Genomic DNA, 54,754 nt, shown 5'->3' on the forward strand with positions numbered 1-54,754 from the left:
TTAGGCACGCCGCCAGCGTTCATCCTGAGCCAGGATCAAACTCTCCGAAGAAATGTTTGACTTGCTCAATTAAAAAATAAAATTTAACGTTGACGTTTGTCGCTTTGTTCAGTTTTCAAAGTTCAACCGCCGCTCTTAAGCGACTTTACCATCATAACAAGTTGCAACCTAGTTGTCAACAAGTTTTTTATTTGTTTATCGCTTCGATGTTTGCTTTAGCAGTTCATCTTAGCGACATTTAATAATATACCATGCCTTCTTTTATTGTGCAATAGTTTTTCGATATATTTTTAAAAACTATTTTCTTGCAAACGAAACGTTAGCCAATTAATAGATACTAGCATATCTAGAGCCACACTAGCATAATGTCTATTAAATCATTATCCGCCAAGGAGGCGTTCACTTGGGTACCTTAATTGCAGCTGCACTCTATTTGTCCTTTTGCATGTCTATTCTCTTAATTTCACTTGCTTATTGGGAATCAATTCAAATGTCTAATAAAGAAGGCAAAGTCAACGGCCTTTCATTTATTTCACTTTCAACATTCAGCATGATTTTTTGTTTGTTTACTTCATATTTTTATACCATTCTTTATTAACATGCATTGTCTTCTTATAAAAAGGAGACATTTCTTTATTTTATTACAATATTCGCATTCAGTATACTTACTTATTGAAATCAATGTGATAACTTCAGTCACTTCTCTTCTTCATACGTACGATGGACAGTGAAGGAATTTGTCGAATGATTTTTTGGAACACTTTCTTTAAATTTGATAAACTACTTTTAGAAAACGCTTTCATATATACTTTAACATTATTCAAGGAGGAAACCAAATGAAACCATTGCTTGAATTAACGGTTGGAAAACTTTTAAAAGAAAGTACAAAAAAGTTTGGGCATCAAGAAGCGGTTATCTACTCTGAACAAAATATTCGCTATACGTACGCGGAATTTTATCAAGAAACCTCTCGAGTTGCAAAGGCACTTCTAGCCACTGGTCTCAAAAAAGGCGACCATATCGCTATCTGGGCTACCAATGTGCCGGAATGGTTGCTTCTTCAATTTGCAGCAGCTAGAATAGGCGCTGTTTTGGTTACCCTTAATACAAGTTATCAATCCTCTGAATTAGAGTATGTATTGAGTCATTCTGATACAACAGCGCTATTTTTCATTGATGAATTTAAAAGCACTTCTTATACGTCTATTATCACTAGTATTGAACATAATCTTCCCAAACTAAAACATCTTATAAACTTAAGTGGATCAAGCGAACATACATCTTGGAACGAGTTTTTAATGAGTAGCTTAATGGTATCGGATGAGGTTCTCGATAAGCATGAACAATCCCTACATATCCATGATGTTATCAATATGCAATATACTTCCGGAACAACAGGTTTTCCAAAAGGAGTTATGCTAAGTCACCATAATATAGTAAACAACGGCTTTTTAGTTGCTCAGTCTATGAAACTGACTAACGAAGACCGCTTATGCATCCCAGTTCCTTTCTTTCATTGCTTTGGATGTGTGCTGGGTGTTCTAGCATGCGTATCTGTAGGTGCTACTATGCTACCGATTATTGAATTTCAACCTGCCTCTGTTTTACGCACCGTAGAGAACGAAAAATGTACAGCTCTTCACGGTGTACCAACTATGTTTATTGCGGAATTAAATGCACTTGAGTTTAATCAATATGATTTATCTACTCTTCGCACAGGAATCATGGCTGGTTCTAATTGTCCAGCAGAAGTAATGAAACGAGTCATACATGACATGGGCATCAATGAAATTACGATCGCGTATGGTCAAACCGAAACATCTCCTGTAATCACCCAAACAACACCAACTGATTCTATCGAGCGGCGAGTACAAACGGTTGGCAAAGTTCATAATCATGTACAGATTCAAATTATTAATCCAGTTACAGGTAAACCAGTTTCTTTCGGAGAACAAGGAGAACTTTGTGCAAAAGGATATTTAACAATGAAAGGGTATTATAAAATGCCGGAAGAAACAGAAAAAACAATTGTAGAAGGTTGGCTACATACAGGAGATTTAGCTACCATCGATAAGGATGGCTATGTAAAAATTACAGGACGTCTAAAAGATATGATTATTAGAGGCGGAGAAAACATTTACCCAAGAGAGATTGAAGAGTTTTTATATAGAATACCCGAGGTAGAAGATGTGCAAATTGTCGGTATTCCTGATCCAAAGTATGGAGAACGAGTTGCTGCATGCATTAAACTCAAGCAACATTCTTTTCTTACCGCTCAAGAAATCAAAGACTTTTGCAAAGGTAAGCTTGCTCATTTCAAAATTCCGGAACATATTTATTTTATAGACGACTTTCCCATGACGGCCTCCGGCAAGATTCAAAAATATAAATTGAAAGAAAAGATCGCAGCGCTTTATAAATAATCAGATTTTTTCGAATTCCACCTGTTATTATGAAGAAAAGTTTACTATACTGATACATATCTGTTTTTCTTCTTTCATACAGATATAAACAACAATGTTTATTGAAATAGGTGAAAATAATGGAAAATGAAATGTTGCTCAAATTAGGTATTTCCGCTGTACTTGGTCTTATTATTGGAATTGAAAGGGAACTAAAACGAAAGCCTGTTGGTTTAAAAACATCTCTCGTAATTTCCATTATTAGCTGTTTACTCACAATTGTTTCGATTGAGTCTTCTCAAATTTTTAATAAAGGTGATCATATCACAATGGACCCGCTTCGTCTGGCCGCTCAAATTGTTTCTGGAATTGGTTTTTTAGGGGCGGGCGTCATTTTACGAAAAGAAAATGACAGCATCTCAGGGCTTACAACAGCGGCTATTATCTGGGGAGCAGCAGGTATAGGCATTGCTGTAGGTGCAGGGTTTTATCCTGAAGCTATTACCGGAGTTGTACTGCTCATTATCAGCGTTGAACTTCTTCCCTTCCTTATTACTATTTTGGGGCCTAGGCAACTGCGCGAGAAAGAGCTTATTCTTCAACTCAAGCTGGCGGATAAGCACAATATCTTTGATACAACTAATAGCATTAGAGAAAAGAATATTACAATTAAAAATATTCGAATCAAAGATTTAGACACCAATGAATTGTATATACGAATGAAAGTGTCAGTTAATAACCAGCGCCCTACTACAGAAGTGTATTACGAAATTCAAAAAATCAGCGGTATTCGAAGCATTGAAGTTGAAAATGTATAAATAAAAAACGGCCAACTGGCCGTTTTTTATTTGTATTTTTTAATCTGTTGTAAAAATTCCCGCTGTTTTACTAGAGACAGCCGGTATTGATCATCGATAATTTCTGTTAATAACTCATGTTTACGGCTCTTTGACACATTTAATCTGTGGATAAGAACTCTGCATTCATACAAAAACTGTGTATACTGTGTGTAACTCTCATCATAATTTGCGGATAAGTCTTCTTTGATTCGCTTTGTCAACAAAGGGCTAGCGCCATCTGTGGATATTGCTAGCGATAATCTCCCTCTAGAAAACTGTGCAGGAATTTGAATATTTCCATCGGAAAAACTGCTGGCCATATTAACCAACTGATCATTTTTAATATGCTGCTTAACAAACTTATTCACAGCTTGATCATTTGTAGCCACAACAATTAAAAAGACATTAAGTAAGTCTTCTTCTCCTACTTTTTTTCTTTTTACACGCAGCTGATCTTTAGCTTCCCATTCATTTATTTCAGCTGAAACAGTTGGAGCAACCACTGTAATGGCTGCTCCTTCTTGTAAAAAACCTTTAATTCTACGAGTTGCGATTGTTCCGCCCCCAACTACTAAGACCGAACGACCCTTTAAATCAAGCATAACGGTATACATCGTATTGATTTCCTTTGCTGGATAATAACGTTTTTACTTGGTGACTTAAAATGTGTGCAAGTCCATCATGATAACCTAGGTAGTTGGCTAAGATAAACTGCTGGGCATCTGTTGATAGCTGCTCCAATTCTTCCTTAATTTCGTTCATTAAAATACCGGTAAACAAAAGGTATGGAAGAACGAATACTTGCTTATACGAAGTTCGTTTAGCAAGGTGCAGGCCTTCTTTTAAATTAGGAGAAGCTGCAGCTAAATAGCATGTGCTCACTTCTTTAAAAGCACCTTTCCCTTTTAGCAGTTGAGCTATTTCGTTAAAATCTTTTTTTACAGCAGGATCACTGCTTCCTCTACCGACCAACAATACCATCGAATCTTCATGCTTATCCACATTGGTTTCATTGATTCTCTCTACCAAGATATCAACAATTCGTTCGTCTACGCCGAACGGTTCTCCGTACAGCACCTCTACCTGGGGATAACGTTCATATACTTTGTGTATTTCTTCGGGTATATCATGCTTTGCATGCGCAGCTGTTAATAACAGAAGAGGCACAATTGCAATACGAGTAGCACCTTGTTCAATACATGCTTCAAATCCTTGTTCAATAGTGGGGGAAGCTAGTTCTAGGAAACAAACTTCTTGAATCGGTACATCTAGATTTTTTTTACATCTTTCAATAAAAGCAACTGCCTGATCAGCGCCTTCTTTTACGCGGCTGCCATGGCAAACATATAAAACTGCATCCATATAATCAACCTCTTTAGTAAGCTTCTTGTGCAAACGAATAGTAATGCTGTCCAGTCTTCTCAAACCAATTTAATCGGTCATGAAAATTCACAACTTCACCAACGATAATCATACTTGGATTTTCAATTTGTTCTTCTTTAACAATATCAACAATTGTACCAAGAGTTCCAGTTACAGTGCGCTGGTCCGCACATGTTCCCCAGTGAATCAATGCAATTGGCGTAGCTGAGGTTTTTCCGTGTTTCATTAACTGTTGGCAAATGTACGGTAAGTTCCGCACCCCCATATAAATTGCAAGAGTATCTACACCTTTGGCTAGGCTATCCCATTTGATTGCATCATGCTCGCTATCTTTACGATGACCTGCTACAAAAGCAAAGCTTGCGCTGTATTCCCGGTGAGTGACAGGGATTCCTGCATAAGCAGCGGCTGCGATGCCTGATGTAATCCCTGGAACAATTTCAAATGAAATGCCCTGCTGCACGAGAGCTTCTGCTTCTTCCCCTCCGCGTCCAAAAACAAATGGATCTCCGCCTTTTAAGCGCGTTACAATTTTTCCGTTTTTAGCGAATTTCACTAAAAAGTTGTTAATTGTTTCTTGCTTGAGGGTATGGTAGTTCGGAAGCTTTCCGCAGTAAATGATATCTGCATCACTTTTAGCATACTCCAGCAGGTCCTTATTCACTAAACGATCATATAAGATAACATCTGCTTGCTGAATTGCTTTTAACCCTTTTAATGTAATTAAATCTGGATCTCCCGGTCCTGCACCGACTAGATATACTTTCCCCATGAATGCCTTTCACCCTTCCATCATTTCCACGTCTCCGCAGCGCTCCCACATTTTAATTTGAATTAGAACAGCGGACAAAGTCCGCTGTCATTTAGATAAATTTTCGGTTAGCTAAATATTCAATAACAGTTTGTACACATTCTTCTACAGACTGTGTGCTTGTATTAATTGTTAATTCAGGATTAGCCGGTGACTCATACGGAGAATCAATTCCTGTAAAATCACGAATTTCTCCGCTTCTTGCTTTTTTGTAAAGGCCTTTTGGATCTCTTTTTTCACATTCTTCTAACGGGCACTCCACGTATACTTCCAAAAATTCATTCCCCTCTAAGATCTCACGCACTTGAGCTCGGTCCTCTTGGAATGGAGAGATAAATGCTGTTAGTACCACTTGACCGCTGTCTACAAACAGCTTAGAAACCTCACCGATACGGCGAATATTTTCTGTACGATCTTCAGCAGAAAACCCTAGATTCTTATTTAAGCCGAAACGAACATTGTCACCATCTAATACATAGTTGCGAATATTTTTATCAAAAAGCGCTTTTGCCACTGCGTTTGCTACGGTAGATTTACCTGAACCCGAAAGACCTGTAAACCATAGTACAAAACTGTGATGATTATTTTGCTCGCGTCTTTCCTCTTTTGTAATTCCAGCATCATGCCACGTAATGTTTGTTGATTTGCTCACTTCAACCGCTCCTTATTTTGAAGATACTTTTTGTTTTGCTAATCCATTAATTAACACTTCAATTACTTCTTTACGGCTGAATGTGCTTGGTGGCACTTCTCCGTTACGAAGCATTTCACGTACCTTTGTTCCAGATAGAATCATATGATCTTCCTTGCTGTGAGGGCATGTTTTCGTTGATGCCATCGCTTCACATTTCTTGCAATAGAAGCTGTGTTCAAAGAATAAAGGTGTAATTCCTAATTCATCTGCTGTAAAGTTACTGAAGATTTTTTGTGCGTCATATGTTCCATAGTAGTCACCAACACCAGCGTGGTCACGGCCTACAATGAAATGTGTGCATCCAAAGTTTTTGCGAACCATTGCATGGAAAATAGCTTCTCTAGGTCCAGCATAGCGCATCGCAGCAGGGAAAACTGCTAAAGCTACACGATCGCTAGGATAATAGTTCTCTAAAAGTACTTCATAACTTTCCATACGGATATCTGCTGGGATATCATCTGACTTTGTTTCTCCTACAAGTGGATTTAAAAACAGGCCGTCTACAATTTCTAATGCCGTTTTTTGAATATATTCGTGCGCACGGTGAACAGGGTTACGAGTTTGGAATCCAACAACCGTTTTCCAACCGCGTTCTTCAAATGCTGCTCTTGTTTCAGTAGGATCTAGGTAATACTTTTCAAAACGCGTTTTAGGTGTACGTTCTACAAGTACGATTGGACCTGCTACATATACATTTGGGCGTTCCATCATTTTTTTCACGCCAGGATGAGCAAGTTCTGCCGTGCGGTACACGTTCTCCGCTTCTTTTTCTTTATTTGGGGTATATACTTCAGAAACTTCTAAAACACCATACGTTACGCCGTTTTGAACAAGTTTTACTTTGTCGCCAATGTTTAATTCTTTAGCTTGCTCTTCTGTTACAGGAAGAGTGATAGGAATACTCCATACTGTTCCATCTGCTAAACGCATATTTTCAACAACTGATTGATAATCTTTTTCTCCTAAAAATCCTGTAATTGGGCTGTAAGCACCAATTCCAATTAGTTCTAAATCACTTAGGGCCATGTTATCTACTTCGATTTCTTTTGTTAGTGACGTGTAGTCATATGTTGGTTGATATAAATTAATTAATTCTCCACCGTGTGCTTGAATTGTTGTCATTTTGTAAAATCCTCCTTAAATAATTAACACAATATAATAAAAAGCACTTGAATCACGCAGTCATTTTTTCTTTTTCCGACTGCAAGCTTGCTCTTTTTCTTCTAGTCGCTCTAGCTAAGCTTAGAACACCTGCTGTGGCAATACATCCGCTAGCTAGCACCACAAATGAATATAAGTCGCTTTCAAGTACTAATTTCACAAGAACATATGAGATTACGAGTGAAAATACAGGGGAGACCACCCAAACCTTTAACATTTGAATGACAACTTCGCGCTGTTCTTTCGTGAATCCCGTTTTCGCTGCTCCTATTCCAATAATAGAAGACGTAGTGACCTGTGTAAGGGGTACTGGCAAACCAAACAGTGAAGCGACTGTGACAAGAGAAGCACCAGTACCCGAGATAATGCACCCTTCCCCTATAGAATAGCGAGTAATTTTTTTCCCGTTTGTTTCAATAACTCGGCCTCCTAGTAAAAGAGCTCCGAGCGCCACTGCCAATCCTCCTGCTATGACACCCGTTGTGGCATCCATTAATCCAGCTCCTACTAGAGGACCGACAGCATTTGCCACGTTATTCATTCCAGCTGAGAAGGCTTCAAAGAATCCCGTCGCTATAACTAAAATCGTTAAAACTCTTTTCCACGTTCCCTTTGCTTCTTTTTTATGCGCTCCGCGTTTTATCACTTTTCCAATCAAAAAAGCAATGACAAATGAAACCAGCGGAACAATAATCCAAAAAGACATGACAACTAAAAGTTTTTCCACATACAGAGATTGATAAGCTACGCCTACTCCAACAACTGAACCAACCGTTACTTCACTTGTTGATAGAGGAATACCAATTAAATTCGCGAAAAAGAGTGACAGCGTTGCAGCAGCCAGAATGATAATAACTAATTCTACTGACAGCAATTTTTCAGGTATGATACCTGAACTGATGGTTTTTACCACCTCGCCGCCTCCGATAATGGCTCCGAGCACAATACCTACAGCACAGATGAACAGGGCTACTCTTTTCTTTTTAATCGCACCGGAGCCGTATGAAACGCCCATAGCTGCTGCTGCACCGCTTGCCCCAATATTCATTGCAAAAAAAAGCGCAATGATAAAGGCAACATATAAAAGCATCATTTATTCAGCTCTTTCGTATTTAAGATTCGTGTAATCCGCATTCAACTTTTTGTGTACCTGCCCATCTTCCTGAACGTAAATCGTCTACATTGTAGGCAGGTGCGGTACAGGGCTCACAGCCAATACTTGGGTAGCCTTGATCATGAAGTTTGTTATATGGTAAATCATGCTTATACACATAGCGCCAAACTTCTTTCCAGGACCAATGAATTAACGGGCAGACTTTCACTTTCTTGAATTTCTCATCTTTATTAAAATAATTCGTGTTGGCACGAGACTCAGACTGCTCGCGTCTCAAACCAGAAATCCACGCATCATAAGGAGCAAGAGATTCCCTTAGCGGGATGATTTTTCGAATTTGACAGCATAGGTTAGGCTGACTCTTCCAAAGTTCATCTCCATGTTTCTCAGCTTGTTCTGCAAGCGTTAAATCCGGTTTTTTCATATGAATACGCAAATCAGGAAAGCGTTCTTTAATTGCATCAATTACTTCATATGTTTCTTTAAAATGAACGCCCGTATCTAAAAAGACAATTTCAGCATCTTTTTTCACTTTTGAAATTAAATCAATTAACACGATTCCTTCGATACCAAAGCTTGATGCGTAAATAATTGAATCTCCGTAGGTATCATACGCCCACTGCAATGCTGAAAGAGCTCCTTTTGTTTCATCTTCACTGTCGAACTCTGGAAATGTATCACTCCAGTTTTCGTACGTATATAAGTCTGCCATTTTCTTCACTCCAATTCTTAGTTATCCGCGTTATCCAATAAAAAAAGACGGTTTTACCCACTAGAATTGGATAAAACCGCCTCTAGTGTGTCTAGTCAGCGAAACTATTTAATTCTTACTTTGCTTCGACATGCTCAAAAATTTGTTTTAAGTCGGGGGTTACAGTCATTGGTGTCCCTCCTCAAATTATCGCTTGCGCTATATCAAAATAAAAAGTCTTCCATATTGAAAGACTGGGTAGGCAATAAATTTTCACCTTATCTTTCAAAATGATACACACTTTGCTGGAATTAGCACCTTGCTAAGCAGGTTGCCGGGGTTCAGCGGGCCAGATCCCTCCACCACTCTTGATAAGCATTTTTTAAAAATTTTAGCATATTTAGAATATTTGTCAACATTAAAAATCATATATCCGATAAGAAAACTATACTTTAAATTCACAGAAATATCTATACTTTTATTTAAAACAACATATGTAAATTTAACCCAAACGTGAACATATCAATTTATAAAACGCTTTCTTTTTTCTCCAACTTTTTATATTCTCTTGCTAAATAAAACACAAAACCTCACTATAAAATTAATAAGGGATTTATAAGCTTTACGGATAATTCACCCACATTAGCACACATTACAGATAACACTGACTGACAGATAGGAGCTATATAAGATGGAGAGACAACCTTTTCAATTAGACGATACAATTAAAAATAATGTGCGAACATATTTACAGCAGATTTCAACTGAAGCCTCTAATTTAATTAAACATTTAGACACGAGTGATCATTGTATCCTATGTGATTTTGAGGAGATGAGAAGGTTATTTCAAGATGTTCAAGCTACGGCTGCCTCTTATTACTTGCGCCATTATTTATCGCCTTATACATTTGAATATGCTGCTCTGTCTTTAGCTATTCATAACCTTTCGGAGAAACGTCACGGCGCTTTAATTGTCATTGAACGGGAACAAAATGTAGACCCTCTTATTCAAAAAGGAATGCCTATTCAAGCTCCTGTCAGCGCTACGCTAGTTGAGACGCTGTTCTATCCAGGGACACCCTTACATGACGGAGCCGTCCTAATTAGAAATAATCAGCTTATTTCAGCTGCTAATGTTTTACCTCTTTCGTCTATTATTTTAACGAACAAAAAATTGGGAACACGTCACCGTGCAGCCATTGGAATGTCGGAAAAATCGGATGCATTAATTTTAGTTGTATCTGAAGAAACAGGCAAAATTTCGTTTGCTCTTGATGGAAGCCTCTACCCTATTCACTCCAGCAAAAATATGATTTAAGAGCCCTTTCCTGATAAGCAGCCCTATCTTGACTTCTATATCCTTTCTCTTTAATATATTTCATAGTTTTTACATACTATAGATACGGGTGATGCATATGACAATTTTAAAATTTGAACATGTAGGCGTTCAAGTAAAGGATATAGAAGAATCGATTGAGTTCTATACGCAAAAAGTGGGATTAGAGCTCATCGAAAAACTACCACATACCGATCCGTCTTTGAAGCTAGCTTTTCTAGGTTTAGAAGGCAATGTAATCGTAGAGTTAATTCAAGGGTATAACTCAAGCTTACCTAACGAAGGGAAAGTTCATCATTTTGCGCTGGCAGTAGACGGAATTGAAGAGGAGTTTGAGCGTTTAAAATCAGCAGGCGTTTCATTTGTGGAAGAAAACATTGTAACTTTGCCAAATGGAGCAAGATACTTATTTTTCTACGGTCCAGACAAAGAATGGATTGAATATTACGAAGTAAAAAGATAAAGATATCTTATACCTTCAGTGAAAAATGGTCATACTGTGGCTATGACTAATCACTGGAGGTTTTTTTATGATGGAATGGCTATTATTTCGACTTTTTCGTCGTTCTATTTTAGTGCGGCTTCTTTTTATTATCGGCTGCCTTGTTCTGCTTTTCGGCATGCTTATACATTTCCTAGAGCCGCAAACGTTTGGGAATGTGTTTGAAGGAATTTGGTGGGTTATTATTACAATCTCTACTATAGGGTACGGTGATTTTGCTCCGACCACTACGATTGGAAGGTTAGCTGCAATTATTTTAGTTCTGATCGGAACGGGATTTATTACTACTTATTTTGTCACGCTTTCTAAAATTGCTGTTTCCGCTGAGAGCGCTTATTTGGAAGGGAATTTAAAATTTTATGGAAAAGATCACTTCATCGTTGTTGGGTGGAATGAGCGCGCCAAACTCGTGTTAGAGTATTATCGCGACGCATTTCATAAAGAAGACATTGTGCTTATCGACGACTCTCTGACTAAAAATCCCATGATTTGTGATCGCGTTCATTTTATTAAAGGAAGTCCCTCTCATTATGAAGTATTAGAACTTGCCAACGCTCGGTACGCAAAAAAAGTGCTGATTACTGCCGATCAGCATAAGACAGAAGAATATGCAGACATGAATACTATTGTTACGTTAGTCGCTCTGCAAGGATTGAACCCTTCTATTTACAGCATCGTTGAACTTTTAACAAAAAAGCATATTCAAAATGCACAAAACTTGGGGGTGAATGAAATGATTAAAACAAACGAGTTGATTAGTCAAGTCATGTACGAACATATTTTTGTGAAAAAATTAGAGAGTTTAAAAAAAGAATAGTTCCTTCAATTACTGAAGCAGCGCATTTTCTGCCTCTCTAATTAGCTCTTCTCCTAAGCTGATATACTTTTCTGGAAATGAAGCGTCTGCGTCTTGGGGCTCTGCAAACTGATTAAATGAAGCACTAACATTTCCATTGTGAACATCGTCATCTAGACCAATTTGATATTTATGTGAAAGTAAAAATGGCGTGCCAATCTGTACGGTTGTTCCTTTAGAATCCAGCTCTCCATTCGTAGCTGTAAACGGGATACGTAAAAACTGATAGCCGACTTCATCGTTCATCTTATAGTCAAATGAACCATGGTCGTAATCCCAATTTCCTCCAATGTTATACCCAAGCGGCTTAAGCGTTTTTTCTAATTCGTAAAGCTTGAATAATGTTCCCTCTAATCTTGAAGATAATTCAATCATGTTATCCCTCCTCTGTTTTAACATGTCCTTTTTCCAGCGTTTTATCCTTTATCTCAAAAGCAAAAAAGAGGGTGAGACATAACTAAATGAATCCAACCTAAAGACGAACAAACTGGATAAAGCAGCTCATATAAATCGCTTGCGACACCGCAGTTGATGTCTGTGCGAGGCTTCACTTTCCGCGGGCGGGCGCTGAGCCTCCTCGTCACTTGCGCTCCAATCAACTGTTAGAAGGACCTAAACAGATGAAACTATATTCACTATAACAAAAAAAACGAACCACTAATCAAACATGTTGATCAATGGTTCGTTTTTCACTTGGGCTAAAATACTTTTGTACCGCCCTCTTTTTATTTATTTCAAACGCTTTTCTAATTCTGCTTTTTTCTCTTCAAAACCAGGTTTTCCAAGCAGAGCAAACATATTTACTTTGTATGCTTCTACTCCCGGCTGATCGAATGGGTTTACGCCTAATAAATAGCCGCTGATTGCACATGCTTTTTCGAAGAAATATACAACATATCCGAACGTATACTCATCTAGCGCAGGAATGTTCACAACTAAGTTTGGAACGCCCCCATCTGTGTGAGCAAGCATTGTACCTTGGAAGGCTTTTTTATTTACAAAGTCAACTGTTTCACCAGCTAAGTAATTTAATCCATCTAAGTCCGCTGCATCTTCTTCAATTGTTAGCTCATGACGAGAATCTTGAACTTGTACAATTGTTTCAAAAATATCACGACGACCTTCTTGTACATATTGACCTAAAGAATGAAGATCCGTTGAGAAGTTAGCAGATGAAGGGTAAATACCTTTTTGGTCTTTTCCTTCACTTTCGCCAAATAACTGTTTCCACCACTCAGCAAAGTATTGAAGAGCTGGCTCATAGTTAATCAGCATTTCAATTGTTTTTCCTTTATTATAAAGAACATTACGAGCTACAGCATATTGATAAGCTGGGTTCTCTTCTAGCTCTGATGATGAGAATGCTTCTTGAGCATCAGCTGCCCCTTTCATCATTTGTTCGATATCAAGACCCGCAGCGGCAATTGGCAATAAGCCAACCGCTGTTAATACTGAATAACGGCCGCCTACATCATCTGGAATAACAAATGTTTCATAGCCTTCTTCGTCCGCTAATGTTTTTAATGCGCCACGCGCTTTATCTGTTGTTGCATAAATACGCTTGCGTGCTTCTTCTTTGCCATATTTCTCTTCTAATAATTTACGGAAGATACGGAAAGCAATCGCCGGTTCTGTTGTTGTACCAGATTTTGAAATAACATTAATAGAGAAATCTTTATCTTGTAAAACATCCATTAAGTCTTTCATGTACGTTGAGCTGATGTTGTTACCAGCAAAAATAACTTGCGGAGTTTTACGCTGTTCTTTTGATAATGTGTTATAGAATGAATGCTGAAGCATTTCAATAGCAGCACGAGCACCTAAGTAAGATCCTCCAATACCGATAACAATTAATACATCTGAATCAGATTTAATTTTTTCTGCACTTTTTTGAATGCGTGCAAATTCTTCTTTGTCATACTCCGTAGGAAGGTCGACCCATCCTAAAAAGTCGTTTCCAGCACCTGTTTTCTCATGAATTGAATGGTGAGCTACTTTCACGGCATCACGTAAGTATGTAAGTTCATGTTCACCAAAAAATGATAACGCGTTTGAATAATCAAAACGAACATGTGTCATAGTCTGTTCCTCCATTAAAATATCTTTATTTTTCACTTTATCGAAACTGTTAGCTGAATTCAAGTGAATCCACTTACAATTTGACACAATCATTATAGTTTGTTGAAACTGCAATCATTGTATGTACCTTTTTATTTAACGATAAATTCAGTTGTGAAGTCAACTAATGTTCTTTGATTACAGGACGTAATTCATGCACGATTACGCAAATAATAAGCAAATAAAAAACGACTAAAGATTGGTCTTCAATCGTTTTTTATTTGCTTATCGGATGGTGCAATATAGTTCATTTCACCTATCTTCACATATTGTCTCGGTTTATAAGAGGCTTTTAAAAGGGAAGAGTCTATTGAAATGGAATTTTCAGCTTGGTTTTTAGAAGTGAGGAACACCCTGTTTTCTTCTTTCATTTCCAAGTGATTATTCAGCACAAATCCGCCCATACATAATGCGGTAAAAATGAGAAAACTGATGGCTATTTGTTTCCTATACATTTCCATCACCTCACTCTTAGAGTGACAATTTTGAGTGATTTTTATACGTCCAAAAAAATTTTTTTATGTTTTTTTTATGGATTTTGTGACGAGTTTCTATTTATTTAATAAGGTTTGAAAAATCTGCTGATACTAAGAAATAGCATGGATGCATGCATAATTAAATTATTATATAATCGGTTACAGAATTGAATATCACAAGGAGGTTTGTCTTTTGTCGTGGTTGCACTTGGTGATTTTATCGCCTTTTTTATTAGCCTTTTTTGTCCCCCTTCTGTATAGGAAATTCCAGCGTATTCATACAGGGTGGTTCGTTTTACCTCTTCCACTTGTGTTGTTCATTTATTTCACACAATATATCAGTGGTGTTTCTAAGGGGGGAACATATCTACATTCAATGAAATGGATACCTAGTCTGGGCATTAACTTTGATGCCTATGTGGATGGACTTGGTCTTCTGTTTTCTCTATTAATCACCGGAATTGGGACACTTGTTATTCTTTACTCCATTTATTATCTTTCTAAGACAAAAGAAGCACTGCATTCGTTTTATGTCTATTTGCTTCTTTTTATGGGGTCGATGCTAGGAGTTGTATTATCAGATAACCTAATGAGCCTTTACAGCTTTTGGGAATTAACAAGCCTTTCATCTTTTTTATTGATTGGTTATTGGTACAAACGAGAGAAATCTCAATACGGAGCCTTAAAATCTATGCTCATTACCGTATTCGGAGGACTTTCCCTTTTAGCAGGAATTGTGCTTTTATACGTTATGACAGGTACTTTCAGCATACGCGAAATTATCTCAAACGTAGATGTAGTCACATCAAGTCATCTATTCATTCCAGCTCTAGTCCTCATTTTATTAGGGGCCTTTACAAAATCTGCTCAGTTTCCTTTTCATATTTGGCTGCCAGATGCAATGGAAGCTCCAACCCCAGTGAGTGCATACCTTCATTCAGCCACAATGGTAAAAGCAGGAATTTATCTTTTAGCAAGACTCAGCCCTGTTTTTGCTATAAGCGCCACTTGGTTTTTTGCTATTTCAATTATAGGACTAATTACACTGTTTTGGGGCTCATTTTCAGCAGTAAAGCAACAAGACCTGAAAGGGATTTTAGCTTTTTCAACTATTAGTCAGCTGGGGATGATTATGTCACTTATAGGAGTAGGTAGCGCAGCTATTCACTATGATTTTTTAGACGATAATATCTACTTAGTAGCTCTTACTGCAGCGGTTTTCCATTTGATTAACCACGCTACCTTCAAAGGCAGCTTGTTTATGGTAGTAGGTATTGTCGATCATGAAACAGGCACGCGTGACATTAGAAAGTTAGGCGGGTTAATGAGCGTTATGCCTGTGACATTTACCATTGCTCTCATCGGGGGATTTTCAATGGCGGGTCTTCCTCCTTTTAATGGATTCTTAAGTAAAGAGATGTTTTTTACAGGCATGGTAAACGTGACAAAAATGGATATGTATAGCATGCAGACGTGGGGAATTTTGCTGCCTATCATCGCTTGGTTAGGAAGTATCTTCACTTTCATCTATAGTATGATTCTTGTCTTTAAAACCTTTACAGGCAAATACCAGCCCGAAAAGTTAGAGAAGAAACCTCATGAAGCACCAGTAGGCATGCTTATTTCACCTGTTATTTTAGCATCACTGGTTGTTATTTTTGGCTTTGCTCCTAATTTATTAGAATCGACCCTTATTGAGCCAACAATGGCCTCTATCGCACCTAGCCTGCTAGCTGAAGGTAAAGAATATCAAGTGCATATTAAATTTTGGCATGGCTTTACGCCAGAATTATTTATGACACTAGGGGTCATCATATTTGGTATTTTGTTATTTATGACGGTTCAAAAATGGTCAAAAATTTATACACGATTCCCTTCTTCTTTAACGCTTAATAACGGCTATAATTATGGAATTAAAGGGATAGAAAAAGGGTCAACACGTATCATGAAAACATTAATGACAGGATTTATTAGAGACTATCTTTTAATCATTTTTACTTTCATAGGCATCTTACTTCTGTTGACGCTCTTTTCTCAGAATGCCTTTGCGATTGATTTAAAAGATACTTCTTCTATAGGCGTTTATGAAGCCATATTAGCAGTCGTAATGGTTGCAGCTACTATTACAACTTTATTGGCAAAATCACGCCTCACAGCCATTATTTCGCTCGGAGTTGTCGGGTATACACTCTCTTTATTTTTCGTATTATTCCGAGCTCCTGACTTAGCTTTGACTCAATTAGTGATTGAAACTGTATCGGTATCACTGTTTTTACTATGTTTCTACTACTTGCCGGAGTTTCGGAAGCGAAAAGTAAGGGTGAAGTTTCAGCTGCCAAACTTACTGGTCGCTCTTCTTGTAGGAACGACTGTTACACTGCTTGGCATATCAGCAAACAGTACGAAACTATTTGAATCGATTTCACATTACTTTATTGAAAACAGCTATGAAAAAGCAGGCGGCGAAAACATGGTGAACGTAATCCTTGTGGACTTCCGCGGATTTGATACATTATTTGAAATTACCGTACTTTGTATAGCAGCTCTTGCTATCTATGGCATGATTCGTCTTCGGTTAACAAAGGAGGAAGAAGAGTGAAAAAAAATGATTTGATACTACAAACCACAACGAAAGTAGTCACGTTTATTATTATCATTTTTGCCATTCATCTTTTCTTTGCAGGTCATTATACACCGGGGGGAGGATTTGTTGGGGGACTTACTACCTCAGCAGCTCTTGTATTATTACTGCTGGCTTTCGATATAAAAACCGTATCGAAAGTCATCCCATTTGATTATAAGAAGGTCGCGGCTTCTGGACTGCTGCTAGCTATTTTAACGGGGCTTGGGTCATTTATTTTCAAAGTCCCATTTCTAACTCACACATATAGCTACTTTAACCTTCCCCTTCTCGGGAAAACATCTTTAGCTACCGTTGTACTGTTTGATTTAGGTGTATATCTAGTAGTTGTTGGTGTTACGATGACCATTATTCAAACGATTGGAGAGAGTGAATAGTGGAAATATTAATGTCCATAGTGGCAGGGATTCTATTCACTGCCGCTGTATATCTCATGTTATCCCGCAGTTTACTGCGAATTATTATTGGAACAGGCTTATTAAGCCACGGTGTTCACCTGTTAATTTTAACGATGGGCGGATTAAAAGGGGGGAGTGTTCCCCTTCTGGGAGAAAAGGCTTCTTCTTATACAGATCCTTTACCTCAAGCTCTAATTTTAACTGCCATTGTCATAAGCTTTGGCGTCACTTCTTTTTTCCTTGTACTAGCGTACAGGGCTTATCAGGAACTCGGAACAGACGATATGGACAAGTTAAGGGGAAATGAACATGACGAGTAATTTTGTAATCATCCCACTGCTTATCCCGTTTGTTGTAGGTGTTGTGCTCATTTTTTTCAAAGACAATATTAAACTTCAAAGGATAATCAGTGTTTTATCATTAATCACCACCACTGCTTTTGCTGCCTATTTAGTACAACTGGTTCAATCAAAAGGTGTTTTAACTCACGAGCTTGGGAACTGGAAACCTCCTTTTGGAATTATTCTAGTAGCGGACATGTTCGCGTCCCTTCTCGTACTTACTGCTAGTGTGGTAACACTATGCTGCGTTCTTTTTGCTTTTCATACAATTGGGGAAAAGCGTGAACGCTTTTACTTTTATTCGTTTGTGCAGTTTTTATTAGTAGGCGTATTCGGCGCCTTCTTAACAGGTGATATCTTTAACTTATTTGTCTTTTTTGAAGTCATGCTTATGTCTTCGTACGCTCTTATTGTAATTGGCGGTACAAAAGCACAGCTTCGAGAGTCACTTAAGTATATTTTAGTCAATGTCATTTCATCCGCTTTGTTTGTCATTGCCGTTGCTTATTTATATGCTGTAACAGGAACTCTCAACATGGCGGACCTTTCACAGCGAATTGCTGAGGCGAACCAGCCGGGAATTTTAACAACCATTGGCATGCTTTTATTTATCGTCTTTGCCTTAAAAGCAGCTTTATTTCCAATGTATTTCTGGCTTCCAGGTTCATATAGTGCGCCTCCACCCGTTATTATCGGGTTGTTTGGTGCCTTGCTCACAAAAGTAGGCGTTTATTCGATTTTCAGGACTTTCACTTTACTGTTTTACCATCATCCTGAATTTACTCATCAAATTATCGGCTACGTTGCGCTTTTGACTATCGTTGTTGGTGCAGTAGGCGCCATTGCTTATTCGGATGTAAATAAAATCTTAATTTATAACATTATTATTGCTGTCGGAGTCATTGTCTACGGGGTGACCTTGACAACAAACGCAGGTTTTGAAGGAGCTATTTATTATTTAATTCACGACATGATTATTAAAGCAGCTCTATTCCTTCTTGCTGGAAGCATCGTTCGAATAACTGGAACAACAAAATTAAAGAAAATGGGTGGGTTAATTAAAGACTATCCGCTGCTTGGCTGGATGTTTTTTATCGCTACTATTTCTTTGGCAGGAATTCCTCCCCTAAGCGGCTTTATTGGAAAATTCCTTTTAGTTCAGGGCGGCTTAGAATCAGAGAGCTACACGTTTGTAGGAGTTTTACTAGTTTCAAGCCTGCTTGTTTTATATTCTGCCATTAAGATTTTCATGAGCTGCTTCTGGGGTGAACCTAAGCTTTCTTCTGAGCATGAAAAAGTATCCCTTAAAGGTATTCTATACCCATCCGCTATCTTACTTGCTGTTTCTGTCTTTTTAGGACTAGGTGCAGAAGCTGTTATCCCTTATGTGTCAACAGCCACTCAAACGCTTATGGATCCTTCAATTTATATCCAATCAGTGTTAAAGGAGTAGATCTGCATGTCATTTCAACTATTATTAAACGTAATCATTGCATTCACATGGATGTTTTTGAGAGGGATTTGGACACTCCCTTCCTTTATTATAGGTTTTTTCTGGGGAGCGGTACTGCTGTTTGTTTTCCGCCGTTTTTTTCACAGACGTTTTTATTTGCATAAAGTGTATGCGATCATTAAACTGCTGTTTATTTTTATACGAGAATTATTCAAAGCCAATATTGCAGTGACTAAGGACGTATTGCGCCCTAAATTAAATATTCAGCCAGCCATCTTTGCAATGCCAACCCGTCTGGAGAGTGAATGGGAAATTACCATTCTTTCTCTTTTAATTACGCTAACGCCAGGTACACTGGTGATGGATGTGTCAGATGATAATTCTACTATCTATATTCATGCAATCAATACAGACGATATTGATGACATTATTACAGATATTCAGCAAACATTCGAAAAAGCCATTATGGAGGTGAGTCGTTAAATGCTCGATATTTTTTTAAACGTTTCGCTCATTCTCATTTCTGCTTCAACTATTGGGTTTGTTTATCGAGTGGTGAAAGGTCCGTCAACTGCTGATCGAGCAATGGCCCTTGACGCTATTGGAATTAACATCATTGCCATTACGGCCATCATCTCGATTATTTTTCGAACCCAGGCTTTTTTCGAAGTCATTTTACTGCTAGGCATCATAGCCTTTGTAGGTACCGTTGCTTTTTCTAAGTTTTTAGAGAAAGGAGAAGTGATCGAATATGAACGTGATCAGTGAAATCATTGTAGGAGCTTTAGTACTAATAGGGTCTCTTCTGACAGTTGTGACCATGATTGGGCTTATTCGCTTGCCTGATACGTACACAAGAAGTCACGCTGCCTCCAAAAGTGCCACCTTAGGCGTCCTGTTTATATTAGTGGGCTGCTTACTCTACTTTTGGATTGACACCGGCCATATTAGTGCACGGTTAATTTTAGCGATTGTCTTTGTGTTTATCACCTCTCCTATTGCTGGGCATTTACTAGGAAGAGCGGCTTATTACAGCGGAGTTCCTCTTTCTGATAAAACCGTTCGGGATGATTTGAAAACCAAACAGCAGAAAAAACTTACCCATCATGAATAGAAAAAAACGCCGTGCGGTTTGCACGGCGTTTTTTATCGAAAATCTTATAAAGAAGCGCGTAGGATTGCTAGTACATCTTCTTTGTTTAATTTTTTAAATTTGCCAAATTCACCTTTAGCCATTGCACGATCAGCCATAAGATCTAATTTGTCTTCACCAATATCATAATCAGCTAAGCGAGTTGGTGCACCTAGGCTTGACCAGAATTCACGAAGCTTATCAACACCTTCAAGTGCTACTTCTTTATCCGTCTTGCCTTCCGTATCTACGTTAAATACGCGTACAGCTACTTGCTTGAAGCGATCTACGTTCTCATCCATTACGTGTTTCATCCAGTTCGGGAATAAAATTGCCAATCCACCTGCATGTGGAATGTCATATACAGCTGATACCGCATGCTCAATATTGTGAGTAGCCCAATCGCCTTGGTGTCCCATTTGTAACATACCGTTTAATGCGATTGTCCCATTGTATAAAATCGTTTCACGTAACTCGTAGTTCTCTAGGTCGTTTAATAATTTTGGTCCCGTTTCAATAACCGTTTGCAGTACTCCTTCACACATGCGATCTTGAAGCGGCGTATTTGTTGCAACATGGAAATATTGTTCAAATACGTGGCTCATCATGTCGACCATGCCATAAACTGTTTGATTTTTTGGTACAGTAAATGTATTAACAGGATCTAAAATAGAGAATTGAGGGAATGTTGCCGGACTGCCCCAGCCGTATTTTTCTTGTGTTTCCCAATTTGTAATAACAGAACCAGCATTCATTTCTGAACCTGTTGCTGCTAATGTCAGCACTGTTCCAAATGGAAGAGCTTCAGCTGCGAATACGTCGCGGTTAATGATGTCCCATACGTCTCCATCATATTTTGCGCCTGCTGCGATTGCTTTTGTACAATCGATTACGCTTCCTCCACCAACTGCAAGTAAAAATTCAATACCGTTTTCTTTACAAATATCGATTCCTTTGCGAACAGTTGTCAGACGAGGATTCGGCTCTACTCCCGCTAACTCATGTACTTCTGCATTCATGTCATTCAGTACATCCATTACTTGATCGTATAAACCGCTGCGTTTTACGCTTCCTCCGCCGTATACTAATAATATCTTTTTGCCAAAGCGCCCTGCTTCTGTTTTTAACTGCTCTAATTGACCTTTACCAAAAATTAATTTTGTAGGATTATAAAATGTAAAATTGTTCACTATAAACTCCTCCTTACGAGCTTGATTACATGCATCATTATGAAGAACAACTTTTTGATTGTAAAGAAAATTGACTTCCTAAAGATTATTCCCTGTGGGCTAGATGCTCACCCCATCCAAATGAACGTTTATTTGTCTGTATCTTCCAAAAGCAAATATGCATATTTCCCTCTAAAAAAAGCAGGCTAATAAGTGAACTACAAAACAAGGAGGGTTCATCATGAGTGGTATTCAACGTATTGCGCTCGTATTAACGATTATTGGAGCAATTAACTGGGGACTTATTGGCTTTTTTCAATTTGATTTAGTAGCAGCAATCTTCGGCGGTCAAACATCTGCTTTCTCCCGCATTATCTATGGATTGGTTGGAATCGCAGGACTGATTAACCTAGGTCTATTATTTAAACCTTCTGCTGAAGTAGAGCGTACAGAACCTAGAACGGAACATTAAAAAAAGAAGGATAGCTAAGCTATCCTTCTTTTTTTCTTATTTCTTAATTAGATCTTCGCGGTTTGATTGCTCAATCCACTCTTCTAATTTTTCTTTTAATGTGTTGAATCCTTGAGTAGATTCAGTATGAACTGTTGCTTGACCTTGACGCTTTTTAGCAGGTTTTTTAGGTGCAGAAGCTTCAGTTTTTTCTGGAGCTGGCTCAGTAGCACGAATAGATAAACCAATTTTACCAGTTGACTCATCAACAGATAAAACTTTAACGTTTACTTCGTCTCCTACTGATAAATGTTCGTTAATATCTTTAACGAAGCCATGTTTTACTTCTGAGATATGAACTAATCCTTGAGTTTCTTCATTTAATGCAACGAATGCACCGTATGGTTGAATTCCTGTTACTTTACCTTTTGTAACAGTACCGATTTCAAATTTTGACATATAAACACTCCTAGATACCTTATTATTTTCACCATTATAGCCAATTTAAAATTATAGCACAGTTCATAGATTGAATCAAAAAGTAGTTATACTATATTTATTATTTACCAATTTCGTCACAAATATAAACTAACACTACATTTCATCATAGCAAAAAAGATATTATATCAAACCGTCTATAGGATATGACATAATATCTTATTTTTATTATAACTTATTTTCAACAAAACGGCTAATCCGTTTTATGGATTCTTCTAATGATTCCATTGAAGAGGCGTATGAACAGCGAATATGTCCCTCTCCGCCTTTTCCAAATACATTGCCTGGCACCACGGCTACTCGCTCTTCAAGCAAAAGCTGCTCAGCGAATTCTTCCGATGACAATCCAGTTTTCTCGATAGAAGGGAACACATAAAACGCTCCTCCGGGAGAATGGCATTCCAGACCAATTTGATTTAATGACTTCACCATATAGTTCCGTCTTCTGCGATAGCTTTTTCTCATCTCTTCTACGTCATGCTGCCCATTTTGTAGTGCTTCAATTGCTCCATATTGTGCCATGGTAGGCGCACACATCATTGTATACTGATGAATTTTCAGCATTGCTTTAGCAATCTCAGTTGGTGCACATATGTATCCAAGACGCCATCCAGTCATGGCAAACCCTTTAGAAAAGCCAGAAATAATAATAGTGCGTTCTTTCATCCCTTCTAAAGAAGCAATAGATGTAAATTCTTCATCATATGTTAATTCTGCATATATTTCATCCGTGATAACAAGCAAGTCATACTTTATGACAATATCCGCAATAGCCTGCAGCTCTTCTTTAGAGAGTGAGCTTCCTGTTGGATTATTAGGAGAGCATAAAAGAAGAGCTTTTGTGTTGCTTGTAATCACTTCTTCAATCTGCTTAGGCTGCAGCTTAAACTCTGTTTCTGCTGTTGTTTCAATTGCCACAGGAACTCCTCCTGCTAGCGAAATTAACGGGCTGTAGGACACAAAGTTTGGCTCTACGACAATAATCTCATCTTCAGGGTTAATCAAAGCCCTCATTGTAATGTCTAAAGCCTGACTTCCTCCAACGGTCACAATAATATCATCTTTATAATCATACGAGACGTTAAAATTTCTTTTCATATACTTCATAATTTCAAAGCGAAGCTCTAAAAGCCCCGCATTTGCTGTATAAGAGGTATATCCTCTTTCCAACGATAAAATACTCGCTTCTCGAACAGCCCAAGATGTGACAAAATCAGGTTCACCTACTCCAAGAGAGATGACGTTATCCATACTTGCTGCTAAATCAAAAAAGCGGCGAATACCTGAAGGTTTCAGCTGTTGTACAGTTGTTGACAAGCGCTCTTTCATTACGGAGACACCACGATTCTGCGATCTTCATCGCCTTGGTCGTAGATGGTACCATCGTGCTTGTATTTTTTCATAATAAAGTGAGTCGTTGTAGATAAAACAGAGTCTAGCGTAGAAAGCTTTTCAGAAACAAAAAATGCTACTTCAGACATTGATTTTTCTTCAATAATAACAGACAAATCATATGCTCCTGACATTAGGTACACGGATTTCACTTCTTGAAAACGATAGATGCGCTCCGCAATCTCATCAAAGCCTACTCCTCGCTTTGGTGCAACTTTTACATCTATCATAGCTGTGACGCCCTCATGTCCATCTACTCGTCTCCAGTTAATATCAGCTGAATATTGCACAATTACTTTTTCTCTCTCTAGCTTTTTAACAATATTAGAGGTTTCTTCAAACGTTAAATCCACCATTTTTGAAATACTATCTATCGAAATACGGCTATTTTTTTCTAGAATTTCTAAAATTTCTAACTCTTTTTCTTCTAAGAACACCGCGTTCCCCTCCTACAACGATTAAATTTTTTCACTTTTTCCATTATATCAAATTTAAACACATCTTTAATGTGAAATCTATACCGGTAATTGAGTTTCATTTTATAGATTGCTGGAAATTAGGACAGACTAGAAAGAAAAAGATGGAGTGAAACAAATTGACTGAATCTAAAATTACTTGCCACCAGCGTACTTTTAATGGAGTCAATGTTTACTACGAATGCCATAACTATCACCCTGATAAACCCGCCATTGTATTTATTCACGGCTTTTTATCATCGAGTTTTAGCTTTCGACGTTTAATTCCTTTATTTGAAGATACGTTTTCTATCATTACGCTGGACCTTCCGCCATTTGGGCGAAGTGAAAAATCGTTAACCTTTCAATACTCGTATAAAAATTTAGCCAGAATTGTCATCGAGTTGATTGAATATTTAAAGTTGAAAGATGTTGTACTATCGGGACACTCAATGGGAGGACAAGTTTGTTTAAACGTAGCAAAGTTAAAGCCTTCTTGCGTATCGAAACTAGTTCTTCTGTGCAGCTCAGCTTATTTAGGCCCCTCACATTATGGATTGGTTATGTCTTCTTATGTTCCCTTCTTTTATCTGTGGGTAAAAACGTGGCTTTCTCGCAAAGGTGTATTAGGTAACTTGCAAAATGTCGTATTTGATCATAAGTTAATCGACGAAGAAATGATTGATGGCTATACTGAACCATTTTTGGATGACCGTACGTTTATGGCTTTAACAAGAATGATTCGCGATCGAGAAGGAGACCTATCCTCAAAGGATTTGCAGCACATAAAAAAACCAAGTTTACTCATTTGGGGAGAAGAAGACCGGGTTGTTCCTTTGCATCTCGGACGTAAGTTAAAAGATGATTTAACAGACTCTACCTTTGTCTCTTTAAAGGAAATTGGGCACCTTTTACCAGAAGAGTGTCCTGACATTGTGCAATCTCATATGGTCGATTTCTTGTACGGTGAAAAAGCCCTGTCTCAATAATGACGGGGCGGGTTCGTATATTGCACACGAGGCGCTAACTTTAATAAAAAATTCATTAGTCGTGCTTCAGCAATTTTTTCACTTTCTTTATTGACTTCACAAGTTAACTTCGTTGACAAACGTATTAAAAATAAGCAAACTATTATATTAAAAAAGGGGGTACTTTTATTGTCTACTTATTCTTTTGATCAATTAATTAACCGTACAGGTACGCAGTCCGTAAAGTGGGACAAAACTGATCTTGTTTTTGGAGCAAAAGATGTTCTGCCTTTTTGGGTAGCTGATATGGATTTCCAAGCGCCGCCTAATGTTCTTCAAACCATTAATGAGCGTGTCAAACACGGTATTTTCGGCTACACTTCCCCTACTGAATCTACGGCAAATGCTTTATCATCCTGGATAGAAAAAAAGCATCAGTGGACCATTGATCATGAATGGATTACATACAGTCCAGGAGTTGTATTTGCCCTGAGTATGGCTATTCAAGCATTTACGGAACCCGGAGATTCAATTTTAATTCAGCCTCCAGTCTATACTCCATTTTTTAACATGATAAAGGTAAATGATCGAGAAGTTGTTGAAAATCCGTTGAAACTTGCAGGCGATAAATACGAAATTGATTTTGCAGATTTAGAGCAAAAATTTGCAGAAGGTGTAAAATTAATGATTCTTTGCAGCCCTCATAATCCAGTAGGACGCGTGTGGACAAAAGAAGAACTGAAGAAGCTTGCCGATCTTTGTGAAAAATACAATGTATTAATTGTTTCAGATGAAATCCATTCTGATCTAATTTACCAGCCTTATAAACACATTCCCATTAGCATGGTGAGTGAAGATGCGGCCAATCGAACCATTACGTGTATGGCCCCTAGCAAAACATTTAATATACCGGGACTTCAGGCTTCAGCTGTTATTATTCCAAATGAGAAACTGCGCACACAGTATGTTCAGCAGCAGCAAAAGCAAGGGTTTTCTAATTTAAACACATTCGGAATAATTGGATTAGAGGCGGCTTACAGTGAAGGTGAAGAGTGGCTAGAAGCACTGCTTGTGTATCTGAAGAAAAATGTAGATCTCGTGACGCGTTTTATAAGTGAGAACTTGCCTGAACTGCGAGTTGTTCAGCCAGAAGGAACTTATTTACTATGGATTGACTGCAACAAGCTGCATTTGTCAGAAGAAGAATTACATGAACGCTTATTAAAAAAAGGTAAAATCGCCGTAGAAAAAGGTGAAAAATACAGCTCCACATATGGAAAAGGCTTTATCCGCTTGAACATTGGCTGTTCACATGAACAACTTCAAGAAGGATTGAATCGCTTAAAAGTAGCTTTAACGTAAAAAACAGCGTTCTTTCTCACGAAAGAACGCTGTTTTTAATGTTTTTTTGAAATAACCCCGCAGGCGATTCTCTTTCCAGAATTACCTGATGGCTCTGTCATTCCGTCATCCCCTTGTTCGGTAATAACAAGGGATGAACCATCCATACGCTTAACGAGCGATGTCTTTCCTTCTTTTAACGTGACTTGAGGAACCATATCTGTTCCTGTATACGTCTGATCGTCTTCTACCACAATATTTTTCATATCGCCTAAATGCGGTCCTTTTGGATTTAACAGTCCGTGTTTCTTTTTATCAGGATCAAGGTGATTGCCCGCACTTTTAAAGTTAGGAGCTTTGCAAATTCCCATTTCATGAATATGTACGCCGTGTTCGCCAGGTGGAAGTCCACTTAAATTGTACGTAAACTCAATTCCATCGGCCTGTTCTTTCAACTTGACTGTACCGATGCTATCTCCATCTGCGTTATAGACTTTGACTTCTTTATTGGATATTTCTTTTTCCATACACCCCGTTAACAAGAAAAAAGGCACGGTTCCAATGAGTAGTAGTTTTTTCATGTTGCCCTCCAATCGCATATGCACTAGCGAAAGTTTTAGATATCTTTCCATAGATTGTCCAGCAACATATTATTTTAAACGCTTACATTTTACTTGCATTTCATTACAGTGATTTCTTATTATCCTGTTCTTTTAGCTTTGCTTCTAACTCCTTCGTTTTTTCTTCTTCTTTTTTCGAAATCTTAATGATTAAACGCCATACTGCAACTGCTGCTAGTACAAAAATCGCCATAGTAGCAAAAGCAGGAATATATTCTCTTTTATCTTCCGGAAAATAAAGCAAAAACATTAAATACATCATGTACAACATCCTTTCATAGAAACGGTAGAGGGTTTTGATTTATACTGGTGATAACAAACAATTTACTTAAAGGAGATCTGGCAATATGACATTTACAATTGGTCAAACCGTTACGGCACTTTATAAAACTGGGAAATACATCGGTGAAATTACACAAGTTCGAGACCTGCATTATGTTGTGCGGATTCAAGCTGTGTTAAAGCATCCAGAACAAGGTGACTTACATAACCCTGGACAAGTGGACGTACCTTTTTTTCATGAGCGAAAAGCACTTGCATTTCGAGAGCAGGCCAATATTCCTCAAAAAATGGTTCATCTCTATGAAGACAGCGTTCCCGATTATAAAAATTCACTAAAAAAAGCGCTTGAATTAAAGATAGCTGAGCAACAAGCCAAAGATAGCCCTTTTGCTCAAGCAAGTATTGCCTGTTTAGAAGAGTTAAAAAAAGAGTACGGTATTCATTAAGTAAAAAGCCAAATTCACGTAGAAGTGATTTGGCTTTTATAATGCAAATTTATTTAATACTTTTGAAAAATCGATTCGATCTCCTATGGTCGTTGGCTCTGGTTTTTGAAGGTACCGCTTATCTTTTTCTACAAGCTTAAAGATGTTGAGTGTCGTCATCGCATCATCAAGCGCGCAGTGGTGCTTTCCAGTTCCTTCTTTACCGTACTCTTGCACAGCTTTCCAAAGGCCAGTTTGATTTTGATCTCCAAAAAAGCGCTTATACTCCATTGAAAGATCAATTTCTTTACCTGCAAAAGGAAATGGCACCTTATTTTTTTGACAGCACTGCCTTAATACTTTCATATCCATGTTCCCCCATGTAATGATCGTGCTGTGTTTATACATGCCCAGTCGCTGTACAAGCTGCTCTAGCGTAATGCCTTCATTTACTTGATTTTGTTCGATATGGAGAAATGATTTACAGCGCTCAGTTAATTTTGTAAAGTGTGTAGGCTGTACGTAAGAGGAGAAACGATCAATGATTTCTTGATTTTTAACAAACACCAAACCAACTTCAATGATTTCCGGAAAAAAGCCTTTTGGAAAACCCTTATACTCTGGCATTGTAAATTCAAAATCAATGAATAAATACTGAGAGTTCTTATCCAATATTATCACCCCTTTGTAAAATAAACCGCCCTACTATATTAATGCTATTATAGCACGATTGAACAATCGGAAGGTCTATTTTCTGTTCTTATTTTTAATATTATGAATATTCTAGTTGCTGAATAAAAAGAATACTTTACTACTACTATATTCTAGAGCATGTCTCTATGCGCAGGGTAACTGTCACGAATAGACATAATTTCGCTTATTTTTTTACCTATTTTTTCACTTTTTTACGTATCCGCTCTTCCAAATTCTCTTTAAACTCTAACTCGAGTGTGTGAGGTGGCTCCTCCTGGCTCTAAAAGCATACCTCACACCTTCTAGACTAAGCATTCTTATGTTTAAGCTTTAGGCAGAATAGCAAGCGTACATCTGGATATACAGATTAAATTCTCTTCTTCATCTTGAATTTTCACTTCCCAAACCGCTGTTTTTTTTCCTTTATGTAAAGGAACGCCTATAGCTGTAACGATTCCGTCTTTTTTCCCTTTGATATGATTGGCATTAATTTCTAAACCTACGCAGATTTCTTTTTCGAGATCTACACTTTTAATGGCACCTAGACTAGCCACAGTTTCAGCTAACGCCACCGATGCTCCTCCGTGTAAAAGCCCGAATGGCTGACGCGTTCGTTCATCAACAGGCATCGTCGCCTCCACTCTTTGTTCACTCGCACTAATAATCTCAATTCCTAATGCTTCTAACAGCGTATCTTTTGTTTTCATATCCATACCTCCCTTTGTATCTAGTATACAATAACGGTTTTGCTACAACATATACGAACCCTCTACATATACATAATAAAAATCCGTTTTCTAGGAGGGTTCTTATATGAAATCATTTGCTCCCTTGTCTTACTATTGGCCATCGTACTACATGCCTCACCCTTATACATACAGGGTACCTAACTTACCTGAGGCGGACATCGCGACATTTCAGCAATCTCTTAAAGTTATTCCCTCTACGATGCAAAGCGCTACTATATTTATTCAAAGAGCTAATACTTCGCCAAATTTAATAAAAAAAATAAAAGCTGCTGCTCAAGAATCCAAAATGAGTGAAGTAAAAAGACTCATTCTTTCCACTGGTGTTAAGACAAAAATCGATGTTTTTTATACTCCAGACTATATTAAAATTACGTTTATTCATCCCGATAACCAATTTGACTGCTGTCACGTATCGTTAAATATTAGATGGTAAAATACAAGGAAAAAAGTCTTATTTTCTTCAAAAAAAGATGTACATGTTGTTTCGTTTCGAATATTATAATATATGCCATTTTTGTATGTAAAAACAAATTACACGATAATTGTATTTAGGATACAAATATGATATTGTATTTGGAAATATATTTTTTCTTTAGGAGGGATGACATGATGAGACATGTTACGCTAGTAGAAATTTTCACGCATCCTATCGCTCAAAAATATTTAACTCGATCTGGCGTTGCGCATGCTGTATCCGTCGCCTATCATGCGTTTCGTCTATCCGTACAGCATAATGTAAACCCGGATTTAGCTACAAAAGCAGCGCTGCTTCATGATATTGGCCACTACGAATGGTACACAAATGGTCAGTGGGATTATGAGAAGTATCGTCAAAATGATATTCACGCTATTAAAGGGGCTGAACGTGCACATAAATTACTCATTCGTTTGGGTGAGGAACCTCAGGCGGCAAAAGAAATTGCTTTAGCTATTTTACTACACACAGACTCATATTTGCCTGAAGGAACAATTCAACAACGCCCTCTTCAAAAAGTAGTCAAACTAGCTGACGAAGCTGATGAAGAGCCAGGCGGCAAACACCATTACCGTGAATTGGAATATAATCTGGCTGTAAAGAAAATTAAGGAGCTTGATAAGAAAGTGCTTGAACTTCTACATTCCAACCAATTTAAACAGTTAGGCTGACAGGGTTAACTCCTTTCATAAGAGTTAATCCTTTTTATTATTTCTCCTCATAATTCCCTGCAAACTACTCATACTACTTATTGATTCTCATTTTTGGTTAGTTAGGAGGAAGAAGAATGTCTAAAAACGCTAGAGGTTACGTGCAAGATTCTTGCACATCATTAAATCAGGCAAAAGCAAGCCTTGAACAAGCTCTTCAAACAGTAGAGAAAGATTCAAATCGTGAACGTATTGAACAATCTCTTCAGGCTGTAGAGCAAGCATTAGGAGCTTGTGACAGTACTGCTTCTACTCTTTCTCAAGCATGAAAAAAGCAGCCGGTTTTGATCGGCTGCTTTTTTTCATTATCGGGCCTCTATTTACAAGATAACCGAGGCAATCCACCCAAAAATAATAAGTGGAATGTTATAGTGAAGAAAAGTTGGTACACACGTATCCCAAATATGATCATGCTGACGATCGACTGCTAATCCAGATGTGGGTCCAAGCGTACTGTCTGAAGCTGGTGAACCAGCGTCTCCAAGCGCTCCTGCTGTACCAACAATACAAATCGTTGCCATTGGACTCATACCAAGTTCTAAGCAAAGAGGAACAAAAATCGTCGCGATAATTGGAATAGTAGAGAAAGAAGAACCAATGCCCATTGTCACTAAAAGCCCGATGACAAGCATAAGAAATGCCCCCAGCATTTGATTCCCTCCAATAAGAGCAACAGAATCTTTTACAAGCGCTTCTACATCTCCAGTTTCTTGAAGAACTTTTGCAAAACCAGAGGCTGACAGCATAACGAATCCAATGAAAGCCATCATTCTCATTCCGTTTGTTAATACTGGATCTGCTTCACTCCACTTCAAAGCTCCGCTGAAGTAAAGTACAACAATTCCTGCCAGCGCGCCAAAAATCATAGAATCTACTAAGAGCTGCACAGTTAAAGCTGCTACAATCGCAACCAAAGCTATAATAATGCCTCTTGTTGTATAACCTGTACTCTCTTCTGCACCTTGATCAATATCAATGTCTTCATACCGACGTGGTTTGCGGTATGAAATAAAAACAGCAAACAATAAGCCCGCTATCATTCCTAAAGCTGGCAGAGCCATCGCTGCGGTAATATCTCCTTTATCAATCGTTAGTCCACTTTCTTTAATGTTAGTAAATAAAATGTCGTGATAAATCTTACCGAATCCTGCCGGCAAATACATATAAGGTGTAACCAGTCCAAACGTAATAACGGTTGCGACTAATCGGCGATCGATTTTTAACTGATTAAATACTTTTAATAGAGGTGGAATTAAAAGCGGAATAAATGCAATGTGAACCGGAATAACGTTTTGAGAAAAACATGAAATAATAAGAATGATCAATAAGATCAGTACTTTTGACAGTGACTTCTTTTTCGTTTCTCCTTCTTTCCCTACTATTTTTAACGCTAGTTGAACAACGGCATCAGGCAGCCCTGTCCGCGAAACAGCCATTGCAAATCCTCCAAGCAAAGCATAGCTTAATGCAACAGAAGCACTATTTCCAAGACCATCTGTGTATATACTTACTGTATCTGTGAGGCTGATACCGCCAACAAGTCCTCCAATTAGCGCTCCTACTGCTAAAGAAAAGACAACGTTGATGCGCATTAAGCTCAAAATCAGCATCACGAGCACAGCTATTAATACTGCATTCATTTTGAAACCTCCATTTTTCTTTTTACTTTATCTCATTAAAACATTAGAGAGATAAACAACATATTCATTATATTAGGTATAGAAAAAAAGTCAATCATCTTACTAAATAAACGTTTGTTTAACTTCTCTACACCCTTAACGATATAAGGATTTTTCTAAATAATCTTTTCTTACTAAAAAGAAAAAACATTATGTAAACATATTAAAAAAGAAGCATCATCGATGCTTCTTTTTACGTTTCTTTCTATCACTGCTATACTTTTTTCATTAATTGGCTTCAAATAAACAAACCATTGCAGCTAGTGTTCGCACCATCACGCCTGTTGCACCTGAAGGTCCTAACTCATGAGAAGCAGCGGATGTTGCAGTTCCAGCAATATCCAAGTGAACCCATGGTGTTTGCTCTGCAAACTCACCAATAAAAGTTCCTGCCATAATTGCGTGCCCCTCTCGTCCAGGAGAGTTATTTAAATCTGCTACCTTACTTCCCCGAACACGCTTTTTGTCACGTTCTGTAATAGGCAGCTCCCAAATCGGTTCGCCTGTCTCAATGCTCGCTTTTTCTATTTGCTGCAATAAAGCAGAATCATTCGTCATTGCCCCCGTTGTATGTGTACCAAGAGCTACAATTACACCACCCGTTAATGTCGCCACGTCTACTAAATAATTTGCTCCGTGGTGTTTGGCATAGGAGATACCATCAGCTAACGCTAAACGCCCTTCAGCGTCTGTATTCAGTACTTCTATTGTCTTTCCATTCATTGCTGTAATTACGTCATCTGGCTTAAAAGCACGCGCGCTAATAACGTTGTCAGTTGATGGAATGACAGCTACTACGTTTTGATGAGGTTTTAATTCTCCAATCGCTTCCATTGCACCAAGAACAGATGCAGCTCCTCCCATATCTGTTTTCATACCTACAATCCCGTCTTTAGATTTAATAGAGTAACCACCTGTGTCAAAGGTAATCCCTTTTCCTACTAACCCAATAACGTCTTCCCATTTTTCTTTTCCTTGATATTTCAGGACAATCATTTTAGGAGGCTCTGCGGAACCTTGATTAACTGCTAACAGTGCGCCCATTCCCAATGTTTCCATCTCTTCTTTTTCTAAAATTTCATATTCAAAACCATATGTATGTGCCATTTCTACTGCATAATTAGCTAAATCTGTAGCCGTTAGCATGTTGCTTGGTAAGTTAACAAGGGTGCGCGCTGAGTTTGTTGCTTTTCCATACGTATATCCAACCAAAGCAGATTGTACCACGTCTTTATAAAAAGAAAACAGTTCAATTTTCTCAAGCTGCTTGTCAGGTTCGTTTGATTTCTTTTTGTAGTTTTCAAACTCGTACATAGCAAGCTGTTGAGCTTCTCCTAATAAAGCTGCAGTTTCTTGCTCTGACCACGCTCCTGTATCAAATGTAGAAAGGGCAACCGATGCGTTTGAAATCTTCGCTTCTTTTAACTTTTTAAATAACAGCCCAAAGCTCTCTTTGAGCCCATTTTTAGTTAGCGCTTGCTTTCGTCCGAGTCCCACAAAATAAAGACGTTTTGCTCCTAATTTTCCTAGTGTATGAATCGTTGATATACGTTTTTCTTGTACACGTATATCCCCTTCTTTAATCAAATGAATGAGCTGTCCACCTAAAGCTTCATCAATTTCTTTTAGAAGGCCTTCAAATTGTTGATTTTGATTAAATAACCCGATTACGAGCGCTTCTGTTTGATGATCAGCACCAAATGTTTCTACATGCGAAAACATAAAATTCCTCCCTTTTACGTATAGAGATTTTATTTTTATTTATCATCTGCTTTGTTTAATCTATTCAGCAAGTGGAATATATATCATATTCACCACTGTTTTCATCTATATACATATGATAGCAGAAATACAATTTTTAATCACAGTTCAAAAACCTTAGTTTCACACATATACTTTCATCTACCGCTTTTTTCATCATACGGGTTTAGCTTTTCAGACATTTTAAGTTGAGGGAGGACGTCTCAATGGATTTATTCTCAAATTTTCCACTTTGGAGTTCATTAATCGCTATTTTCTTTGCTCAATTTATTAAGATTCCCCTTTCTTTTGTAGCTACTAAGAAAATAGACGGCAGCTTATTTTTTAGTACGGGAGGCATGCCAAGCTCCCACTCCGCAGCAGTAACTTCCTTAGCAACTGCCATTGGGCTAGCAGAAGGTCTTAAATCCCCTATTTTTGCTCTCTCCGCTATTTTTGCCATTATTGTCATGTTCGATGCTAAAGGAGTAAGAAGACATGCAGGAGAGCAAGCAACGGTTTTAAATCGTTTGGTTGAAGACTTTCAGCGCGCAGTAAAAGAGGCAAAGCTGTGGACGACCAATGAAGAAGACGAAAAACAAGTGAAGCTAAAAGAGCTACTTGGACATAAGCCTATTGAAGTTTTCTTTGGGGCCTTAACCGGGATAGCAGTTGCTTTTGTAACGTATTATGTATGGCCATAAAACATAAGAAAACACATGAAGAGTTCTTCATGTGTTTCTCGTTTATTTTACCTGCTGGCGAAAAACTTGCATCGACTTTTTTTCATTCAGCATTGTTAACTCTTCTTCAGTTAAGCGGCCGTCCCCTGACTTTACTACATAGACGTTTAATTCTTTTTTACCCCATATGTTGTACACATCGGAAACAGTCTCAAAATATAAATCAAGATGATTGCCTTTAATAGCCCCACCTTTATCTGCTACCACTCCATAGCCATAGCCCGGAATAAACAAGATCGTGCCAATTGGAAATATGGTTAAATCAGCAGCGATGGTTGAATACAAGTCACGTTTTACTTTAACGCCCGAATATGTAATACCATACCCTGGATGATTGGGATTTTTCCCAGTTGATTCGTAACCAGCTGTGTAACCCGTAGCCAATACATTCTTAGTTGGATAACGCGACCAATCAAATGCTTCTTCAATCGTCAAACGCTCTTTGTCATTGCTAGCCGCTTCAGCTCTTAGTGGTTTTAGAAATGATGGCAAGAGCCTTTTATTCATTAGAGGATGCCCTGTACTGTTTATAAAAGGCATATATTTGATGACTGTGGTTATTGGGACGCCGGTAATTGCTTCATATGTTGTAAACAACGCTCCGACCAGTAGTAGGCACATAATGAATCGCTTTGCTATTTTTCCAATCATTGTGATTTCCACAACTCCTCTCACGAATCTATTTGTTTCCAACATAAAAACAAATTATTCGTTTGCGAGAAGAATTTACATTTAAAACATTTGGTACCCTCTTGTTCGTAAAGATTTAATGGTAATGCCTGAAGCTAGTGCACCTATAAAACCAGCCATTAAAATCACAATGTCAGCTGTGGCTAAAGACAGCACTTTTGTCCCTAGCTGCTGAAAGGAGTGAGCGGGATGTTGAATGTAATCCACCGCTCTTACATCATCAATAATAAAAATAAAAATCACGGGATAAATAATGGCCATAATCCAAGACATGCGAAGCAGCATATTCAATAAGAAACCGATTCCAAAAAACAAAACAAAAAACAACAAGATGGAGATAATTAGTACAGGCACACTCATTTCCATTGCTTTTCGCCTCCGTTACTCTTTATACTCTCAGTTTACTTAAGAGTAATGAAAGCGTCAATCACAGAAAAGTAAGTTAATACCAAAAAAGCAAAAGGCTTAAAGACCTTTTGCTTTTTGTTTTAAAAGAAATTAAATTTTCCTTTTTTCAATACAAGACCTGCTCCGCCTTGAAGGAAAAGCGAGCGATTATCAACAACTTTTTTCATAAAAGATGCGCTTGAACCAAATAGTTTTCGACCGTATACAACGCCAATTGCGTCATCATGCCCTAACGAACATACCGTTCCTTTAATATCTGGTTTGAACTCGCTTAATTCTTTTTGACCTTTCATCAAACGGCTAATATTTTCAGCGCAGGTACCACCTTGCTGCATAGCAATTTGAGCTGTTGGCGGATAAGGACGTTCTGTTTCAGGGTTAATCATTAGCGAACAATCTCCAATAACAAACACATCTTCATGCCCTGGTGCCAGCAAGCTATTGCTTACTTTTACACGTCCGCGCATGTTCTCAAATCCAGCTTTTTCAATCACATGACTGCCTCGAACACCCGCAGCCCATACAACTGTTGCTGATTTGATTTCTTCTACTTGGTCATCTTTTGATACAATAATTCCTTCTTCTGTACACTCTTTAATCGCTGTTCCGATCTTGAACTCGATTCCTTTTCGTTCTAGTTGTGTTACCGCATATTCTACAAGTTCTGGATCAAAACCTGGCAAAGCCGTAGGCGCTGCTTCTACACAAATAACGCGTACTTTTTCACGAGGAATATCAAACTCTTTGCAAAGCTGTGGGACTCGATTTGCTAATTCTCCCACAAATTCAATACCGGTAAAGCCAGCGCCCCCAACAATAATGGTCAGAAGTTCGTCTCTTTTTTCCACTTCATTGTTGTACGTCGCAAACACATAATCAATATGCTCACGAATTTGACGTGCTGCATTAATGCTCGTAATGGTAAATGCATGTTCTTTTAAACCTTTAATTCCGAAAGTTTCTGCTTCATACCCTAAAGCAACAACTAAATAATCGTACGTTAGCTCACTGTTTTCAAGAAGAACACGCTTTTCATCTAACTTAATATCTACGACCGTGTCTTTGATAAATGTAACCTTATTTGTGTTAATTAAATTTTTAACAGGAACACGAGAGCGATCTTGATGAATTGTACCTGCTGATACTTCATGAAGCCATGTCGTTTCGTAATGGTAATCGTTTTTATTTACCAAAACAATTTCCGCATCACTAGCACCCAGTTTTTTTTGTAAATTAACAATTGTCATAATGCCGCCATACCCGGCACCCAAAATGACGATTTTAGGCTTTTTCATAGGAATGTCATCCACCTTTTTTAGTTATAGTCACAAGTATGTCTTACAAATATAATGATAAGAGCAATTTTATTTGGTTTGCTTTTTTATGTTAGTTTGAGCAAGAACGATCATCGCTATCCATTTATTATTCACATAAGAAAAATAATGTGAATCACTTCACGTTCTTTTTTAAAAAAATACATTTTTTCTTTTTCAAAAAAATGTAAGCGTAAGTCCTAGCTTGATTTACACAAACATCTTATGCTTTTTTAATCGGTTTTTCAACCCTTCACTTTGTATTTACAAGCTTTTTAATTTTCAATTACTTTCCTGTATACCCAGTTTTATATTTGACCAAAACGTGTGGTTATGTTAATGATTACAAATACTGATCTTTAAGTTGAGAAAGTTTCTCAAACATTCCAGCGTGTTTTAATGATATTTTATAATTTACTATGCTATCATAAAGTAGAATATGCATTGGCACAGAACAATCTAGAGGTGATTATAAATGAAAGAAGATAAACAAGTATATGATATTACCATCATCGGAGGCGGCCCTACAGGCTTATTTACAGCATTTTATGGCGGTATGCGTCAAGCGAGCGTAAAAATTATTGAAAGCTTACCACAGCTTGGTGGACAGCTTTCTGCTTTATATCCTGAAAAATATATTTATGATGTAGCTGGTTTTCCAAAAGTACGCGCTCAAGAATTAGTCAATAACCTAAAAGAGCAAATGGATCAATTTAAACCTGCAGTTGCGCTAGAGCAAGCCGTAGAAAAGGTAGAAAAACAAGCGGACGGCGTATTTCGATTAACTACTAATTCTGAAGTTCACTATTCAAAAACAATTATTATTACGGCTGGAAACGGTGCATTTAAGCCCCGTAAAATCGAGCTAGAAAACGCAGAACAGTTCGAGCAAACGAACCTTCATTATTTTGTGGATGATATGAATAAATTCAAAGGCCGCAAAGTATTAGTATGCGGGGGCGGGGATTCTGCTGTAGACTGGTCTCTTATGTTAGAGCCGATCGCAGAAAAAGTAACGTTAACGCATCGTCGAGACAAGTTCCGCGCTCATGAACACAGCGTAGAAAACTTGCATAATTCATCAGTTGATATTAAAACACCGTATGTACCGGTTGAATTTGTTGGAGATGACCGTATTACACAAGTTGTGTTAGAAAACACAAAAGGTGAAGAAAAGACAGTAGTAGACGTAGATGATGTTATTGTAAACTTTGGATTTGTTTCTTCTCTAGGTCCAATTAAAGAATGGGACTTAGATTTAGAGAAAAATGCAATTGTTGTTAACTCAAAGCAAGAAACAAACATTCCTGGCATCTATGCAGCAGGTGATGTCTGCACATATGATGGAAAAGTAAAACTCATCGTGGCAGGATTTGGCGAAGGTCCGACTGCCGTTAATAACGCTAAGGCATACATTGATCCAAAGGCTCGCTTACAGCCTATGCACAGTACGTCAATGTTCTCATAAAAAAAGCAGGCTCTCGCCTGCTTTTTTTCATTGCTGGATTGGTGTAACCATTCGATGAATGATTTCACTCATCATTTCCGCATCACTGCTTATTAAACAGATTTCATAAAAGGAATGGTTTCCTTCTTGACTAGTTACGCTCATCCTGTAGGTCTTCAAACCTTCGAGCTTGCTTAAATATTTTACTACCTCTGATTGACCGGCAATACGTTCAATCAGCAGAATATGCTCTCCTTCAACTGCTCCGTAGCTTTCAGCCAGAGATGCGTTAGCATTTTCATAATAGCGAATGTAAGGTTCAGAATGGTTAAGAGGCGCAGAGGACGAGTTTTGATGACAGGCTTTACCTGAGGAAAAAGGCAAATGCTGAACAAATAAATGCGATTCACTGAAGTGAATACTTTTTACATCCTTAGACTCCATTTTCCCATTTTCAAGTTTTAACCAGTTTATAAACCCCTTCCATAGAATAGGCAGGGTGTTTTTTTTGCGAAAACTTCCGTAACCTCCTACTTGTTCCGCGTCGTAACGAGTCGCATCTATCAAATCCGTTCATCTCCTCTTTTTTATTGAGTATAAAAAAGACTGATTATTCAGTCAACAAGTTTGACAGATGATGTAACATACAAAAATTCCTCACTAAAAAAGCTTTCTTCACCAGATCAGATGAAGAAAGCTTTTTTATAAAAATATATTTAGCACTCTTCAGGAGCACCTGCGTTGCTTGCTGTACGGAAAGAAGAGCCGCAGCCGCATGCTGCAATGGCGTTCGGGTTATCAATTGTAAACCCTCCGCCTAGCATAGATTGCTTGTAATCAATTTTTACATCTTTTAAAATTGGAGCACTTTCGCTATCTACAAGAATCTTAATGCCATGTTGTTCAAACAGCGTATCGTTTTCATTTACTTCGTGAGCAAAACCCATGCCGTAAGAAAGACCTGAACAGCCTCCTCCATTTACATTAACACGTAAATAAGCATTTTCTTCTTCATGTTCTTTCATCATATCTTTTATTTGAAAGCTTGCAGCTTCTGTAATTGTTAGGATATCTTGACTCATTTTTAAACAGACCTCCTTTTTTGTTTAGTATACGACGAAATGTCTGCGACGACAAATCGTCTGCTTCTTCGTTTCTAATAATAATACGCGCCGTCACAAATCACATTGGCTGGACCTGTCATTAATACATTGCCTTTATTTTGCCAAACAATCGTTAAATCTCCTCCAGCGAGGTGTACGACAGTAGGAACATCTTTTTTCGTCTTCTCATTTAATACAGACGAAACAACAGCAGCACATGCTCCTGTTCCACATGCTTGAGTGATACCCGAACCTCTTTCCCATACACGAAAATTCAGCTCTCTTTCGTTCACTACCTCGACAAATTCAACGTTCACTCCTTCTGGAAAACGCGAATCTTTTTCAACCACAGGCCCTAATGTAGTAAGAGGCGCTTGTTCAATATTATTTACGTAAAAGACAACGTGAGGATTTCCCATTGATACAGCCGTCCCTTTTAACCGTTCTTTTCCAAATTCCATCTCTTCATTAACGACTTGGTCTTGGCTTGCTCCCGTCATTGGAATTTGTTCTCTAGCTAAAAGAGGCGCTCCCATATCGATTGTCACTTCTGGAACTTCATTTCCCTGCGGATGCACCGTTGCTTCTACAACTCCAGAAAGCGTTTCGATAAAAAATCTTTCGCTTGTTACTAAATTATGTTCATATGCATATTTAGCTACACATCTTAAACCGTTTCCGCAGTTTTTTGCTTCCGAGCCGTCATTATTAAATACGCGCATTTTCACATCTGCACGTTCAGATGGACAAATAAGAATCATCCCATCCGATCCAATTCCCGTATAAACATTTGAGACTTTTACAGCAAGCGGTGCTAACTCTTGCTCTTCTATATGTTCTTCAAACATATTTACGTAGATATAGTTGTTGCCAAGTGCATGCATTTTTGTAAACTGAAATTTTTTCATATTATCACCCATTATTTTTTTATGTAGCTCTAGTATAAAGTGATTCTCTTTTGTACACAATAATATCATCCCCCGTTTTTTTAGCTCCTTAATCATAAAGATTAAGGGGTTTTTTATTTTGTCCTCATTTGGAGTATTAAAAAACACAAGAAGCATTATGATTGCAAAGAGAATGATTAAAGCGCAGATATTTGGGCAAAAACGCATAAAAAAGCACGGCAAGACTAGCCATGCTTACATCATCTATTCTATTAGCCTCATGTCCCTCTCCTGATAAAAAGAGATACGACAGCGGGGATAGTTTAAAACATTGGATTTTCTTCTAAATGAATGTAAATATTATCCACTAACTGTTCAGGTGTTTCCGCTGTAACAATCTCTCCATTTACCAAGGCAAATAAAGATTGTGAACATTTCCCGCAATAACCTAAACATCCGTATTCAATGATATCTAGATTTGGATCTTTTTCAAGCTTTGCTAAAGCTGCTTGAGAACCACTGGCTAAATTACTAACGCAAAATTCAATAATTGGCTGTATCACGTTTTTCACCTCTCTACTATTAGTTTATCCTATCTTCTTTCATTTTCAACGTCAACTTGGGAAATTCACGTTCATTTTGCGCACGCTTTTTAGCTTCACAGACTTTTTTCAAAAAAACGTATAAATAAAGCTTTATTATAGGGATAGCTTGAAATTATGTTGAAACATATTGTGGTTTTTTATTAATTTAGTTATACTTTTATGTATAGAAAACCAAACGAGGTTATATTAAATTATTATTTAAGTAAAATATGTTATCTTATATAGCCTTTCATATCTTTTTGGCAACCATCCTTATTAACGGTAATTTGTACTCTCCTATTCTTAAAAGCAAGAATAATAGAGAGAAAACAAAAATGCATGAAGCTAAAGGGGAAATTCACATGAAGAACCTTGTCATACTGGGCGGCGGATACGGTGGTATGCGCGTTTTGCAGCGCCTTTTTCCGAATCAATTGCCTAACGATGTAGAAGTAACACTTATTGACAAAGCACCTTATCACTCACTAAAAACTGAATTCTATGCACTTGCAGCTGGAACAATTTCTGATCAGCATGTTCGTGTTGCTTTTCCTGAACACCCTCGCTTAAAGATTCACTACGGCTGTGTAAAACGCATAGACCTAAAAGAGAAATGTGTCTATGTGGATGATCAAATGATCGCTTATGATGACCTGATTGTAGGACTCGGATGCGAAGATAAATATCATGGAGTTCCCGGAGCTCTTGAGCATACATACAGCATTCAATCCATTGATGCTTCACGAGCAACTTATCAGACATTAAACAACTTGCCAGCCCACGCTACTGTTTCAATTGTAGGAGCTGGATTAAGCGGAGTAGAACTAGCAAGCGAGCTAAGAGAAAGCCGCCCGGATTTAAAAATCATCTTATTTGACCGCGGTAAATTAATTTTGTCTGCTTTCCCAGAACGTTTAAGTAATTACGTTCAAACTTGGTTTACTTCAAACGGTGTTGAAATCGTAAATAGTGCTAATATTACAAAAGTAGAACCGAACATTCTTTATAATCATGATGAGCCCATTCAAAGCGATGCAATCGTGTGGACAGCAGGTATCCAGCCAAATAAAGTGGTACGCGATTTAGACGTAGAAAAAGACCCTCAAGGACGCGTCGTCTTAACGAAATACCATAACTTGCCTGACGACGAAAATGTCTACATTTTAGGTGATTGTGCAAGCCTACCGCATGCACCAAGCGCTCAGCTGGCAGAAGGTCAAGCTGAACAAATCGTGCAAGTACTTCTTCACCGCTGGAAAGGCGAAGCGCTTCCGGATGAATTGCCAACTATTAAATTAAAAGGCATACTTGGTTCATTAGGCAAAAAGCATGGATTTGGCTTAGTTGCCGAACGTCCAATTACAGGACGCGTAGCTCGATTATTAAAATCAGGTATTCTTTGGATGTATAAACACCATAGTGGATAAAATAAAAGCCGTTAGATGACTGACAATCTAACGGCTTTTTTCATTATGATGCGCAGAAACCATACTTCTCCATTTCCTCAAATACGCGCTTTAATTTCGGGTTGCCTTCCCCAACAATTTCTCCGTTAATGACCACTACAGGATAGAATAAATCTTCTTCAATCACACGCTTGGCAAAAGCTGTTTTTTCCGGATCCGTATGCGGCTCGTTTATATCTACATACGTGATAGCAAACGGCTGATTCGGATATTTACGAGAAATAGCTGCCTCTAGCCAATCATAGGTGTCTTTTGAAGACGGCAGGTTAACGCAGCTTGCACAAACAATTTCAGCTCCATAAATACACACTTCTACCTCAGTTGATTGCATAGCACATCCCCCTTAAATCTTTACATTCAAACTGTACGATTATTCACACTTTTACTTCATTATGAATACTATTTTACACAAAACTGATTCATTGCACATCTTTTTCTTTTAAGGTAACATTACGATGTATACTCCAATAGATTTTTCATGAAAGACCGTTTATAATAAGAGTAGAAGAAAGGAGTCGATAGTTATGTCAGAAATGCACGAGCAAGTTCAAGAAGTATTAGAAAAACTTCGTCCGTTTTTACTTCGCGACGGTGGAGACTGTGAGCTAGTAGACGTAGAGGATGGTATTGTAAAGTTACGTCTTTTAGGCGCTTGCGGAAGCTGCCCAAGTTCAACAATCACGCTAAAAGCTGGTATCGAACGTGCCCTTTTAGAAGAAGTACCTGGTGTAGTTGAAGTAGAACAAGTATTCTAATCTCTTTGATTTTATTATAAAAGCAACCTCCCATTTTATTGGGGCTTGCGAATGAAAAATCCTCATTCAAATGAATGAGGATTTTTTTATTAACTCGTTGTGACTTCAGCTTCTACAAATACACCTTTGCGGTCAATTTGTAAAACATCTATTTCGCAGTTCGGCAGTAAAGCATACATATGTTCGGCAATCGCTTTGCCTTTTCCTTTTGGTGCTAAACATAATACACTCGGACCGGCTCCACTTAGTGACACACCGTATGCGCCGAGAGCTTTTGCTTCTTTTCGCACAAGAGAAAGCTCTGGCACGAGTCTCATACGATAAGGTTCGTGATATAAATCTTTCTCCATAAATTCGCCTACCAGAGATAAATCTTTATTTAAAAGGGCTGCTACTAGCATGTTCCCGATTGCCCCAGCTTCTACTGCGTGGCGATAATTAATATCCAAAGGCAGCACATCACGAGCATCGGTTGTTTTTAATTCATATTCTGGAATGGCCATCACGATATCGACATCAAATTCAGGTATTTGAGCAATATATGTTTCATTTTCATGATGGTAACCAACAACGATGCCGCCGTAAATAGACGGGCTGACGTTATCAGGATGTCCTTCCATTAAGCTGCTGATGCGAAGCTTTTCTCTTTTTGATAAACGCAAGTCACACAGTACATTAGCCAGCTCGATTCCAGCTACGATAGCCGATGCGCTGCTTCCAAGTCCCCTTGCTAATGGAATGTTGCTCCAAACAGAGACCTTCGCACTTGGAAGGTCAATGTTAAATTGACGAGCCACGTCTTGTGCCACTTCATACATTAAGTTATCTGTACCTGTAGGAATACTTTGCACTTCTTTCGTTTCAGGGATAAAAATCCATTCCTCATGACACTCTACTGTTAATCTTAAGTAGCGAGATAAAGCCACTCCAATGGAATCAAATCCTGGCCCTAAATTAGCAGAGCTAGCTGGGACCGTAATGACAAAACGCTCATTTTCTAGCATGAAGCAACGACACCTTGGATATACTCAAATACCTTTTCTTCATCATTTGGTAAAACCACTGGCTTTACGTTATGAGCATCGATTGCTACGTTTGGATCTTTTAATCCGTTACCTGTTAGTACAGCTACAACCGTTGAACCTTTTGCAATTTTACCAGAAGCTACATCTTTAAACACCCCAGCTATTGAAGCGCAAGAACCTGGCTCTGCAAATACACCTTCTTTGCGTGCAATTGTACGATATGCTTCTAAGATTTGTTCATCTGTTACTTCATCAATTTTCCCGTTTGATTCTTTTGCTGCGTTTACAGCATAATCCCAGCTTGCTGGATTTCCGATTCGAATAGCCGTTGCAATTGTTTCTGGATTTTCGATAACTTGATTACGCACGATCGCCGCTGCACCTTCTGCTTCAAACCCGTGCATGTGAGGAAGAGACGTTTGGTGACGCTCACTGTATTCTTTGAAGCCTTTCCAGTAAGCTGTAATATTTCCTGCATTCCCCACTGGGATAGCTAAAACGTCAGGCGCTTTTCCAAGCTGTTCACAAATCTCGAAAGAAGCTGTTTTTTGCCCTTCAATACGGTATGGGTTTACAGAGTTTACAAGTGCAACCGGTGATGTTTCACTCAGCTTACGAACCATAGAAAGTGCTTGGTCAAAGTTTCCTTCAATTGCTACAATTTCTGCACCATACATAACAGCTTGAGCTAATTTCCCCATCGCAATTTTTCCATTTGGAATAACAACGATACAGCGCATGCCAGCGCGTGATGCATAAGCTGCTGCAGCTGCGGATGTGTTACCTGTAGATGCACAAATAACCGTACTGCTTCCTTCTTCTTTGGCTTTTGCTACAGCCATTACCATTCCGCGGTCTTTAAATGACCCCGTTGGATTTAACCCTTCTACTTTCACATGTAAATCAATGCCTAGCTCTTTTGATAAATGAGCAAGATGAATTAAAGGTGTATTTCCTTCATGTAGTGTAAGCATAGGCGTTTTCTCTGTTACAGGTAAAAACTCTTTATATTCAGCTAATAGACCTTTCCACATCATACTGTGCCAACTCCCTCTACGCGGTAACTGCTTTTTACATTTTCTACAATTGGTAAATCCCGAAGCTGCTGAAGGATTTCCTCATAATCTTTTTGAGATGTTTTGTGTGTAACAACAACAATCTCAGCTAATTCGCTTCCTTTCACAGGAAGTTGAATAATTTTTTCGAAGCTCACGCCACGCTCTGAAAATAGCGTTGTTAATTTTGCAAATGCTCCAACTTGATCTTTAACATGAATACGTAAGAAATGCTTCGAGAACATTTCATCTTCTGCTTTTAACTGTTTTGGATACTGAGGCGTTACCGCACTTTTACCATTCACACCTAAACGCATGTTTTTCATAACACCTACCAAATCTGATACGACAGCAGTGGCAGTTGGCAGGCTTCCTGCCCCCGGTCCATAAAACATCGTTTCTCCAACAGCTTCTCCGTATACATATACAGCATTGTACTCATCGCTTACTGAAGCAAGAGGATGTGTGTCTGCTAAAAGAGTTGGCTGAACACTCACTTCTACATTGTCGCCGTCACGATGTGCATATCCAATCAGTTTCATCGTATAGCCTAATTGTTTACTATATTGCAAGTCTTCTTCCGTTACTTCTGTAATACCTTGAACACGAACATCGTCCAAGTCAATTTTCATTGAAAATCCTAGTGTAGCCAAGATTGCCATTTTGCGAGCAGCATCTAAACCACCTACGTCAGAAGTTGGATCCGCTTCAGCATATCCTAAATCCTGCGCTTCTTTTAACACTTCATCATAAGCGCTTCCTTCTTTTGTCATTTTCGTTAAAATGAAGTTTGTTGTACCATTTACAATTCCCATCATTTTGGTAATACGATCAGATGCTAATCCATCTGCTAATCCACGAAGAATTGGAATACCGCCTGCTACACTTGCTTCATAAAATAAATCACAGTTATTTTCAGAAGCTACTGTTAACAATTCTGAGCCGTAAACTGCCATCAAATCTTTGTTTGCCGTTACAACATGCTTTTTATTACGAAGGGCTGTTAAGATATAGTCTCTTGTTTCTTCAACGCCACCCATTACTTCAATGACAACGTCAATCTCCGCGTTATGTAAAACGTCTTCAACATTCGTTGTTAATTTATCTTCGCTGATTTCCACGTCACGTTTCTTATCAATATCTTTAACTACTACTTTTTTAACTTCTACAGGACACCCGACTTGATGACTTAATTTATCCTGATGATTTTCAATAATTTTGACTACTCCGCTTCCTACCGTTCCTAACCCTAATAATCCTACTGAAATACTTTTTGTCATATTCCTCACCTCTGTGTTCTTTCTACGTATACATTTGTTCTCTTATAGAGGACATTATAGACCTTATTTTTCTTTTTTACAAGGTTTAATTGCCATCTTTTCTCGTAAACTCGTTAAAAAAATTGGTATATAAAGATAAATGTAAATTTTTAAAATATTTCATTTTATTATCATAACATGGCTCCCACTGTTTTTTAACAAAAAAAAGACAATTTCACGGAAATGAAATTGCCTTTTTCTGTTATGATTTTTTCGCAAACGCTTCTTTATTTACAATTGTAATAGGAGACTCGTTTGTAAGTACTGCTTTAATGTTTTTAACACATAAAGAAATCATTTCCGTGCGCGTTTCGATACTCGCACTGCCGATATGAGGAAGAGCTACAACATTAGGCAACTGAAGAAGAGGGTGAGAAGCAGAAATAGGCTCTTGATCGAATACATCCAAGCCAGCTCCAGCAATTTCACCGGATTGAACCGCATGTAACAATGCTTGCTCATCAACCACTGCTCCTCTTGAAGCATTAATAAAAATCGCAGTTGTTTTCATTTGTTCAAATGCTGAAACATTAAATAAATGTTTGGTTTCGTCCGTTAACGGTGTCAAACAAACAACAAAATCAGATCGTTCAAGCAGCTCATTTAACTCACAGTAAACTGCATTGAGCTTTTTTTCTGCTTGAAGGTTGCGGCTTCGATTGTGGTACAAGATTTCCATATCAAAACCTGTAGCACGTTTCGCAAGCGTCTCTCCAATTTTCCCCATTCCAACAATACCTAATGTTTTATGATGAATATCTCTACCCGCTAACAAAAATGGACTCCAGCTTTTCCACTGATTTTCTTTCACATATCCAGCAGCTTCTACTAAACGTCTAGCTACACTCATTAATAAACCAAACGTTAAATCTGCTGTTGTATCAGATAAAACATCGGGGGTATTAGAAACGATAATTCCTCGTTCAGTTGCCGTTTCTACATCAATATTATCGAATCCGACCGCCAAGTTAGCTACAAGCTTTAAATGAGGAGCTTGCGTAAGCAATTCACTGTCAATACGATCTGAAAGCATTGTTAATAGAGCATGTGCGCGCTTAGCTTTTTCACAAAGCAGCTCATGAGGGACTGCCTCATCTTCTTTATCCCACATTTCCACATTCGCTACTGCCTTTAAAGGTTCGATTAATTCATTCGGTATTTTTCTCGTAATAAATACAAACGGCTTGTCCATATGTACGCCACCTCTTTATCCTTTTTAAACTGCATGCACAAAAACAAAATAGAAAAACAGGTTTGGATTATCCAACACCTATTTTTCTATTTTATCATATTCTATAGTAATCGCTTTTTAATGAATCCATGTTAATTCAGGAATGTGATAACGAGACGTTGAAATACCCACCGACTGGTAAAAGCGCTTCAGAAAAGCTTCGTAGTGAGAAGAATGAGCTAATACTCCTTCCAGCTTCTCATAATACTTTTGTTTTTGCCTCTCATCTTGTACACTGTAATACCCTTCAATGACCTCAAAATAATGAACGGGAAAAAGAAGTCTAGCATATAACAGTCTCCATGAAAAAGAAGAAAGCGGATTTACCTTTTCATATTCACTTAAAAACTGATGCATGTGCCTTTCATCGACAGCGTATGTTAATAAATATTGTTCCCTTATATATTCAGCTATATCTCTGCTCGGATGATCGAAGACCCAATCTGCTGGGAGCTTGTAAACGTAGTCTTCCCCCCATGTTTTTTGCCCGAACCGATGATGACAAATCGTCGCAGCGTCAACTGAACGAGGCAAATCGTCAATTTCCGTGTCTACTAGGTATTGAATAGCATTTTCCGTTAATCCTAGGTAATAAGGAAAAGTTTCTAAAAAACGTTTTTCCATCTCTTGATTAGGCAAAGCACGTAATCTTCCATACCAAAATTGCTCCATCTGGTCGAGACGCTTCTCCCACATGGACTTCCATTGCCCTAGCCGGTTTGCTTTTTCCACTTCATAAGGAAACAGTCTCCCTTTTTGATGAAAAACAGCTAGCTCGTGCCCAGGTGAAAAGTTGGGGTTTTTCTCTTCCGCAAGACAGCGGCAAATGATAAATTTTTCAGTTTCAGTTTCTGTAATCATTTCACCATTCAAATTAGGCATAAATGTTGCCACATGGCGATCACCTTGGCCCATCAGAAATTGACTCATTTGATATAGTTCATTTAACTCGTCTTGTTCCATTTGTTTTACATTAATGATTGTATATAAAATATCTCGATACTGAAAACCTTCAAATTTACCTACGGGCATAAATTCATTTGGACGTAATCCGTAATGCTCATAAATGGTTTGTATCATTTTAATCCCTCTCTTCATTCATTCAAGAAATTATATGATGGAAAACAACATTACTTGTCATAATATTTACGGAGGAATGAATAGATTAGAAATACACCATTTATAGTTATTTACTCCGGGTTAGTAGTATGAAACAACTTTAGACTTAAAAATATATAGAAAACAGGTGATGATACTTGGAGAAAAAACATACACAAAGTGAGTTAGAAAAAAAAGCAAGAGAATGGTTAATAGAACGCGGCGTGGCTCTTACAGACATTGCTGAACTGGTCTATTACTTGCAAAAAAAGTATCACCCAAACTTAACAATCGAAGACTGTTTATATAACGTTGAGCGCGTCATTTCTAAACGAGAAGTTCAAAATGCTATTTTAACGGGTATTCAACTAGACGTCCTCACAGAAAAAAAAGTGATTGAGCCGCCTCTGTTGGATATTCTTGAGAAAGACGAAGGTTTATACGGTATCGACGAGATTTTAGCATTATCGATTGTAAATGTGTACGGATCAATCGGCTTTACCAATTACGGGTATATTGATAAACAAAAGCCGGGTATTCTAGAACGATTAAACGATAAATCGACTGGAGAGTGCCACACTTTCTTAGATGATTTAGTAGGCGCAATTGCCGCCGCTGCTTCTAGCCGGTTAGCGCATCGGGCTGCCAGTCAAGAATAGGTTAAAAAACAAAAAAAGCTGTCAATTGACAGCTTTTTAAATTCGCTCCATCCACTCTTTTAGTGAATCTACCGTATATGTTGGCTTTTTCTCATATCCTTCTAGTAACTCTCTTGTTGTTACACCTGTATGGACTAATAATGTATCTAAGCCTGCATTCATCCCTGCTAAAATATCTGTATCATAGTAATCACCAATCATGATTGTTTCTTCTTTTGGCGTACCGATGACTTCAAGGGCTTGCTCCATAATAATACTTTCTGGTTTGCCAATAAATACTGGATTTTTTTGAGTAGAAACCGTAATAACAGACGTGATAGATCCATTACCAGGCAGTAAGCCTCTTTCAGTAGGAATCGCAATATCTCCGTTCGTTGAAACAAAAAAGGCGCCGTTTCGAACGTTTAAACATGCTTTTGCTAATTTTTCATATGTAATTTCTTGATCTAAACCAACAACTACAAAATCCGTATCTTCCTCTTCAATGGTAAATCCTTTTTCAAGCAACGCATGTCGGATTCCTTCTCCACCAATTACATAAGCTGAAGCGTTTGCTTTGCGTTCGTGTAAATAATTAGCTGTTGCCTGGCTCGTTGTAAAAACTTGCTCTTCTGTTGCAGGAATGCCAAATGCCTCTAGCTTTTCAGCTACTTTATCAGGCGTTTTTGTGGAGTTGTTTGTTACAAATAAATAAGGAATTCCTTTTTCCTTTAATTTAATAACAAAATCACGCGCCTCGGCAATTAGCTCTGTTCCTTTGTACATTGTTCCGTCTAAATCAATCAAATATCCTTTATATTCCTTCATGTTATGTGATCTCCTTTCAAGTCTCATACTTGAAATCATAGCTTATTTTTTATACAACTACAACTTGCTTGCCTTTAGTTACGAAAAGCAGACACAGGTCCTAACTCTGTCTCTAGATATGTCCTTACGCGCTCTGAAAATGCTGCCAGTACGTCTTTATGCTGCATCACTTTTTGATAAATATCCTGATGATTAACATCCACATATTCTTGAACAACGCTTTTACGCAATTGAACGATCTCTTTTAATGGCGTTTCTTCCTCTTTTTTAACCACTTTCTCGTCAACTAAAATGTCAATGATATCGTCGTAACTGCCTGGATCTCTCATAATAAACCCATCAATCATTGCATTTCCTACATCTAAAACGTTTTCAATTAAAAGGTGTACAATTCTCTCTAATGCTTTTTTCTCTATTTCTGTGTTCCAGCTCGAATGCTCAGCAAACAAGCGAACATGTTCATCAAAAAAAACAAGCGTGGCTTCTATTTTTTCACGATCTACAAAGTACATATTATTTCCTCCCTAGTTGTCAGCTCTCTATAAATCTTTTTTCATAAACAAACGGGGTTCCTGTTCTATTTTATCATGACCCATTATCCATTTGATAAATTCATTTTTGTTTTTGACCTTATTTGATATGATACACATACAACCTATGAAAGGAGTATACCTATGAGCGAACGCTTTTATCTATATGACGATGTTGTATCTACAAAGACCCGGTTTGTCAGCTTTATGGGCGAAAATCAACGATTTGATTTAGCTATTATCCAAACCGACCGTTATTATGGCAAACAAGTTGTTCTTGATATTCAAGGAGGACGCTTTGCCATCATTGGACAAGATGACCTTGAAGAACCAAACTATCTTGAAGAAGTATTTAAATTAAACAGTGAAGACGGTCAGGAACTTCGCGAATTTTTATATGAAATCATCTAAAAAAAAAGGCAGCGTGAAGGACAATTAGTGTCTTCGGCTTGCCTTTTTTTACTTATGGACTTTTTTTAAGACAAAATACGCACAGCCAAAATTACAATATTCATGTAAATAGTCTTGAAGCGTACTAATCTTCGTATCATACGTTGCCTTTTGATTTCGGTCATCAAAAAAGCCTCGCAGTCGAAGCTGATTGTATCCCCAATCTCCCACAATATAGTCATAGCGGCTCAGCACATCAATAAAGCGACCTCTAAATGCCTCTTCATTAAATGCCTCACGCTCATCTTTTAATACTTCATAACAAATATTATTGATACAGACCATTGCTCACACCTCTTCTCTTAAAATTTACCATACCATAATTATGATGATGAAACCATCAATTAACATGAAATTTTTCACGTATAAGCAGCACTCTAATCCTGTAGGAGTTTTATCGGTATACCTACTGATCTTTTATGCTCCACATGAAGGTTCGCCGGTTTACCTGGCGTACGATATTTAACTACAGGAGGTGGAAATGGTGAAGAAATCTATTCTTGGAATCGCTTTGATAACAAGTATTTTAACCATTGGCTGTCAAAATAAAAACACAGCTGAAAATGAAAATTTATCACCAAACAACCCAGATGCCATTAATGTAAACGAGCCTAATCATTATTATAATCCAAATAATAATAGCGGCACAAATTATGGATATGTCCGATACACTAAAAACACAAATGAGCAAAATTCCAATATGAACCAAGTAGGAACATTTAATCGAGAAGAAGCAGCCGACAATATTAGTAAACTGAGCACCGCTATACCAAATATTAAGCAAGCCGCTACGCTAGTAACCGATAAAGATGTACTTGTTGCTTATAAAACAGATGCTAAAAATCGGAATAACGCAGCCGATCAGGTAAAACGTACAGCTATGTCTGTAGTTCCTCGGTATTATCATGTGTACGTCTCAGATAATCCGAAACAGATGGACCAAATCGAAAATATCAGTGAAATGAATACGCAAACGAATGATGCTAGAAAACGAATCGATGCCGTTATTCAACAAATGCTGAAATCTCCCCAAGGGCGTAACATGAACGGCGGAGAAGATGCAAATGGAAGAGAAAAAAACGAATTGAATGAACCGATGACGGACAAAGATATGGTGGAATAAACAAAAAAGGTGATGAGCATATCATCACCTTTTTTACCTTATTTACTTTCTTGTGCTTTGTTTTTTGCAGCAGCGTTAACTTGCTCATCTGCATGGTAAGAAGAACGTACAAGAGGACCTGCTTCGACATGGCTGAATCCTTTTGATAATGCAATTTCTTTTAGCTCTTCAAACTCATTTGGATGGTAATATTTTTGAACTTTTATGTGCTTTTTAGTTGGCTGTAGATATTGGCCTAGCGTCATAATATCTACATTGTTCGCACGCAAATCATCCATCGTTTCAATAATTTCTTCTTTTGTTTCTCCTAGACCAAGCATGATACTTGATTTTGTAGGGATATCCGGCTGCATTTCTTTTGCACGGCGAAGGAACTCAAGAGAACGCTCATATTTAGCACGAGCACGAACACGAGGCGTAAGGCTGCGTACTGTTTCAATATTATGGTTTAAAATATCAGGACGTGCGTCCATTACAATACGTAAGTTCTCTTCTACACCGCCCATATCAGAAGGCAATACTTCAATTGTTGTGAATGGATTTTTACGACGAATCGCACGAATTGTTTCAGCTAATACGCTTGCTCCTCCGTCTTTTAAATCATCGCGAGCTACTACTGTAATAACCGCATGTTTTAAGTTCATTAGCTGAACAGAATCCGCTACGCGTTCTGGCTCTTCTAAATCTAATTCTGTTGGTAAACCTGTCTTAACCGCGCAAAAACGACAGGCACGTGTACATACTTCTCCCAAAATCATAAAAGTTGCCGTACGACGAACAGCCCAACACTCATGAATATTCGGACATCTTGCTTCTTCACAAACTGTATGAAGGTTTTTTTCACGCATCATTTTCTTTAAGCCTGTGTAATTTTCGTTTGTGTTTAGCTTAATCTTCAGCCACTCGGGTTTGCGGACATGCTCTTCTTTTGTTGCCATATTATCAACTCCACCAATCTAGAAAATGTCTATAACCTATATGCTTAATTTTAACTACATATTAAAAACATAACTATATGTCACTTTATCATAAAAAAGTGAGATTCGACAAGTTGTCTGCTCTTTATTTTCCTGAGTTTTCTTCTATTTTCCATCCGAATGTGTGCGTTTTCATCCTCCGTATAATTTCCATTTATCTTCTGAATAAAATTCTTTAAAAAAGTTTTGGAGCGATTTCCATTAATTAATATTTATGAAATCTTTTTTCTCGCTGCAAACTAGTGTTACACACTATTTTTAGAAAGGGGGAAACACGATGCGCAAAACGATTATCTTACTTTTTATGTTCATGTCTATATTCACAGGATGGCACCACGTAACAGCTGAATCTTCAGCAGATCAAGAAAAAATGCTTATTCAAAAGAGATTAGAGCTATATAAACAAATGGAAGCCGCTACTACAATTCCTTGGTATTACTTTGCTGGGATTGATCAGTATGAACGAAATATTCGACGCTCTCATAAAGATATTCCAAGAGAAAAAGGTGCGATCGCCATTTATTATCCTCCAGAAAAATGGTCAGGTTCTCTAAATCCAAATTTGGAAGATACAAACCCACTCACTATTTCTCTCCTCGGGGGAATAGGTAAAGATGGGAATGGAGACAAAAAAGCAGACCAATTTAATGATGAAGATATGCTTTTTACCATGGCAGATTATATTCGGACGTTCGGGGTATCCGAAGACTATATTAAAATTGCGCTTTGGAACTATTATCACCGGGCTAAAGCGGTTGATATTATTTTAGGGAATGCTAAAATTTTTCGCCATTACGGTCGCATTGATTTAAAAGGTTCTTCATTTCCTGTGCCTCTCCGTGCGAACTACAGTTATCGCAGTACATGGGGAGATGCGCGCGGCTGGGGTGGAAAACGAATCCATGAAGGAACAGACATTTTTGCAGATTACGGAGTTCCAGTAAAATCCCCTTGCTATGGCATTATTGAGCTTAAAGGATGGAATAAATATGGAGGCTGGCGAATCGGTATTCGTGACCTTCATAATAACTATCATTATTTAGCCCATTTAAGCGGGTTTGCAAAAAATTTAAAAGTAGGGCAAATTGT

At 38.0% G+C, this 54,754-nt stretch carries 65 protein-coding genes and 1 riboswitch (1 of these 66 cut by a window edge); of the genes, 28 read left to right on the top strand and 37 right to left on the bottom strand.

Annotated elements, in window-relative coordinates; all coding sequences use genetic code 11:
* The first annotated feature begins 403 nt into the window (after positions 1 to 403).
* The 3 genes from ACFX4G_RS14665 (at position 404) to ACFX4G_RS14675 (ending at position 3,220) form a co-directional block, all read left to right on the top strand.
* Complete coding sequence (locus tag ACFX4G_RS14665) at positions 404 to 598, top strand: hypothetical protein (RefSeq protein ID WP_025752735.1); 195 nt, start codon at positions 404 to 406, stop codon at positions 596 to 598.
* Between the two features lie 238 nt (positions 599 to 836).
* Positions 837 to 2,423 (top strand): AMP-binding protein, encoded by a 1,587-nt coding sequence (locus tag ACFX4G_RS14670; protein ID WP_377575466.1) that lies wholly within the window; start codon positions 837 to 839, stop codon positions 2,421 to 2,423.
* 119 nt (positions 2,424 to 2,542) lie between these two features.
* Positions 2,543 to 3,220, top strand: coding sequence for an MgtC/SapB family protein (locus ACFX4G_RS14675; protein WP_013059577.1), 678 nt, complete (start codon positions 2,543 to 2,545; stop codon positions 3,218 to 3,220).
* 26 nt (positions 3,221 to 3,246) lie between these two features.
* Here the strand turns inward: ACFX4G_RS14675 and ACFX4G_RS14680 are convergent, their stop codons facing one another.
* The 7 genes from ACFX4G_RS14680 to ACFX4G_RS14710 form a co-directional block, all read right to left on the bottom strand.
* Entirely contained in the window at positions 3,247 to 3,855 is a 609-nt protein-coding gene (locus tag ACFX4G_RS14680; RefSeq protein ID WP_377575469.1) for an NAD(P)-binding protein, read from the bottom strand.
* Positions 3,836 to 4,603: a sirohydrochlorin chelatase gene (locus ACFX4G_RS14685; RefSeq protein ID WP_097824842.1), complete on the bottom strand. Its 768-nt coding sequence runs from the start codon at positions 4,601 to 4,603 to the stop codon at positions 3,836 to 3,838. The genes ACFX4G_RS14680 and ACFX4G_RS14685 overlap by 20 nt, the downstream gene beginning before the upstream one ends.
* Before the next feature lie 13 nt (positions 4,604 to 4,616).
* Complete coding sequence (gene cobA / locus ACFX4G_RS14690) at positions 4,617 to 5,396, bottom strand: uroporphyrinogen-III C-methyltransferase (RefSeq protein WP_377575472.1); 780 nt, start codon at positions 5,394 to 5,396, stop codon at positions 4,617 to 4,619.
* Between the two features lie 91 nt (positions 5,397 to 5,487).
* Positions 5,488 to 6,087 (bottom strand): adenylyl-sulfate kinase, encoded by a 600-nt coding sequence (gene cysC, locus ACFX4G_RS14695; RefSeq protein ID WP_014457932.1) that lies wholly within the window; start codon positions 6,085 to 6,087, stop codon positions 5,488 to 5,490.
* A 12-nt stretch (positions 6,088 to 6,099) separates the two neighbouring features.
* Entirely contained in the window at positions 6,100 to 7,251 is a 1,152-nt protein-coding gene (sat, locus tag ACFX4G_RS14700) for a sulfate adenylyltransferase (protein ID WP_097824843.1), read from the bottom strand.
* Positions 7,252 to 7,303: 52 nt separating this feature from the next.
* Positions 7,304 to 8,383 carry a sulfate permease gene (locus tag ACFX4G_RS14705; RefSeq protein WP_377575475.1) on the bottom strand — a complete coding sequence of 360 codons (1,080 nt, stop codon included), beginning with the start codon at positions 8,381 to 8,383 and terminating at the stop codon, positions 7,304 to 7,306.
* 19 nt (positions 8,384 to 8,402) lie between these two features.
* Positions 8,403 to 9,116 carry a phosphoadenylyl-sulfate reductase gene (locus ACFX4G_RS14710; protein WP_025752724.1) on the bottom strand — a complete coding sequence of 238 codons (714 nt, stop codon included), beginning with the start codon at positions 9,114 to 9,116 and terminating at the stop codon, positions 8,403 to 8,405.
* 254 nt (positions 9,117 to 9,370) lie between these two features.
* Positions 9,371 to 9,473: riboswitch (SAM riboswitch) on the bottom strand.
* Between the two features lie 313 nt (positions 9,474 to 9,786).
* Here ACFX4G_RS14710 and cdaS point away from each other — a divergent pair.
* The 3 genes from cdaS (at position 9,787) to ACFX4G_RS14725 (ending at position 11,750) form a co-directional block, all read left to right on the top strand.
* Positions 9,787 to 10,413, top strand: coding sequence for a sporulation-specific diadenylate cyclase CdaS (cdaS, locus tag ACFX4G_RS14715; protein WP_043977196.1), 627 nt, complete (start codon positions 9,787 to 9,789; stop codon positions 10,411 to 10,413).
* A gap of 97 nt (positions 10,414 to 10,510) precedes the next feature.
* Positions 10,511 to 10,894, top strand: a complete 384-nt coding sequence (locus ACFX4G_RS14720; RefSeq protein WP_013059586.1) for a VOC family protein — start codon at positions 10,511 to 10,513, stop codon at positions 10,892 to 10,894.
* Between the two features lie 67 nt (positions 10,895 to 10,961).
* Positions 10,962 to 11,750, top strand: coding sequence for a potassium channel family protein (locus ACFX4G_RS14725; RefSeq protein ID WP_230183977.1), 789 nt, complete (start codon positions 10,962 to 10,964; stop codon positions 11,748 to 11,750).
* Positions 11,751 to 11,759: 9 nt separating this feature from the next.
* Here ACFX4G_RS14725 and ACFX4G_RS14730 read toward each other — a convergent pair whose 3' ends face one another.
* From ACFX4G_RS14730 to ACFX4G_RS14740, 3 genes are all read right to left on the bottom strand, one after another.
* Positions 11,760 to 12,164 (bottom strand): YugN-like family protein, encoded by a 405-nt coding sequence (locus ACFX4G_RS14730; RefSeq protein WP_097824845.1) that lies wholly within the window; start codon positions 12,162 to 12,164, stop codon positions 11,760 to 11,762.
* Positions 12,165 to 12,518: 354 nt separating this feature from the next.
* Positions 12,519 to 13,868, bottom strand: a complete 1,350-nt coding sequence (locus ACFX4G_RS14735; protein WP_013059589.1) for a glucose-6-phosphate isomerase — start codon at positions 13,866 to 13,868, stop codon at positions 12,519 to 12,521.
* Positions 13,869 to 14,113: 245 nt separating this feature from the next.
* Positions 14,114 to 14,362 carry a hypothetical protein gene (locus tag ACFX4G_RS14740; RefSeq protein WP_377575479.1) on the bottom strand — a complete coding sequence of 83 codons (249 nt, stop codon included), beginning with the start codon at positions 14,360 to 14,362 and terminating at the stop codon, positions 14,114 to 14,116.
* Between the two features lie 214 nt (positions 14,363 to 14,576).
* On the opposite strand from ACFX4G_RS14740, the gene ACFX4G_RS14745 reads away from it, so the two are divergent.
* The 7 genes from ACFX4G_RS14745 to mnhG are packed head-to-tail and all read left to right on the top strand — an operon-like array spanning position 14,577 to position 20,330.
* Positions 14,577 to 16,982, top strand: a complete 2,406-nt coding sequence (locus ACFX4G_RS14745; RefSeq protein ID WP_097824846.1) for a Na+/H+ antiporter subunit A — start codon at positions 14,577 to 14,579, stop codon at positions 16,980 to 16,982.
* Positions 16,979 to 17,401, top strand: coding sequence for a Na(+)/H(+) antiporter subunit B (locus ACFX4G_RS14750; RefSeq protein WP_013085301.1), 423 nt, complete (start codon positions 16,979 to 16,981; stop codon positions 17,399 to 17,401). Before ACFX4G_RS14745 ends, ACFX4G_RS14750 begins: the two co-directional genes overlap by 4 nt.
* Positions 17,401 to 17,742, top strand: a complete 342-nt coding sequence (locus tag ACFX4G_RS14755) for a Na(+)/H(+) antiporter subunit C (RefSeq protein ID WP_013059592.1) — start codon at positions 17,401 to 17,403, stop codon at positions 17,740 to 17,742. The genes ACFX4G_RS14750 and ACFX4G_RS14755 overlap by 1 nt, the downstream gene beginning before the upstream one ends.
* A complete protein-coding gene (locus ACFX4G_RS14760; protein ID WP_377575483.1) occupies positions 17,732 to 19,216 on the top strand; it encodes a Na+/H+ antiporter subunit D in 1,485 nt (494 codons plus the stop codon). Before ACFX4G_RS14755 ends, ACFX4G_RS14760 begins: the two co-directional genes overlap by 11 nt.
* A 6-nt stretch (positions 19,217 to 19,222) precedes the next feature.
* A complete protein-coding gene (locus ACFX4G_RS14765) occupies positions 19,223 to 19,699 on the top strand; it encodes a Na+/H+ antiporter subunit E (protein ID WP_013059594.1) in 477 nt (158 codons plus the stop codon).
* On the top strand, positions 19,700 to 19,984 hold the full coding sequence (locus tag ACFX4G_RS14770; RefSeq protein WP_013059595.1) for a Na(+)/H(+) antiporter subunit F1: 285 nt from the start codon (positions 19,700 to 19,702) through the stop codon (positions 19,982 to 19,984).
* A complete protein-coding gene (gene mnhG, locus ACFX4G_RS14775) occupies positions 19,968 to 20,330 on the top strand; it encodes a monovalent cation/H(+) antiporter subunit G (protein WP_013085304.1) in 363 nt (120 codons plus the stop codon). Before ACFX4G_RS14770 ends, mnhG begins: the two co-directional genes overlap by 17 nt.
* Before the next feature lie 44 nt (positions 20,331 to 20,374).
* Here the strand turns inward: mnhG and ACFX4G_RS14780 are convergent, their stop codons facing one another.
* Positions 20,375 to 21,538, bottom strand: a complete 1,164-nt coding sequence (locus tag ACFX4G_RS14780) for an iron-containing alcohol dehydrogenase (RefSeq protein WP_377575486.1) — start codon at positions 21,536 to 21,538, stop codon at positions 20,375 to 20,377.
* 220 nt (positions 21,539 to 21,758) lie between these two features.
* Between ACFX4G_RS14780 and ACFX4G_RS14785 the strand changes: the two genes are divergently transcribed.
* The gene (locus ACFX4G_RS14785; RefSeq protein ID WP_013059598.1) at positions 21,759 to 21,989 is read left to right on the top strand and encodes a DUF378 domain-containing protein; all 231 of its coding nucleotides are present in this window, start codon (positions 21,759 to 21,761) and stop codon (positions 21,987 to 21,989) included.
* A 36-nt stretch (positions 21,990 to 22,025) separates the two neighbouring features.
* Here ACFX4G_RS14785 and yugI read toward each other — a convergent pair whose 3' ends face one another.
* The 3 genes from yugI to ACFX4G_RS14800 all read right to left on the bottom strand — a co-directional run bounded on the left by yugI (position 22,026) and on the right by ACFX4G_RS14800 (position 24,295).
* Positions 22,026 to 22,427: a S1 domain-containing post-transcriptional regulator GSP13 gene (gene yugI, locus ACFX4G_RS14790; protein ID WP_013059599.1), complete on the bottom strand. Its 402-nt coding sequence runs from the start codon at positions 22,425 to 22,427 to the stop codon at positions 22,026 to 22,028.
* Positions 22,428 to 22,634: 207 nt separating this feature from the next.
* Positions 22,635 to 23,795: an aminotransferase gene (locus ACFX4G_RS14795; RefSeq protein WP_043977208.1), complete on the bottom strand. Its 1,161-nt coding sequence runs from the start codon at positions 23,793 to 23,795 to the stop codon at positions 22,635 to 22,637.
* The gene (locus tag ACFX4G_RS14800) at positions 23,795 to 24,295 is read right to left on the bottom strand and encodes an Lrp/AsnC family transcriptional regulator (RefSeq protein WP_013059601.1); all 501 of its coding nucleotides are present in this window, start codon (positions 24,293 to 24,295) and stop codon (positions 23,795 to 23,797) included. Before ACFX4G_RS14800 ends, ACFX4G_RS14795 begins: the two co-directional genes overlap by 1 nt.
* 158 nt (positions 24,296 to 24,453) lie before the next feature.
* On the opposite strand from ACFX4G_RS14800, the gene ACFX4G_RS14805 reads away from it, so the two are divergent.
* Both ACFX4G_RS14805 and ACFX4G_RS14810 read left to right on the top strand, forming a co-directional pair.
* A complete protein-coding gene (locus ACFX4G_RS14805; protein ID WP_097824847.1) occupies positions 24,454 to 25,302 on the top strand; it encodes an alpha/beta fold hydrolase in 849 nt (282 codons plus the stop codon).
* A 168-nt stretch (positions 25,303 to 25,470) separates the two neighbouring features.
* The gene (locus ACFX4G_RS14810; RefSeq protein WP_097824848.1) at positions 25,471 to 26,643 is read left to right on the top strand and encodes a MalY/PatB family protein; all 1,173 of its coding nucleotides are present in this window, start codon (positions 25,471 to 25,473) and stop codon (positions 26,641 to 26,643) included.
* Between the two features lie 35 nt (positions 26,644 to 26,678).
* Here the strand turns inward: ACFX4G_RS14810 and ACFX4G_RS14815 are convergent, their stop codons facing one another.
* Positions 26,679 to 27,203 carry a superoxide dismutase family protein gene (locus ACFX4G_RS14815; RefSeq protein WP_013059604.1) on the bottom strand — a complete coding sequence of 175 codons (525 nt, stop codon included), beginning with the start codon at positions 27,201 to 27,203 and terminating at the stop codon, positions 26,679 to 26,681.
* 103 nt (positions 27,204 to 27,306) lie between these two features.
* Complete coding sequence (locus ACFX4G_RS14820) at positions 27,307 to 27,504, bottom strand: hypothetical protein (RefSeq protein ID WP_078082210.1); 198 nt, start codon at positions 27,502 to 27,504, stop codon at positions 27,307 to 27,309.
* Positions 27,505 to 27,589: 85 nt separating this feature from the next.
* Here ACFX4G_RS14820 and kapB point away from each other — a divergent pair, with 85 nt between their 5' ends.
* Positions 27,590 to 27,970: a kinase-associated lipoprotein KapB gene (gene kapB / locus ACFX4G_RS14825; protein ID WP_013059606.1), complete on the top strand. Its 381-nt coding sequence runs from the start codon at positions 27,590 to 27,592 to the stop codon at positions 27,968 to 27,970.
* A 36-nt stretch (positions 27,971 to 28,006) separates the two neighbouring features.
* Here the strand turns inward: kapB and kapD are convergent, their stop codons facing one another.
* Positions 28,007 to 28,621, bottom strand: a complete 615-nt coding sequence (gene kapD, locus ACFX4G_RS14830; RefSeq protein WP_013059607.1) for a 3'-5' exonuclease KapD — start codon at positions 28,619 to 28,621, stop codon at positions 28,007 to 28,009.
* Between the two features lie 344 nt (positions 28,622 to 28,965).
* The gene (locus ACFX4G_RS14835) at positions 28,966 to 29,349 is read right to left on the bottom strand and encodes a hotdog fold thioesterase (protein ID WP_013059608.1); all 384 of its coding nucleotides are present in this window, start codon (positions 29,347 to 29,349) and stop codon (positions 28,966 to 28,968) included.
* 106 nt (positions 29,350 to 29,455) lie between these two features.
* Between ACFX4G_RS14835 and ACFX4G_RS14840 the strand changes: the two genes are divergently transcribed.
* The 3 genes from ACFX4G_RS14840 to ACFX4G_RS14850 all read left to right on the top strand — a co-directional run bounded on the left by ACFX4G_RS14840 (position 29,456) and on the right by ACFX4G_RS14850 (position 30,845).
* Positions 29,456 to 29,824 (top strand): YuzC family spore coat inner layer protein, encoded by a 369-nt coding sequence (locus ACFX4G_RS14840; protein WP_116516550.1) that lies wholly within the window; start codon positions 29,456 to 29,458, stop codon positions 29,822 to 29,824.
* Positions 29,825 to 30,000: 176 nt separating this feature from the next.
* Positions 30,001 to 30,537 (top strand): HD domain-containing protein, encoded by a 537-nt coding sequence (locus tag ACFX4G_RS14845; protein WP_028409590.1) that lies wholly within the window; start codon positions 30,001 to 30,003, stop codon positions 30,535 to 30,537.
* Positions 30,538 to 30,653: 116 nt separating this feature from the next.
* Entirely contained in the window at positions 30,654 to 30,845 is a 192-nt protein-coding gene (locus ACFX4G_RS14850) for a hypothetical protein (protein WP_013059611.1), read from the top strand.
* Between the two features lie 51 nt (positions 30,846 to 30,896).
* On the opposite strand, the gene ACFX4G_RS14855 is transcribed toward ACFX4G_RS14850, so the two are convergent.
* Together ACFX4G_RS14855 and ACFX4G_RS14860 are read right to left on the bottom strand one after the other, a co-directional pair.
* Positions 30,897 to 32,216, bottom strand: a complete 1,320-nt coding sequence (locus ACFX4G_RS14855) for a Na+/H+ antiporter family protein (protein WP_162215060.1) — start codon at positions 32,214 to 32,216, stop codon at positions 30,897 to 30,899.
* A 267-nt stretch (positions 32,217 to 32,483) separates the two neighbouring features.
* Complete coding sequence (locus ACFX4G_RS14860; protein ID WP_043977222.1) at positions 32,484 to 33,977, bottom strand: leucyl aminopeptidase; 1,494 nt, start codon at positions 33,975 to 33,977, stop codon at positions 32,484 to 32,486.
* Between the two features lie 245 nt (positions 33,978 to 34,222).
* On the opposite strand from ACFX4G_RS14860, the gene ACFX4G_RS14865 reads away from it, so the two are divergent.
* The gene (locus ACFX4G_RS14865; protein WP_013059614.1) at positions 34,223 to 34,699 is read left to right on the top strand and encodes a divergent PAP2 family protein; all 477 of its coding nucleotides are present in this window, start codon (positions 34,223 to 34,225) and stop codon (positions 34,697 to 34,699) included.
* A gap of 42 nt (positions 34,700 to 34,741) precedes the next feature.
* Here ACFX4G_RS14865 and ACFX4G_RS14870 read toward each other — a convergent pair whose 3' ends face one another.
* From ACFX4G_RS14870 to ACFX4G_RS14880, 3 genes are all read right to left on the bottom strand, one after another.
* Complete coding sequence (locus tag ACFX4G_RS14870) at positions 34,742 to 35,389, bottom strand: 3D domain-containing protein (RefSeq protein ID WP_074681646.1); 648 nt, start codon at positions 35,387 to 35,389, stop codon at positions 34,742 to 34,744.
* A gap of 81 nt (positions 35,390 to 35,470) precedes the next feature.
* Positions 35,471 to 35,794 (bottom strand): YuiB family protein, encoded by a 324-nt coding sequence (locus tag ACFX4G_RS14875; protein WP_074681648.1) that lies wholly within the window; start codon positions 35,792 to 35,794, stop codon positions 35,471 to 35,473.
* A gap of 122 nt (positions 35,795 to 35,916) precedes the next feature.
* Positions 35,917 to 37,131 carry an NAD(P)/FAD-dependent oxidoreductase gene (locus ACFX4G_RS14880; protein WP_025752690.1) on the bottom strand — a complete coding sequence of 405 codons (1,215 nt, stop codon included), beginning with the start codon at positions 37,129 to 37,131 and terminating at the stop codon, positions 35,917 to 35,919.
* A gap of 493 nt (positions 37,132 to 37,624) precedes the next feature.
* Here ACFX4G_RS14880 and ACFX4G_RS14885 point away from each other — a divergent pair, with 493 nt between their 5' ends.
* Positions 37,625 to 38,617: an NAD(P)/FAD-dependent oxidoreductase gene (locus ACFX4G_RS14885; RefSeq protein WP_013085323.1), complete on the top strand. Its 993-nt coding sequence runs from the start codon at positions 37,625 to 37,627 to the stop codon at positions 38,615 to 38,617.
* Positions 38,618 to 38,644: 27 nt separating this feature from the next.
* On the opposite strand, the gene ACFX4G_RS14890 is transcribed toward ACFX4G_RS14885, so the two are convergent.
* From ACFX4G_RS14890 to ACFX4G_RS14905, 4 genes are all read right to left on the bottom strand, one after another.
* A complete protein-coding gene (locus ACFX4G_RS14890) occupies positions 38,645 to 39,163 on the bottom strand; it encodes a hypothetical protein (RefSeq protein WP_097824852.1) in 519 nt (172 codons plus the stop codon).
* 149 nt (positions 39,164 to 39,312) lie between these two features.
* Complete coding sequence (locus ACFX4G_RS14895; protein ID WP_013059620.1) at positions 39,313 to 39,678, bottom strand: HesB/IscA family protein; 366 nt, start codon at positions 39,676 to 39,678, stop codon at positions 39,313 to 39,315.
* A gap of 74 nt (positions 39,679 to 39,752) precedes the next feature.
* Complete coding sequence (dapF, locus tag ACFX4G_RS14900) at positions 39,753 to 40,607, bottom strand: diaminopimelate epimerase (RefSeq protein ID WP_097824958.1); 855 nt, start codon at positions 40,605 to 40,607, stop codon at positions 39,753 to 39,755.
* A gap of 302 nt (positions 40,608 to 40,909) precedes the next feature.
* The gene (locus ACFX4G_RS14905; protein WP_025752683.1) at positions 40,910 to 41,149 is read right to left on the bottom strand and encodes a YuzB family protein; all 240 of its coding nucleotides are present in this window, start codon (positions 41,147 to 41,149) and stop codon (positions 40,910 to 40,912) included.
* Positions 41,150 to 41,532: 383 nt separating this feature from the next.
* Here ACFX4G_RS14905 and ACFX4G_RS14910 point away from each other — a divergent pair, with 383 nt between their 5' ends.
* Complete coding sequence (locus ACFX4G_RS14910; protein WP_097824959.1) at positions 41,533 to 42,597, top strand: NAD(P)/FAD-dependent oxidoreductase; 1,065 nt, start codon at positions 41,533 to 41,535, stop codon at positions 42,595 to 42,597.
* A 43-nt stretch (positions 42,598 to 42,640) separates the two neighbouring features.
* On the opposite strand, the gene ACFX4G_RS14915 is transcribed toward ACFX4G_RS14910, so the two are convergent.
* The gene (locus tag ACFX4G_RS14915) at positions 42,641 to 42,967 is read right to left on the bottom strand and encodes a YuzD family protein (protein WP_097824853.1); all 327 of its coding nucleotides are present in this window, start codon (positions 42,965 to 42,967) and stop codon (positions 42,641 to 42,643) included.
* 193 nt (positions 42,968 to 43,160) lie between these two features.
* Here ACFX4G_RS14915 and ACFX4G_RS14920 point away from each other — a divergent pair, with 193 nt between their 5' ends.
* Positions 43,161 to 43,391, top strand: coding sequence for a NifU family protein (locus ACFX4G_RS14920; RefSeq protein WP_013059625.1), 231 nt, complete (start codon positions 43,161 to 43,163; stop codon positions 43,389 to 43,391).
* A gap of 89 nt (positions 43,392 to 43,480) precedes the next feature.
* Here the strand turns inward: ACFX4G_RS14920 and thrB are convergent, their stop codons facing one another.
* The 5 genes from thrB to yutH form a co-directional block, all read right to left on the bottom strand.
* Positions 43,481 to 44,395 carry a homoserine kinase gene (gene thrB / locus ACFX4G_RS14925; RefSeq protein WP_377575496.1) on the bottom strand — a complete coding sequence of 305 codons (915 nt, stop codon included), beginning with the start codon at positions 44,393 to 44,395 and terminating at the stop codon, positions 43,481 to 43,483.
* A complete protein-coding gene (gene thrC, locus ACFX4G_RS14930; protein WP_377575725.1) occupies positions 44,389 to 45,450 on the bottom strand; it encodes a threonine synthase in 1,062 nt (353 codons plus the stop codon). Before thrC ends, thrB begins: the two co-directional genes overlap by 7 nt.
* Entirely contained in the window at positions 45,450 to 46,751 is a 1,302-nt protein-coding gene (locus ACFX4G_RS14935; RefSeq protein WP_013059628.1) for a homoserine dehydrogenase, read from the bottom strand. Before ACFX4G_RS14935 ends, thrC begins: the two co-directional genes overlap by 1 nt.
* 241 nt (positions 46,752 to 46,992) lie before the next feature.
* Positions 46,993 to 47,982: a 2-hydroxyacid dehydrogenase gene (locus tag ACFX4G_RS14940; RefSeq protein WP_377575499.1), complete on the bottom strand. Its 990-nt coding sequence runs from the start codon at positions 47,980 to 47,982 to the stop codon at positions 46,993 to 46,995.
* Between the two features lie 117 nt (positions 47,983 to 48,099).
* Positions 48,100 to 49,101, bottom strand: coding sequence for a spore coat putative kinase YutH (gene yutH / locus ACFX4G_RS14945; RefSeq protein WP_013059630.1), 1,002 nt, complete (start codon positions 49,099 to 49,101; stop codon positions 48,100 to 48,102).
* A 176-nt stretch (positions 49,102 to 49,277) separates the two neighbouring features.
* On the opposite strand from yutH, the gene ACFX4G_RS14950 reads away from it, so the two are divergent.
* The gene (locus ACFX4G_RS14950) at positions 49,278 to 49,778 is read left to right on the top strand and encodes a phosphatidylglycerophosphatase A family protein (RefSeq protein ID WP_013059631.1); all 501 of its coding nucleotides are present in this window, start codon (positions 49,278 to 49,280) and stop codon (positions 49,776 to 49,778) included.
* Positions 49,779 to 49,814: 36 nt separating this feature from the next.
* Here ACFX4G_RS14950 and ACFX4G_RS14955 read toward each other — a convergent pair whose 3' ends face one another.
* Entirely contained in the window at positions 49,815 to 50,585 is a 771-nt protein-coding gene (locus ACFX4G_RS14955; RefSeq protein ID WP_097824856.1) for a TIGR01457 family HAD-type hydrolase, read from the bottom strand.
* A 74-nt stretch (positions 50,586 to 50,659) separates the two neighbouring features.
* Positions 50,660 to 51,097: a DUF86 domain-containing protein gene (locus ACFX4G_RS14960; RefSeq protein WP_043977243.1), complete on the bottom strand. Its 438-nt coding sequence runs from the start codon at positions 51,095 to 51,097 to the stop codon at positions 50,660 to 50,662.
* A gap of 162 nt (positions 51,098 to 51,259) precedes the next feature.
* Here ACFX4G_RS14960 and ACFX4G_RS14965 point away from each other — a divergent pair, with 162 nt between their 5' ends.
* Positions 51,260 to 51,526 (top strand): DUF3055 domain-containing protein, encoded by a 267-nt coding sequence (locus tag ACFX4G_RS14965; RefSeq protein WP_013059634.1) that lies wholly within the window; start codon positions 51,260 to 51,262, stop codon positions 51,524 to 51,526.
* A 48-nt stretch (positions 51,527 to 51,574) separates the two neighbouring features.
* Here ACFX4G_RS14965 and ACFX4G_RS14970 read toward each other — a convergent pair whose 3' ends face one another.
* Positions 51,575 to 51,850, bottom strand: coding sequence for a YutD family protein (locus tag ACFX4G_RS14970; RefSeq protein ID WP_013059635.1), 276 nt, complete (start codon positions 51,848 to 51,850; stop codon positions 51,575 to 51,577).
* Positions 51,851 to 52,046: 196 nt separating this feature from the next.
* On the opposite strand from ACFX4G_RS14970, the gene ACFX4G_RS14975 reads away from it, so the two are divergent.
* Positions 52,047 to 52,688: a YhcN/YlaJ family sporulation lipoprotein gene (locus ACFX4G_RS14975; protein ID WP_097824857.1), complete on the top strand. Its 642-nt coding sequence runs from the start codon at positions 52,047 to 52,049 to the stop codon at positions 52,686 to 52,688.
* Positions 52,689 to 52,726: 38 nt separating this feature from the next.
* On the opposite strand, the gene lipA is transcribed toward ACFX4G_RS14975, so the two are convergent.
* Positions 52,727 to 53,626 (bottom strand): lipoyl synthase, encoded by a 900-nt coding sequence (lipA, locus tag ACFX4G_RS14980; protein WP_013059637.1) that lies wholly within the window; start codon positions 53,624 to 53,626, stop codon positions 52,727 to 52,729.
* A 316-nt stretch (positions 53,627 to 53,942) separates the two neighbouring features.
* On the opposite strand from lipA, the gene ACFX4G_RS14985 reads away from it, so the two are divergent.
* A protein-coding gene (locus ACFX4G_RS14985) for a M23 family metallopeptidase (RefSeq protein ID WP_097824858.1) crosses the window boundary here: on the top strand, positions 53,943 to 54,754 show its 5' portion. The gene runs 190 nt beyond the window's last position; 812 of the gene's 1,002 nt are visible here — the first part of the coding sequence; it begins with the start codon at positions 53,943 to 53,945; the stop codon falls past the right edge of the window.

Origin of the sequence: Priestia sp. YIM B13486 (assembly GCF_042787865.1) — a bacterium.
Lineage (GTDB): Bacteria > Bacillota > Bacilli > Bacillales > Bacillaceae_H > Priestia > Priestia megaterium.

What these genes read in the sequence shown, in the direction of transcription:
- ACFX4G_RS14765 (WP_013059594.1), top strand. Translation starts at nt 19,223, where the DNA reads ATGTCATTTCAACTATTATTAAACGTAATCATTGCATTCACATGGATG.
- ACFX4G_RS14885 (WP_013085323.1), top strand. Translation starts at nt 37,625, where the DNA reads ATGAAAGAAGATAAACAAGTATATGATATTACCATCATCGGAGGCGGC.
- ACFX4G_RS14940 (WP_377575499.1), bottom strand. Translation starts at nt 47,982, where the DNA reads ATGGACAAGCCGTTTGTATTTATTACGAGAAAAATACCGAATGAATTA.
- ACFX4G_RS14920 (WP_013059625.1), top strand. Translation starts at nt 43,161, where the DNA reads ATGTCAGAAATGCACGAGCAAGTTCAAGAAGTATTAGAAAAACTTCGT.
- ACFX4G_RS14880 (WP_025752690.1), bottom strand. Translation starts at nt 37,131, where the DNA reads ATGAAAAAGCCTAAAATCGTCATTTTGGGTGCCGGGTATGGCGGCATT.
- ACFX4G_RS14725 (WP_230183977.1), top strand. Translation starts at nt 10,962, where the DNA reads ATGATGGAATGGCTATTATTTCGACTTTTTCGTCGTTCTATTTTAGTG.
- ACFX4G_RS14675 (WP_013059577.1), top strand. Translation starts at nt 2,543, where the DNA reads ATGGAAAATGAAATGTTGCTCAAATTAGGTATTTCCGCTGTACTTGGT.
- ACFX4G_RS14870 (WP_074681646.1), bottom strand. Translation starts at nt 35,389, where the DNA reads ATGATTGGAAAAATAGCAAAGCGATTCATTATGTGCCTACTACTGGTC.
- cobA (WP_377575472.1), bottom strand. Translation starts at nt 5,396, where the DNA reads ATGGGGAAAGTATATCTAGTCGGTGCAGGACCGGGAGATCCAGATTTA.
- ACFX4G_RS14895 (WP_013059620.1), bottom strand. Translation starts at nt 39,678, where the DNA reads ATGAGTCAAGATATCCTAACAATTACAGAAGCTGCAAGCTTTCAAATA.
- ACFX4G_RS14935 (WP_013059628.1), bottom strand. Translation starts at nt 46,751, where the DNA reads ATGACAAAAAGTATTTCAGTAGGATTATTAGGGTTAGGAACGGTAGGA.
- ACFX4G_RS14685 (WP_097824842.1), bottom strand. Translation starts at nt 4,603, where the DNA reads ATGGATGCAGTTTTATATGTTTGCCATGGCAGCCGCGTAAAAGAAGGC.
- ACFX4G_RS14860 (WP_043977222.1), bottom strand. Translation starts at nt 33,977, where the DNA reads ATGTTTTCGCATGTAGAAACATTTGGTGCTGATCATCAAACAGAAGCG.
- ACFX4G_RS14955 (WP_097824856.1), bottom strand. Translation starts at nt 50,585, where the DNA reads ATGAAGGAATATAAAGGATATTTGATTGATTTAGACGGAACAATGTAC.
- ACFX4G_RS14855 (WP_162215060.1), bottom strand. Translation starts at nt 32,216, where the DNA reads ATGAATGCAGTATTAATAGCTGTGCTCGTGATGCTGATTTTGAGCTTA.
- ACFX4G_RS14970 (WP_013059635.1), bottom strand. Translation starts at nt 51,850, where the DNA reads ATGGTCTGTATCAATAATATTTGTTATGAAGTATTAAAAGATGAGCGT.
- ACFX4G_RS14975 (WP_097824857.1), top strand. Translation starts at nt 52,047, where the DNA reads ATGGTGAAGAAATCTATTCTTGGAATCGCTTTGATAACAAGTATTTTA.
- ACFX4G_RS14710 (WP_025752724.1), bottom strand. Translation starts at nt 9,116, where the DNA reads ATGGCAGACTTATATACGTACGAAAACTGGAGTGATACATTTCCAGAG.
- ACFX4G_RS14840 (WP_116516550.1), top strand. Translation starts at nt 29,456, where the DNA reads ATGAAATCATTTGCTCCCTTGTCTTACTATTGGCCATCGTACTACATG.
- sat (WP_097824843.1), bottom strand. Translation starts at nt 7,251, where the DNA reads ATGACAACAATTCAAGCACACGGTGGAGAATTAATTAATTTATATCAA.
- ACFX4G_RS14730 (WP_097824845.1), bottom strand. Translation starts at nt 12,164, where the DNA reads ATGATTGAATTATCTTCAAGATTAGAGGGAACATTATTCAAGCTTTAC.
- ACFX4G_RS14820 (WP_078082210.1), bottom strand. Translation starts at nt 27,504, where the DNA reads ATGATGTATTTAATGTTTTTGCTTTATTTTCCGGAAGATAAAAGAGAA.
- cdaS (WP_043977196.1), top strand. Translation starts at nt 9,787, where the DNA reads ATGGAGAGACAACCTTTTCAATTAGACGATACAATTAAAAATAATGTG.
- ACFX4G_RS14680 (WP_377575469.1), bottom strand. Translation starts at nt 3,855, where the DNA reads ATGTATACCGTTATGCTTGATTTAAAGGGTCGTTCGGTCTTAGTAGTT.
- ACFX4G_RS14785 (WP_013059598.1), top strand. Translation starts at nt 21,759, where the DNA reads ATGAGTGGTATTCAACGTATTGCGCTCGTATTAACGATTATTGGAGCA.
- ACFX4G_RS14795 (WP_043977208.1), bottom strand. Translation starts at nt 23,795, where the DNA reads ATGAAAGAGCGCTTGTCAACAACTGTACAACAGCTGAAACCTTCAGGT.
- ACFX4G_RS14735 (WP_013059589.1), bottom strand. Translation starts at nt 13,868, where the DNA reads ATGACACATGTTCGTTTTGATTATTCAAACGCGTTATCATTTTTTGGT.
- mnhG (WP_013085304.1), top strand. Translation starts at nt 19,968, where the DNA reads ATGAACGTGATCAGTGAAATCATTGTAGGAGCTTTAGTACTAATAGGG.
- yugI (WP_013059599.1), bottom strand. Translation starts at nt 22,427, where the DNA reads ATGTCAAAATTTGAAATCGGTACTGTTACAAAAGGTAAAGTAACAGGA.
- ACFX4G_RS14865 (WP_013059614.1), top strand. Translation starts at nt 34,223, where the DNA reads ATGGATTTATTCTCAAATTTTCCACTTTGGAGTTCATTAATCGCTATT.
- ACFX4G_RS14720 (WP_013059586.1), top strand. Translation starts at nt 10,511, where the DNA reads ATGACAATTTTAAAATTTGAACATGTAGGCGTTCAAGTAAAGGATATA.
- dapF (WP_097824958.1), bottom strand. Translation starts at nt 40,607, where the DNA reads ATGAAAAAATTTCAGTTTACAAAAATGCATGCACTTGGCAACAACTAT.
- ACFX4G_RS14705 (WP_377575475.1), bottom strand. Translation starts at nt 8,383, where the DNA reads ATGATGCTTTTATATGTTGCCTTTATCATTGCGCTTTTTTTTGCAATG.
- ACFX4G_RS14965 (WP_013059634.1), top strand. Translation starts at nt 51,260, where the DNA reads ATGAGCGAACGCTTTTATCTATATGACGATGTTGTATCTACAAAGACC.
- yutH (WP_013059630.1), bottom strand. Translation starts at nt 49,101, where the DNA reads ATGATACAAACCATTTATGAGCATTACGGATTACGTCCAAATGAATTT.
- ACFX4G_RS14835 (WP_013059608.1), bottom strand. Translation starts at nt 29,349, where the DNA reads ATGAAAACAAAAGATACGCTGTTAGAAGCATTAGGAATTGAGATTATT.
- ACFX4G_RS14910 (WP_097824959.1), top strand. Translation starts at nt 41,533, where the DNA reads ATGAAGAACCTTGTCATACTGGGCGGCGGATACGGTGGTATGCGCGTT.
- ACFX4G_RS14770 (WP_013059595.1), top strand. Translation starts at nt 19,700, where the DNA reads ATGCTCGATATTTTTTTAAACGTTTCGCTCATTCTCATTTCTGCTTCA.
- ACFX4G_RS14850 (WP_013059611.1), top strand. Translation starts at nt 30,654, where the DNA reads ATGTCTAAAAACGCTAGAGGTTACGTGCAAGATTCTTGCACATCATTA.
- ACFX4G_RS14960 (WP_043977243.1), bottom strand. Translation starts at nt 51,097, where the DNA reads ATGTACTTTGTAGATCGTGAAAAAATAGAAGCCACGCTTGTTTTTTTT.
- ACFX4G_RS14915 (WP_097824853.1), bottom strand. Translation starts at nt 42,967, where the DNA reads ATGCAATCAACTGAGGTAGAAGTGTGTATTTATGGAGCTGAAATTGTT.
- ACFX4G_RS14760 (WP_377575483.1), top strand. Translation starts at nt 17,732, where the DNA reads ATGACGAGTAATTTTGTAATCATCCCACTGCTTATCCCGTTTGTTGTA.
- ACFX4G_RS14740 (WP_377575479.1), bottom strand. Translation starts at nt 14,362, where the DNA reads ATGTATAGGAAACAAATAGCCATCAGTTTTCTCATTTTTACCGCATTA.
- lipA (WP_013059637.1), bottom strand. Translation starts at nt 53,626, where the DNA reads ATGGCAACAAAAGAAGAGCATGTCCGCAAACCCGAGTGGCTGAAGATT.
- ACFX4G_RS14815 (WP_013059604.1), bottom strand. Translation starts at nt 27,203, where the DNA reads ATGAAAAAACTACTACTCATTGGAACCGTGCCTTTTTTCTTGTTAACG.
- ACFX4G_RS14845 (WP_028409590.1), top strand. Translation starts at nt 30,001, where the DNA reads ATGAGACATGTTACGCTAGTAGAAATTTTCACGCATCCTATCGCTCAA.
- thrC (WP_377575725.1), bottom strand. Translation starts at nt 45,450, where the DNA reads ATGTGGAAAGGTCTATTAGCTGAATATAAAGAGTTTTTACCTGTAACA.
- ACFX4G_RS14670 (WP_377575466.1), top strand. Translation starts at nt 837, where the DNA reads ATGAAACCATTGCTTGAATTAACGGTTGGAAAACTTTTAAAAGAAAGT.
- ACFX4G_RS14875 (WP_074681648.1), bottom strand. Translation starts at nt 35,794, where the DNA reads ATGGAAATGAGTGTGCCTGTACTAATTATCTCCATCTTGTTGTTTTTT.
- kapB (WP_013059606.1), top strand. Translation starts at nt 27,590, where the DNA reads ATGACATTTACAATTGGTCAAACCGTTACGGCACTTTATAAAACTGGG.
- thrB (WP_377575496.1), bottom strand. Translation starts at nt 44,395, where the DNA reads ATGCTAGAAAATGAGCGTTTTGTCATTACGGTCCCAGCTAGCTCTGCT.